This is a genomic window from Thalassospira sp. MBR-102 (assembly GCF_040549275.1).
Taxonomy (GTDB): Bacteria; Pseudomonadota; Alphaproteobacteria; order Rhodospirillales; family Thalassospiraceae; genus Thalassospira; species Thalassospira xiamenensis.
Genome location: NZ_JBEPTC010000017.1, coordinates 1 through 56,011 on the forward strand (window position 1 = coordinate 1; position 56,011 = coordinate 56,011).

The window sequence follows — 56,011 nt, forward strand, 5'->3', positions numbered from 1 at the left end:
CGCTCTGCGCACCATGAACTGGTGGTGGCCACCACCAGTTCAAACAAAAGAGGCAGAAGGATCATAACAAATCCTTCTGCCTCTCAATGTATAAGGCCCGATCCAGAGCGGACCGGGCCAGAAGGCAGAGACGGGATTATTCGGCGGCTTTCGCCGCCAGTTCCGAAGACACTTCAGCTAGTTCGCCCTCGATAACCGATTGCAGTTCCGGCGTTCGTAACGGCTCGGGCACCCAGCCGGTATCGATCAGCAATTGCTCGGCCTCGCGCACCATGTCACCCTTCTTGAGGTGATCGATCCGTTGGGCAGCGTCCGCGCCCAGCGCCTCAACGACCGCCTCGAGAATGCGGTTCTTCGGCACCCGCGAGAGGTAATTGTCCGCGGTCGGTTTCCAGCCGGATGCTGCCATGTCGAGCTTAAGCACATCGGCAAGGATATCGGCATGGCGGACGGCATCGCTGTGACGGTTCCAGGGTTCAGACACCGCATAGAGGGTCAGCGAGACGCAATGGGCAAACAGTGCCATGCGGCTGTCCATGTCCATTTCGCACAGCGCCGCCCAGAGATGGTCGGGATCATCCGGCATCTGCCGTTCCCAATTCTCATGACGTGCAGCGATATCGCTTGCCGCCGGGCTGTCATTGAGATCGGGCGGTTGAACCGAAAATCCGCTGCTTTTAAGCGTGATCTGCAAACAACTGCCCGAACCAAAGTGATAGAAGCTCTGCAGGACCAGAACATGCAAGGCTGCCAGAAAGGCGGTATCGGGATCGCCTGCCAGAGCATTGCGCAAAGCCAGTGTCCGATAGGCCGTGAGTTCGAGAACCAGCCGGTCCGACAGCGGTTTGACACGCCGCTCATTCGGTTCGTCTGCCCCGTCTATGTCCGTATCGGGGGCATTCCCAGCATCATTATCTTCGTCACCGGCCTGCGGATCGTCGGATTGATCAGGATCGACTGTATCGTCATCCTGCTCCTGATCTTCCGGCTTCACGAACCCGCGCTCGATCCGCACACTGCCATCAGACTCAAGACTGATAAACACACCGGCCTTGGCGATATCATCCGGAGCATAAAGGACCGCTCGATTATCGAAGGCTTCAAGTTCAGCCTCGATTTCCCCGAGACGTTTATCCACTTCCTCGGGCAGGTCTTCATCCTGATCGACAAAATAGCGCTCTTCGATCCCGGCCAGTTCGTTTCGCAACGCGTCCTGCTGGGCCGTTTCCTCGTCTGACAGTGGTTCGACCTCGCCGCTGATCCGTTCCAGATCGATGGTATGGCCATAGGGGAAATCGACCGCGACCTCGATCCATTTCCAGCCTTCCTCGGCAATCGTATCACGCTCGGCCTCAAGACCGGTTGCGACCAGCTTTTCCAGCAAGGCCATATCCTGCAACCAGCCTTCATCGACCTGCGAGAACAGGTCGCGCATGACGACACCCCCGGCGGCCTCATAGGCTTCGATACCGACAAAGCGCACACGTTTGTCGGTAACCCGCACCGTATCTTCCGTCAGCAAACGGCGGATATAATAGGGTTCCTGGTTGTAGGCCTGCCGGACGGTATCCCAGACCTGTTCCTGACGTGCTTGATCGTCGGTCACGCTAAAGACCATCAGCTGTTCGAGCGTCAGCTCCTCCTCGGCATAGAGGTCGAGCAGTTTTGGCGATACGGATGCCAGTTTCAGCCTTTGGCGGACAATCTTCGCCGTTACAAAGAAGCGCGCGGCAATATCCTCGACGCTCAGGCCCTTGTCGCTCAGGGTCTGAAACGCCCGGAACTGATCGAGCGGATGCAGATTGATCCGCTGGACATTTTCGGCCAGGGAATCTTCTTCAAGCAACCCTTCTTCGCGAATGACACACGGGATTGCTGCGTTCTTTGCCAGCCGTTTTTGTTTCACGAGACATTCCAGCGCTCGGTAGCGCCGCCCACCGGCCTGGACCTCGTACCGGTCGGTTTCCTGGTCGTTATCATCCATAACCGGCCGGACGTTGAGAGATTGCAGCAAGGTCCGCCGGGCAATGTCTTCGGCCAGTTCGTCAATCGAGATTCCGGCACGGACATGCCGGACATTGCGTTCGCTCATCACCAGTTTGTCAAACGGGATATCCTGCGAACGGGACAGGGAGATTTTCTTGCGATTGGTCATATCGGTTCTCCATGACGGACCGGGAAAAGCCTTCTTTTCCCAACCGGGCCCGTCACAAAGCCCCGACCTGTTCTTTCACTCTTTTCCTGTTTGAAGGGTCCGCCAGTCTCGCGGCCGGTCAAAACCGCCCGACCAGATCCCCTGGCCAAGGAACTTCGCGGTGCGCTCCACTGCGGTGTAATTGTAAAGCCGGTTGGCATCCGGATCGGCAACCGCCCAGCCGTTTTTAACCAGCCATTCGGCCAGATCGTCGGCCCCGGCATGGCATATTGCGATCAGGCGATCATAGGCATCACGGTGATCGCCCTGCCAGACTTCGCAGACGACCTCCCTGCCCCGCAGTAAACCGGACAATGCGTCTATCGCCTGCTGACCGCAAGGCCATGCCGTGCCATCCGGTTTGCGGCACATCTGGTTGGCCTCCACCGCATCGATCCCATAGAGACGATAACGGGTATCACTGATCCGCAGGGTGTCGGCATCGATCACTTCCGTTGGCCCTCTATGCCGGTCCGTCTCAAACAGTGGTGCGATGGCGAGCCCTCCGGCGATCAGGGCAATGGTGACGACGGCATATTTGAGAGAGACGATCATGCGCATGATGCCACCTCCTTTGATCCGGCTTCGGTTTTGGGATTAAGCCCCGCCAGCAGATAATCAGCAGATTTTGACGCTTTGCTGGCCGCACGCACGATGGTGCGATTATCCTCGCGCAGAACCTGAAGCCATGAGGCGAGATAATCGGCATGCTGGACGGTTGGAACGATACCGAGTGAAGCACAGAGGAAAGCCGCTGACATTTCTGCGACCAATTCCTCGAAAGCATATTTTTTTGATCCGAACGATCCGCTTTGATCGCGGTTAAGGCGGGTTTTATGTCCGGTGGCATGGCTGCATTCGTGCAAGGCTGTGCGATGCCAGTTGATCGGCTCGAAATAGGCCTGGGGTGGCGGTACACGAACATAATCGTCCTCCGGACTGTAAAAAGCCCGACGTCCACCGATCCGAAAATCGATGCCCGATGCCCGGATCAGTTCCTCGGCCTTCGGCTCGATCAGGCTTGTATCGGGCGGGACGGATTGTGCGGTTATATCCTCCGGCAAACCGTCGCACTGGTCGAGATTGAAGACCGTGAAACGTTTGAGGAAGGGGATAGCCCGTGGGTCCTTGCTGGTATCCGGGGCGAACTGCCCTTTCTTCTTGCCCTCACCCGGGATGAAACGGCTGGCATAGACGACCGTGACGCCCCGTTCACCCTTGCGCACAGTGCCGCCAAGCTTGAGCGCCTGTCGGAAAGTCAGCCAGCTTTGCGATGAATACCCGGCCTCGAACACAGCCCCCCAGAGGATCAGGACATTGATGCCGGAATAGTTGCGTTCGGTCGCGGCATTTTGCGGCAATCCGAGAGAGGCGCTTGCCGAGGGACTTCCCCAGGGCTGAACCCAGGGAAAGGTTCCCTGTTCAAGTTGGGCGATGATTTTGTCGGTGATGTCCTGATAGAGGTTAGAGCGGGTATGTTTTCCCGTTTTGCGATTATAAGCTGTCATGGTATTTCTCCACGACAGGCCGGTCAAAAGCCTTTCTCTTGACCTGACAAACCTGTCGCAGAGGTGTTTGCCCACTCTGGCTCTTGACCGGCTGACCTCCTGCCTGACAGCCCGCTCCCGCCCTGCAGGATGTCGAGATACCCGCCGTGGACCAGCCTGTCGGCACCGCGCAGCAGGCGTTGCACACGGGTCCTCAGAAAACCCGCAGACCAGTCTTCGGAAACGGTTCGTTGGCCATAAAGCACTTCGGCGATTTCTCGATGGGATGCACCGGCCTGCCGCCCATCCCAGGCCTGAAGCATCATGCTCCAACGCGGTGCGCGTCGTTCGACCGGATACAGGGCGTTTGAAAATTTTCCGAAGCGATAAAATGCATGAAACCGTTGCAAGACGAGCGCCTGTTCTTTCAGGTGCTTCATACCGGAAATGATAAATCGCAAACGGACTGGTCCCTCGAGAAGGGTCCCTTTGGCAATCACTATTTGAAGGTGATGATATTGGTCGCTCAGCAGCAAGTGCTGACGATGGTTTTGCGCAACAAAAAGGGTAGATGCGGTGCCAAACCTGGAAATGTCGAATAAGTCGATTTCGTCCTTTAACTTGGTACGTAATGCATGTGCAACTAAAACGAAGGGATTGCTCTTCGGAGACCAGATAACAGTATCGGTCTTCCGGTCGGCAAAACATGACATGCCATGGGATCAATTTCTGATTGCAGCGTGATCGGACTATCCTTGACTTAAGCATCACGGGTTTATCGACGAGAAAAGCGCATTCCCCTAGATGACTGGAAAAGTCTCTATTCCTCTTAAGCCATTGCCATGCCCATCCGGCCCTGTCCAAAGCATGAAAGCCATCATAGGCAACGGGGTCCGTCCAATTACGGGGATGAATCTCTTGTGATTTTGCAGGCAAACCATTCATGTGGTGTGCCTCCTTCAATCAGCCACTGTGCAAAATGAAGATGCTTGATGGACGTAAAATACCGGCAAGCATTATCGATAAATATCGATAAGACTGGAGCATGATGCTTTCAGGATTCAGGCATCAATTACAAAATATGGTTGTAATCTGGGCTTATTTTGCATCTGGAACAACCAAACTTCAAAACCATCACATTTCGGCCATTTTGCACCGCAGAATGAATTTGCAACCAAAGGCTTTGGAAATGAGGGATCGGCCCGTAACTCGAAATCAACTCTCGCGGAGGATGTTGAAATGGTCGATACTGAAATTTGGGATTTTCGTTCAGCGGTTCCCACAAAACATCTAAAGTTTCTTCATCACAAATGTGTTGGAGATATATGCATATGCAGATGTAACATTGCAGCTTGTTCTGGGCTGAATATTGGAACCGCTCGGCCTTGCATTGTCGTGCATGAGGGAAATCCGTTTCTATTACAATACTATACTGTCGAGAGGAAGCACCTAATCAAAATACACTATGGGCATATTCATGTGAGCAATGCATATTCAATTGCTGAACTACAGTGGCCAACGTCACAAAAAATATTAGTTGTGGAAATGGGTCAAGAGTTTATTAAAAACAACCTTACCTCTGCTTTCTCAGAAGAGATTCCGCATCTACCATCGCGCTTAGCAATCCGCAATGACTGTCTTTTAGAAACACTGTTGCATATCGGCAAAGTAACATTGACGTCGAGTCCGCATAGTGACCTCTGCATTCAAATGCTAGGCACTTCTATAATATTTGAACTTTATAATTTGCTAGGTAAAACGAAGCAACGTAAACCATTAATGCAAAGAGGCGGGCTTGGCACCCATAGAAAGAGCTATATCAAAATTTATATCGAACAACATCTCACAGAAGATATACGCATTACTAACCTTGCCAACATAGTCAACCTTAGCACCGATCATTTCCGAAGGGCTTTCAAACAAAGTTTTGGCCTACCACCTTGGAAGTACATTATAGAAAGACGTATAAACATAGCAAAACAGATGCTGTTAAAGAGAGAACTATCAATCACCTGCATTGCCTTAACACTTCAATTTTCAAGTCATGCACATTTCACAGAAACCTTCCGCCAAATAACTGGCATTTCTCCTTCAATGTTTCGAAAAATAAACAAAAAATAGGGCCATATTCTCGCATATAATATATGTTAGAGCATTTTCCGATCACGCCAAATCATACCCGGCAGCAGCGAAATAATTTTGACAGTCTGAGGGTGTGATTTGGCGTGATCGGAAAATGCTCTAGCTGTGAGCTTTCAACAGGTTGTCCATTCGGGCCAGACCGATCGAACAGGAAATTATGTATGTCGTGCGTATCCCGGGCTATCGAACAAGTTACGGTGCCTCGGTCATCGGTCGGCGGGTACCGGCCCTGACAGCATCATCGGGCCGCGTGATCCTGAGCCGCTAGGACGAAGCAACAATCCATAAATGCGTAAATGAATGGCCGCTCAAACAATACACGCCCTGGACAACAATGGATCGCGGCCAAATCCTTGAAAACATCCTGACCGCCCGCGACAAAGGCTATTGCATGAGCCTGCGCCAGGTCCTGCCCGATGAAATCAACATCGCGGCCCCGATCTGCACAATGGATGGAACCCCCGTAGCGGCCATCCATTGTTCATTGCCAATTATTCGCTGGACCTTGGAACAAGCCGAAGCCGAAATCGTTCCACATATCGTCGAAACAGCCCGATCCATCTCCCCTCCCCGGCCATAGGGAGGGGCATTTTCATCGGATATATTTTATCCTTTAAAGAAACGGCTTCCTGTGATCACTGGATGTTTGCTTTCGCTGTTGATAGAAACGTCCATTATTGATTTGGAAATTGAGCACATGGCAGAAAAAATCAAACCGTCGAAAGATGGACATGAACCACAGGCTCAGCGCAGTCAGACGCTTGTGCGCGGGTTCCAGATTATTGACGCTGTTGCCGAACACCCCCGTAACATTCAGGAAATTGCTTCGGTCACAGGGCTGACCTATAGCACGGTGCATCGCATTGTTGCGGTGTTGCAGGAACAACGCTATCTCAAACCCGAAAAGTCGCGTGGCTTCACTTTAGGCCCGCGACTGATTGAGCTTGGTTTTACAGCCTATTCGCGGGTCGACCTTGTACAGGTGGCCCGACCATGGCTGGACGAATTATCCGGTCTGACGCATGACACAGTTCATCTGGCGCGCCGCGAAGGATGGGAAGTGACCTATCTTGACAAACTACCCGGTGCACGCCCGGTTGAAATCAGTTCGCGGGTCGGCGGCCGCAAACCGATTATTTCAACCGGTGTAGGAAAAGCACTGTTATTTGATGAACCGGAACTGGTTTTAAAACAGCTCTATGAGCAAGATGGCCATCTGTTACCAGACGGTATGTCGCAAAAGGACTGGCTGGCCATGATGGCCTCCTACCGGGCGGGGGGGTATAGCTATGATCTGGGCGAAGATGCCCCCTCCATTCGCTGCGTCGCGGCCCCTTTGCGCGATGCAACCGGCAAAATCATTGCCGCAGTGTCGGTTTCATCGACCATGGAATATATGTCTCCGGCACGTATGACGGATCTGATACCGCTGGTTCAGCGCATCGCCAAATCGATTTCGCACGAGCTTGGTGCATAAGCAACACCCCGTTGCACTTTCCCCCAAAAGCCGCCACCATAGCGCGGCGGCTTTTTAGAACAAACACGTCAAAAGAGCTCGTCCTTATGAAAGAACCTTCCCCGGGTTTAGAATTCCCTTCGGGTCAAAACTCTGTTTGAGAAGGCGCAGGGTTGCAAGCTCGGTTTCCGAACGGCTATAGGAAAGCCAGGGTTTTTTATGCAAACCAATGCCATGTTCTGCCGAGACCGATCCGCCGTAGCGACGAATAATCTCGTAGACCGTTCTTTCAATATTCTCGCCCGTCGGATCACATGGGTCACATTTCGCAATGGAGCCTGCCACCAGATGAATATTGCTATCCCCCGCATGACCAAAAAAGATCACCGGTAATTCGGGGAAAGTCTGTGCCAAAGCCGCACGAATTTCATTAACACATTCACCGATGCGCGACAGTGGCACAGAAACATCAAAGCTGATCGCCGGGGCGCGCCGTGACAGAATTTCAGAGACGCCATCACGTAGCGACCAGAAGGTTTCAATTTCACGGTGAGACTGGGCAATTGCCGCATCGGAAATAATACCTTCTTCAAATGCTGTTTCCAACATCGCTTCAAACACAGATTTTTCACCCTCCGGGTCAGCGCCCTGCATATCGATCAGTGCATAAAGCGGATAATCTGTAGCCAAGGGCGGTTTCTGGCCGGTTTCATCAATAACGGCCTGATAATAATCATTCCACATAAGTTCAAACGCGGTCAGGCGGCTCGATAACATGCGCTGGGCATGGCTGATCAAGCCAATGGCGGCGTCGAAATCGGGCAGCGCAACCAGTGCCGTATTAGCACCACATATACCGGGATGCAGCCTGATTACAGCGCGCGTGATAACACCCAGCGTTCCTTCCGATCCAATGAACAAATGCTTGAGATCAAGGGCAGCGTTGTTTTTCGGCATCCGGTTCATCATTGGCAAAATCGTGCCATCTGCAAGCACGACTTCCAGCCCCAGAACAAGATCACGCGTCATACCGTAACGGATGACACGGTTACCACCAGCATTGGTCGAGATATTCCCCCCAATCTGGCAGGAGCCCCGCGCACCAAGATCAAGGGCGAAGTAAAACCCCGCATTCTGTGCCGCATCCTGAATACGCTGCAAGATACACCCAGCCCCTACGACCATCAGGCTCGAAGATGGGTCGATTTCCTCGATCTGATCCATTCGGGCCAAAGACAGCAACACCGCACCTTCCGACGGAACGGCCCCGCCCGCCAGGCCCGAAAGTCCGCCTTGCGGCACAACAGGAATGTTGTGCCGATGGCATAATCGCAGCACGGCAGATACAGCACCGGTGTCGCGCGGTGTGACCAGCGCGCAAGGTTTTCCGCCGCGCTCGGTACTCCAGTCATGCAGGGCGGACTCGGGGATGTCGTCGGCATGTCTAACACTGGTGCTTCCGACGATTTCCAAAAGTGCGGCATAGAAATCGTCTGGCAAAAATTCGGCTTGCATTGGTATCTCCGGGACGTGGACGGACCATATTTATTGATTAATTTATCACATAGTGAAAATAGATTTTAAAATTTGACAAGTAAACCCATTTTTACTAAGTTAATTAGCTCTGGAAAAGACAGAAGCTCCGAGCTTTGCTCGGAACTCAAAAAAGCAATTCGGGAAACACAAGGACGCCAAACCAGGTGCCTTGGTAAAAAGGGAGGACGACGATGTCGTTCAAGAAAACGGCGCAGATTATCCGCGCGACTACTGTTTCAGTTATGATATCGGGTGCATTTTTCGCAAGCCACGCACAAGCGGAACCGGAAATTCTGTTCCGGGCAGCCCATTCTTCTGCCCCGACATCGACCGGACACAAGGCATTTGAATTTCTTGATAAAGAACTGCGCGAAAAAACCAATGGTCGAATTGGATTGGAAATTTACCCCAATTCGCAACTTGGTGGTGAACGCGAAGCGATCGAGAATGTACAGTTGGGCAACATCGACCTGACCTTCGCATCATCAGCACCGGTCGCTTCTTTCGCCCCGGAATTCTTTGCTTTTGACATTCCCTTCCTGTTTAGCAATCGCCAACAGGCTTACGCAGTGCTGGACGGCGAAATCGGCACCGACATCATGAATTCGCTCAAAGACAAGGGCATTGTCGGCCTGGCATATTGGGAAAACGGTTTCCGCCAGCTGACCAACTCGAAAAAGGAAATCCGTACTCCGGATGACCTGGCGGGCATGAAAATGCGCACCATGGAAAACGAGGTCAATATTGCGACCTGGCGTGATGAAGGTGCGAACCCGGCACCGCTGGCATTTAACGAACTGTTCACGGCCCTGCAGCAGGGAATCTTCGATGCACAGGAAGGGCCGATCAACCTTTTCTATGACATGAAGTTCAACGAAGTTCAGAGTTTCATCACCAAAACCAATCACATTTATTCACCGTGGCCGCTTCTGGCAAGCCCGGACAAGCTGGCAACATTAAGTGCCGAAGACCGTGCAATTTTTGATGCAGCCGTCAAAGACGCAACTGCCTACCAACGCAAACTGGCACAGGAAGCGGACGACAAAGCCGAAGCGGCGATGACAAACGTGAAGTTCACCACCCTGACGCCCAAAGAACTGTCTTTGTTTGTCACAAAAGCGGCTCCGATTGCTGATCTCGTCAAAGAAAAAGCCGGTGCTGATCTTGTCGATCGCCTGCTTGCCGCGACCCAAAAGTAATCACCTGACAAAAGCAGGGCGTCGTTATGCGGCGCCCTACCCTTTTTCCAGTCCCTGTTTCAAAACCGCCAGATGGCGGATCGATCCACAGCAGTCACCCTGATCATTGATCGGCTGGCAAGGGAGGGATTTATGCTTAAACTTGTTGATGAGCATTTTGAAGAGGCCTTCACCGTAGCCCTGATGGCCATGATGACATTCCTCATCGGTATCCAGATTTTCATGCGCTATGTGATGGGGGCGTCTTTGTCCTGGTCGGAAGAACTGGCCCGGTATTTGTTTATCTGGATGACTTATACCGGTGTCGCTTACGCCATTCGTAAAAACGCGCACATTCGTGTGACCATGTTTGCCGATCTGTTACCTGCACAAGGGCAGATTTATTTGCGCATCCTCACACATGCCATTTTTGCCGCTTTTGTCTGTTACGCGATGTATCAAGGCTGGTTCCTGATCGAGAAAACCTTTCGTTTTGGTCAGAAATCCGCATCGCTTGGTATGCCAATGGCGTTTGTCTATCTTGCACCGTTTACCGGTTTTGTCATGGTGCTGGTGCGCCTGGCGCAATCCATCTTCTGCGCGGTACGCAACGGTACTGAAAGAGAGATGCAATGATCTCTCTCATTCTGTTCGGCCTGCTGGCTGTTCTTCTTTTTATCTCGGTTCCGATTGCAGTATCGCTTGGTGTTGCCTCAACTGTTGCACTGATTGTATCTGGCAAGGTTTCCGGCAGCTATGTGCCGCAGGTGCTGGTTACATCAATTGACAGTTTTCCATTGATGGCGGTCCCGTTCTTTATTCTTGCTGGCGATCTGATGGGACAAGGCGGATTGTCCCAGCGCCTGATCAATGTCGCACGCCTTTTATTTGGCCGCTATACCGGCGGCATGGCCATTATTGCGGTTGTAACGTGCATTTTCTTTGCCGCCATTTCCGGGTCTGGCCCGGCAACGGTGGCGGCTGTTGGCACCATTCTGCTGCCCGCAATGGCAAGAGACGGGTATAAAAAGGGCTTTTCAGCCGGGCTTATCGCATCTTCCGGGTCACTTGGTGTTATCATTCCCCCCTCTATTCCGATGGTCATTTATGCGACATCGGCCAACGTGTCGGTCTCAAAGCTGTTTATGGGGGGCGTACTTCCCGGGTTGCTGATTGGCCTCACACTGATCGCCTATGCGTGGTGGAAATCGCGCGCCGATGGACAAACCCCAAGCGATTATCATCCCTCCCGCAAGGAAATATTGGCAACCATCAACGATGCCAAATGGGCCTTGATGGTACCCGTGATCATTCTGGGCGGTATCTATGGCGGTATTTTCACCCCGACCGAGGCCGCGGCTGTCGGTGTCATCTATGGGCTATTTGTCGGGGCCTTTGTTTACCGGGAACTCAGCTTTAAAAAACTGTACCGGATATTCGCCGGATCAGTCCTGACATCGGCCACCATCATGCTGATCGTTGCAACGGCCACCATTTTTGGTCGCGCACTGGCAATCGAAGGCGTGCCCGTCATGCTCGCCAATGCCATTACATCCACCGTGGATCAAACATGGATTCTGTTACTGGCGATCAACGTTGTCTTGCTGGTCGTTGGCACCTTCATGGAAACGATTGCTGCCATCATTATTCTGACGCCGATTTTATTGCCGCTGGTGACAGCGCTAGGTGTCAGTGCCGAGCATTTCGGGATCATGATGATCATTAACCTTGCCATTGGCATGGTTACACCCCCCGTCGGGGTGAACCTGTTTGTCGCAGCACGTGTCGCGGATCTGACCCTGGAAACCGTGATCAAGGGGGCAATCATACCGACACTGCTCATGATCATGGTTTTGATGATCGTAACCTACATACCGGCCCTCACGTTGGCACTGCCTGCCTTCTTTGGAATGTAACTTGATATTAAAGGATATGTAAAATGACGAAGAAATTGCGGGCCGTCATCATAGGGCCAGGCAATATCGGCACCGATCTTCTGATGAAAATGAACCGGTCCGACTGGGTTGAGCCTGTCTGGATGGTCGGGATCGATCCGGCATCAGAAGGGCTTAAACGGGCAGCCGAAATGGGCATTAAAACCTGCGCAACCGGTGTTGACGGGGTTCTTGAACATGTCATCGCCGACGACATTCGGGTCGCCTTCGATGCGACGTCGGCCTACGTTCATGCAGAAAATTCGCGCAAGTTGAACGCGCTTGGCGTGATCATGGTGGATCTCACACCCGCCGCGATTGGCCCATTCTGCATTCCGTCGGTTAACCTTGCCGACCATGCCAAAAGCAAGGAAATGAACGTCAATATGGTGACCTGCGGCGGTCAAGCCACCATCCCGATGGTTGCGGCTGTTTCACGCGTGCAGCCAATTGATTATGGCGAAATCGTTGCGGCTGTGTCATCGCGGTCCATCGGCCCCGGTACCCGTAAAAACATTGATGAATTCACCGCGACGACGGCGGCAGCAATCGAGAAAGTCGGTGGGGCCAAGCGCGGCAAGGCGATTATTATCGTCAATCCGGCAGAACCCCCGCTTTTGATGCGTGATACGGTGCATGTGCTGACAAAAAGCGCGCCCGATCATGCTGCAATCATCGCCAGTGTCAATGCGATGGTGGTCGAAGTTCAAAAATATGTCCCGGGATACAAACTGGTGAACGGGCCGGTTTTCGACGGTAACCGGGTATCGATCTATCTCGAGGTCGAAGGACTGGGCGACTTCTTGCCGAAATATGCGGGCAATTTGGACATCATGACGGCCGCCGCCCTTCGGACAGCCGAACTTTTTGCTGAACAGGCCGATTGCGGTGCGTTCACATTGCCAGAACGTGGCTGAGGAGAGACAGATGAGCATCCAGGGACGTAAAATAACCCTTCACGAAATGAGCCTGCGGGACGGCATGCATGCCAAACGCCATCAGATTTCAATCAGTCAGATGATCGAGGTGGCCAAAGCCGCCGACGACGCCGGAATGCCATGGATCGAAGTCACCCACGGCGATGGTCTGGGCGGCGCATCGCTCAATTATGGTTTCGCGGCCGCAACCGACGAGGAATATCTTTCGGCTGTGATCCCGCATCTTAAAAACGCCAGGGTTTCGGCACTTTTGCTGCCGGGTATTGGCACCATTGATATGCTTAAGCGGGCAATGGATTGCGGTATCGCCGGTGTGCGTATCGCCACCCATTGTACAGAGGCCGATTGCGCCGAACAGCATATTACCTTTGCCGCCAAAACCGGGTTGGATACCGTGGGCTTTCTGATGATGGCACATCGCGCCAGCCCGGAAAAACTGGTCGAACAGGCCCTGTTGATGGAAGGATATGGCGCGAACTGCATTTATTGTACGGATTCCGCCGGTCATATGCTGCCCCACGATGTCACCGACCGCATTTCCGCCATCCGTGCCGCCCTTCGGCCCGAAACCGAGCTTGGTTTCCATGGGCACCACAACCTGGGCATGGGCATTGCCAACTCGGTCGCAGCCGTTACGGCGGGGGCCAACCGTATTGACGGTGCCATTGCCGGGCTTGGTGCAGGTGCAGGAAATGCCGCAACCGAGCTTCTCGTGGCGGTGTTTGAACGCATGGGGGTCGAAACCGGCATCGACCTGTTCAAAATCATGGACGCCGCCGAGGACCTTGTTGTGCCAATGATGGATCGCATGATCCGCGTGGATCGCGGCTCACTCGTCCTTGGTTATGCCGGTGTCTATTCATCATTCCTGCTTTTTGCGGAACGGGCTGAAAAACGCTACGGCATCCCGGCACGTGATTTGTTGCTTGAACTGGGCCGTCGCGGCATGGTTGGCGGCCAGGAAGACATGATCGAAGATCTTGCCCTTACAATGTCTAAAAACGCCTGAAACCGCCTCGTTGTTACGGTAGAATCATCATAAGGCCCTGCCATTATCTGAGCGCAGGGCCTTACGCGTTTCAGGACCATATTTTTGATCGTATATTATGACGTCACGTAAGGATCGTCTTGCCGGGCGTTGCGCAACAGTTTGATGCGCAACCTTTGCGCATTGCGAATATGAAGGCGCGCTGCGGTATCAGCGGCATCGGCATTGCCGTTGCGAATATTATCAACGATCTCGCTATGTTCAGCATACGCACTTTGCGGGCGCCCGTCATATTGCAGCGTTGTGCCGCCCAAAAGCGCCATTGAATTCGACAGGGAATTAAGCGCATCAATCAAGTAACGGTTGTTTGCAGTCCGATATAACGCCTGGTGAAACAGCCGGTTAATTTCGGCAACCTTTATCTGATCCTGACTGTTTTTAAGCATCAGCTCGTTTAAGTCCTCAAGCTCGGCTATTTCCAGCTCTGATGCGTGACGCGCCGCATAGCGTGCCGCCGTACCTTCAAGCACTTCGCGGATTTCATAAAGTTCGATCACTTCACGATGATCGAGTTCCTTTATAACGGCCCCGTGGCGCGGCACATGAATCAAAAGCCCGTCACTTTCAAGACGACGAATTGCATCACGCACCGGCGTGCGGCTGATATCAAACCTTTCCGCCACCTCCACCTCGCGGATTCGCGTCCCGGGTTTGAGTTCTCCATGCTGGATGGCTGCCAGAAGCTTCCGGTAGGCGACTTCGCCGCGGGGTTGTTTATCGACGGAATCAGAGCTCATGAACAGATACCTTGACTGTTTTTATCTGTTTGAACTTGACACATTCGTCTTCAAACTACAAGTTTGTGAACAATTGTATACAAGAGTATCCAATAAAACACTAAAAGGTGACGCCTTCGTGAAAACACTCCATGACCATTACGATGTCCTTGTCGCGGGCGGCGGGCAAGCCGGGCTCATTGCCGCCATCGTCGCGGCCGAAAAGGGCGCGCGTGTCTGCCTGCTTGAAGGGGCACCCCGACCCTATCGGGGCGGCAATACCCGCCATACCCGCAATCTGCGTCCCCTGCATGTTGGTCCGCTATCTGTGCTAAGCGGCACATATGACGAAGCTGAATATTGGGAAGACCTGATGCGCGTCACCAAGGGCAAAACCAATGAAAAACTTGCCCGCATGACGTTGCGCAAATCGGCCGAGGCGGTCCGCTGGCTTGAAGAAAGGGGCGTGCAGTTTCAACCCCCCCTTGGCGGCACATTACACCTTGGCCGCACAAACGCGTTTTTCATGGGGGGTGGGAAACAGCTGCTAAATGCGCTTTATCGCCACGCTGAAAAACTGGGCATTGAAGTTCATTATGACGCAATGGTAACCGGCATCGACATCCAGAATGGCGAATTTAAAAGCCTTCGCATCGGGGAGCACACGGTGTCCGCCACGGCCTTTATTGCGGCTGCAGGCGGATTTGAAGCCAATATTGAATGGCTGAAAGAAGCCTGGGGCGACATCGCCGAAAATTTCCTGATCCGCGGCACGCCTTATAATCGGGGCGATCTTTTAAGAATGTTGCTCGATCATGGTGCCAGCCAGATCGGTGAACCCAATCAGTGTCATGCCGTTGCAATTGACGGGCGTGCGCCAAAATTTGATGGCGGCATTTGCACCCGTGTTGATTGTGTATCGCTTGGTATTGTCGTCAATGAAAATGCCAAGCGTTTTTACGACGAGGGAGAGGATTTCTGGCCGAAACGCTATGCCATTTGGGGGCGACTGGTCGCGGATCAGCCCGGCCAGGTCGCCCATGTGATTATAGACCAAAAAGCCAAAGGCGGGTTCATGCCCCCGGTATTCCCCGCTGTTGTTGCCAATACCATTCAAGAACTGGCCGAAAAAATCGGCCTGGATCCGAATGTGTTGGCGCAAACTGTTTCCAGCTTCAACAACGCGGTTCAACCCGGTGATTTTGACCACACAACATTGGATGGTCTTCATACCAGCGGGCTAACCGTTAACAAAACCAACTGGTCCCGCCGCATTGATCAGCCCCCCTATAGTGCCTATTCCCTGCGCCCGGGCATAACATTCACCTATCTCGGCGTCGAAGTCAGCGAAAAAGCATGCATGAAAATGGCTGATGGCACCCTAAGCCGCAACATCTATGCCGCAGGCGAAATCATGGCCGGAAACGTGCTGGGCCAAGGATATTTGGCTGGCATCGGCATGACGATTGGCAATGTGTTTGGACGAATTGCAGGAAGCGAGGCTGCTGATTATGCGCTCAACCGATAAAACAACCGAAGCCGCACGGGTGATGTCCATCTGTAACGCGTGCCGCTATTGCGAGGGCCATTGTGCTGTTTTCCAGGCGATGGAACTGCGCCTGGAATTTAATGCCGATACCGTCGATTACCTGGCCAATCTTTGCCATAATTGCGGGGCCTGCTATCACAATTGCCAATATGCTCCTCCGCATGAATTTCAGCTGAATGTGCCTGCTGCCATGGCTGAACTGCGCCAGGAAAACTATGGCATTTATGCCTGGCCTGGCTTCATGGGCAAGTTGTTTGTTAATAACGGCCTGTGGGTCAGCCTGTTGTCAATTGTGGTCATCACCGCGTTCTTTGCTGCAACCGTTCTTTTAACCGGTGCCGACTTTTTTGCCGTTCACGATACTGCCTTTTACGGTGTGATTCCCCACAATATTCTCGCCGCGCTGTTTGGCGCTGTTGGTGGTTTCGTTTTGCTGGCACTGGTCGCATCAACCGCCAAATTTTGGCGCACAATGCAACTGCCAAGCCCACTGAAACTTGATTATCCCCAAGTCTATCAGGGAATAAAAGATGCCTTGTCGCTAAAATATCTTGATGGTGGCAACGGACAGGGATGTTCTTATCCCGATGAAACCCCGTCGATGGCGCGCCGCTGGTTCCATCAGATGACGTTCTGGGGTTTCATGTTGTGTTTTGCGGCGACATCGTCGGGTACGATCATGCATTACGGCTTTGACTTGCAAGCACCATACGGGTTTCTAAGCCTGCCTAAACTGTTTGGTATTGTTGGTGGTCTGGGTCTCATCATCGGCCCCGTCGGTCTGCTTGCGCTTAAAAGAAAGGCCGATGCAGCGCCAAAAGGCAAAACCAACAAAGGCATGGATATCAGTTTCCTCATCCTTTTATTGCTTACCAGCATAACCGGGCTTGGCCTGATGATTGTTCGCGACACCTCATATGTTGGTATAGCCCTATGCCTTCATCTGGGCGTGGTTTTAACCCTGTTTCTGTCGATGCCTTACGGAAAGTTCGTCCACGGTTTTTATCGCCTGATTGCACTGATTGTTTTTGCGGTTGAAAAGAATGACCACAAAGCGATTGTCGGTGTCTGCAACAGCAAAAATCAATCCTAAAGCCGCCAGAATGGTTGCCGGTCATCAAACGCGGGTCCTTATTGCGTCAGACGTTATAACTGTTAACGAAAAGCAATACGGACCCGCAATCCGCTGCCATTTGGCCCGTCTTCAAGGCTTAAAATCGCCTCGTGCGCCTCGGCGACTTCCTTGACAATGGCAAGGCCAAGACCGGAACCTTGTTTATTATTGCTATCAAGACGGACAAACCGCTCAAGAACGGCGTCCCGGTCTTTCTCGGGGATACCCGGCCCGTTATCTTCAACTTCCAGCATCGGGCCCGATGCGGCCCCACTGCCAATCACCCGGACGGTGACCACAGAGCCCGCCGGGCAATAAGTAATCGCATTATCGATCAGGTTCGCCAGTGCTTCATGCAACAGCACCTCGTTACCGGTTTCAATGTCGCAGCTAAGGCCCTCGCTTTGATCCTCAAAGCCCAGATCAACGTTATGGCGGGCGGCAGATCGCAACATTTCCGATGTCACATTGGTCGCAACCCTTAGAAGATCAATCTTCTCGTAACAGCTGGCCTTGCGTCCCTCGGGCGAGACACGGGCCAGATTTAAAAGCTGCGAGGTCAGCCGAGCGGTCTGGCGCGTTTGATGAACGATACGTTCAAGCGCCTCTCTGTCTTCATCGTTCCGGGTATTGCGCAAAGCCCACTCTGCCTCGGCCTGCACGGTTGCCAACGGTGTCCGTAATTGATGCGACGCATCGGCAATGAAGCGTTGATTGGCCGTGATCGAACTTTCAAGACGGGCCAATAATGCATTAAGCGACATCACCACATCGGTCACTTCTTTGGGCATCACATGGCGGATGGGGCGTAAATCATCGGTAGATCGGCGGCGAATGGCCTGTTGCAAACGTTGCAGGGGAGCAAGACCATGCGTTACACCGATCCATGCAAAAACGCCGCTGATAAACATCAAAACCAGATAATCAGTGGTCGATCCCATTAATTCATCATGAATAAGGGTGTCGCGTTGTCGGCGGGTCTGACTAACATCAATCGTAACCCATCCGTGAATATTCGACGATGGATCCGACACCAGATATTTCATCGCCACTGCGCGCACATCCTCGTTCCGATAATTAGCATTGTAAAAATGCGGAACACCCGGTTGCAAAACCAGGTCTTTGGCGGCACGCGGCAGGCCGAAATCTCCGGTCACAAAGGCACCATCTGGCCCCTGCACTCTGTAATAGGTATTCTCGCGGGTAAATTGCTCAAGTAACAGTTCGATATCGCGCGATAAAAGGTCGCCACTTGATTTAATCGCATGTTCGGAAATTGTAACAGCCAGTGCGACCAAAAGGCGGTCCTGAATACGGTTCGCGACTTCACTAACCGAAAGATAATTTTTGGCAAGCAGACCAAATGCCATGATCAGCCCTGGCAACAAAAGCCACAGCAAAAGCCTTGCGCGCAGGGACGTCGTCTTAATATTTTCCGTCATTCGTCAATCATATAACCAAGGCCGCGAATTGTCCGCACTTCAACATCGGCCAGTGCAATTTTTTTACGCAATCGACTGATATAAAGCTCGATCGATTTCACACTGGCCTCATCGTCAAAACCAAACAAATGCAGCGCGATTTTTTCCTTGCTGATCACTTGACTGATATTTAGCAATAAAACTTCCAATACCCCGCGTTCGCGGGGGGTTAAGGCAACAAAATCGCCGTTTACGCTTACAGATCGGTCAATCGAATTAAAGACCAGTTTCCCAACCGAGATATTGGGGTTTCGCACCCCGACATTCCGACGCAGCAGCGCACGCGCACGTGCTTCAAGTTCGCAAATCTCGAATGGTTTAACCATATAGTCATCGGCCCCGGCATCCAGACCGGCAACCCGTTCATCCAGGTTTCCCCGCGCGGTCAATATCATGACAGGTAAATTGATTTTACGAACCCGCACGGTCTTTAAAATTTCCAGCCCGTCCATGCCCGGAAGCGACAGATCCAGAATTAAAAGGTCAAAGGTTTCCTGCAAAACAAGCCGCAGGGCATCTTCGCCATCATGCACCAGATCGACAGCATGATCCATTTGCCGCATCGCCGCGGCAATTTTATCGGCCAAAATAAGGTTATCTTCAATGATAAGAATACGCATCTTTCCTAGATAACACCGAAAAACAGTTCGGAAATTAAAAATTATAACATCGACAGCAAACTGACAGCATTTATCGACTAGATTTCATTCCACAGGCATACGGCGGCTCCGGCAATGACCGGAATAACAAAAACAGCCGAACGCCTGATCGGGAGGAAATCGTTTGTCTGTACATCACATGTGCCGTTCGCATCCTCCTGATTGAGAGATAACAATATTATTGGAGGGAATGCCTAATGCTATGGGGACGAACTGTTAATTACTCACTTAAGGCTGCATGTGCTGCTGCGGCAGTTGTTTTTGGCCTTTCTGGAACCGCGACGGCGCAGGAAGCCGACTTTTCCGGCGAGCGTGTCGAACTGATCATTCCGTTCGGAGAAGGCGGCGGAACAGATACATGGGGGCGTTTCTGGGCACCTTATTTCAGTGTTTTCCTACCCGGAAAGCCCACTGTAGTTGTTAAAAATATTCCGGGTGGCGGCTCCACTTCCGGGGCCAATCAGTTTGAAGCACGGGCCAAACACGACGGCTTGACAGCTATTGGCACATCAGGATCGACACAGTTTCCGTATTTGCTTCGCGACAAGCGGGTTCAATATGAAATGCGCGACTGGCGCGTCGTGCTGGCGTCACCGACGGGGGGTGTCGTTTATGTGAATGCCGAGCTTGGCCTTAAATCAGCGGCAGATATCAAAGCACTGGAAGGTGTTCGGTTGCGCTATGGCAGCCAGGGCGCAACCTCGCTTGATCTTGTGCCGTTACTTGCGTTCGATCTTCTCGACCTTGAAGTTGATGCCGTCTTTGGCATGAAGGGTCGTGGTGCAGGTCGTCTTGCCTTTGAACGTGGCGAAGTCAATATCGACTATCAAACCTCTTCCGCGTTTATCAACAATGTGACCCCGCTGGTCGATATTGGCAGTGCCGTGCCGCTATTCTCGTGGGGTGCCATGGATGACGATGGCAATATTATCCGTGACCCCTCGTTTCCTGACCTGCCAAGCTTCCCTGAAGCTTATGAAATGATGAAGGGTAAAAAACCCTCCGGTCCGGCCTGGGAAGCATATAAAGCCTTTTTCATCGCCGGGTTCCCGGCACAGAAAATGGTTTTCCTGCCAAAAGATACGCCTGAAAATATCGTTGAGTCCTATCGTGCCGCAACACAGGCCGCAACCGAAGATGAAAGCTTTCTCGCCGACCGCGAAGCCACCCTTGGCAAATACAAGCAAATTGTCGGGGAACCTGCCGAGCGCATTTTCCGTCAGGCCGTCAATGTTCCTGACGATGCGCGCGCATGGGTTCAAAAATGGTTGACCGAAAAATATTCGGTTCAGTTCTAAAACTGAAACCCTGAAGTCTCCCTTTTCCTGATCCGGGGTGGGCATTGTCCACCCCCTCTCTTTCTCACCCGCCGACCTTCTGGTCGCTTGCAGGGAACAGGTGAACTTTGCCTTTTACCGGAGTTTTTTAAATGCTTGATGCAATGATGACAGCATTGTCTCATTTCACTCAGCCCCAACATTTGATGTATCTGCTTCTGGGTGTTGGGATGGGAATGATTGTCGGCATCCTGCCAGGGCTGGGCGGAATTGTCGGGCTGTCGCTTCTGTTGCCATTTATCTATGGCATGGACCAGATTTCAGCGCTTGCCATGCTGATCGGCCTGGTGGCCGTTATCCCGACGTCAGATACCTTTACATCCGTTCTAATGGGCATTCCGGGGTCAAGTGCATCACAGGCAACTGTGCTGGACGGATTTCCTTTGGCAAAAAAAGGGCATGGTGCGCGCGCCCTTGGTGCCGCATTTTCGGCATCCTTGGTCGGTGGGCTGATCGGGGCCGTTATTTTGACTGGCTTTGTTGTCATTGCAAGGCCGCTCATTCTGGCGTTCGGGTCGGCGGAATTGTTTATGCTGGCAGTTCTTGGCCTGTCGATGGTTGGCGTGCTGGCGGGTAAAAGCCTGCCCAAAGGCGTGATTGCAGCCGGTCTTGGCCTGTTGTTGGGTGCGCTTGGCGGGGCACCTGCAACCGGCGAGCTCCGCATGAGCTTTGATTCCGTATATCTGATGGACGGTCTGCCGCTGGTCATTGTCGGTTTAGGTATGTTCGCCTTTCCCGAAATCATTGATCTCTGCCGACAAAACCGCTCGATTTCAGATAATGGCACGCTGGGGTCGGGTTGGCGCGATGGCGTTCGTGATATGATCCGCCATAAATGGCTATGTCTGCGCTGTGCCGTACTTGGCAGCATTGTTGGTGCATTGCCGGGGCTTGGCGGCAGTGTGGTTGACTGGATCGCCTATGGCCATGTCGTGCAAACGGCCAAGGACAAGTCCCAGTTTGGGAAAGGCGACATTCGCGGCGTTCTGGCACCGGAAAGTGCAAACAATGCCAAAGAAGGCGGCGGGCTTGTCCCCACCTTGTTATTTGGTATTCCCGGCTCGGGCAGCATGGCCGTTTTTCTGGGCGGCATGGTGCTGATTGGTCTTGAAGCAGGCCCGGCCATGGTTGGTCGCGACCTTGACATTACCTATACAATTATCTGGTCTTTGGCGATTGCCAACGTGGTTGGTGCGGGTGGCGCGCTTTTGCTGTCGCCTTTTGTTTCGCGGTTGACGACGATCAAATACGGCTATCTTGCGCCCTTTATGATCACTGTTATCTGTTTTGCCGCATTCCAGGCAACACGTTCCCTTTCCGACATGGTCGCCCTGTTGGCCCTTGGGGTTTTCGGCGTGTTGATGAAACGTTTTGGGTGGCCGCGCCCGGCATTTCTGATTGGTTTTGTCCTCGCATCCAACACCGAAACTTATCTGTATCAGGCCCTGCAATTCTATGATTGGGGTTTTCTGGTGCGGCCGGGCGTAATGATCATTTTGGCGCTGACAGTCATTTCCATTCTGATGGGAATGCGCAAACACCCGGTCAATCCGGTCGAGGAAGAAGAAAGCAGCCATTCCCATACACCAAATCGCACACCGCAAATTTTGTTTGCCGGACTAATCCTTTTGATTTTCGCCCTCGGCATATGGGATGCAACCCAGCATTCATTTCTTGGCAGCGTCTTTACCGGTTCTGTTTCGGTTGTCATGTTTGTGGTTACGGCCATCCTGATCTGGCAACTGGTCACAGCATCACCGTCACATGGTGCGAATTTCGATCATGAATTCGAATTGGCACAGCACGAAGAAAAACCGACAGCGAGCCTTTGGCACTATGTGCTTTGGATTGGCGGGCTGGTCGCCGGAACCGCGCTATTTGGGTTCCTGATCGCCATTATCGGCTTTTTTGTTGCCTTTCTTCGGTTAAAGGCCGGTGCGGCCTGGGCACGAACCCTTCTGCTGACAACCATCGCGATTGGCGGTTTGTGCTTTTTGGCATGGTCGCTGGTTCTCGATTTTCCAGGTGGCCTGCTTCAGGACCTGATTGAACTTCCCTGGCCGTTAGGGTGAGCATTATGAAAAATACCCCGATATTGAATGATCAATATTCGCTCCCCTGTGTCATGATGCGCGGCGGAACGTCGAAAGGCCCGATTTTTCTCGAAAGTGACCTTCCAGATGATGTTGCCCTGCGCGACCAGATATTGCTTGCCGCGATGGGCTCGCCAGACAAACGCCAGATCGACGGAATTGGCGGGGCCGACACATTAACCAGCAAATCCTGTATCGTTGCCCCCTCCAGCAGACCGGACGCCGATGTGGAGTTTCTGTTTGCACAAGTGGCAATTGCCCGGGCAGAGGTTGATGTGAATCCCAATTGCGGCAATATGACCGCCGCCGTTGCACCGTTTGCAATTGAAGCAGGCTTGGTGCCCATTACCGGGGATCAAACGCTGGTTCGTATCTACAACCGCAATGTTGGCGCCCTTGTCGATGCGCTGGTGGCAACACCAGGCGGCAAGGTCACCTATAACGGCGATGCCGCCATAGATGGCGTTCCAGGCACTGCCGCCCCCCTGATCCTTCGTTTCAAAAACGTCATGGGCAGCAAAACAGGTCGGCTGCTGCCAACAGGAAAACCGATCAATTATATCGACGGGGTGGAAGTAACCTGCATCGATGTTGCAGTTCCCATGGTGATGTTTCGCGCACACGACCTTGGCCTGACCGGTCATGAAAGCAAGGCGGAACTTGATGGCAATACCGATCTTTTGGCACGAATGGAAGCGATCCGGCGCAAAGCCTCCGACCTGATGGGACTGGGAGATTGCACAGGCAAGGTGGTGCCCAAAATGGCTATTTTGTCACAACCAACCCAGGGCGGAGACATCACATCGCGCTATTTTGTCCCCCATAATTGCCACGCAACCCATGCCGTAACCGGAGCAATTTGTGTTGCCAGTTGCGCATCGCTTTCGGGCAGCGTTGCTGACGGCATGATCGACCTGAAGGCAATGCCGCAGCAATGGATTCAGATTGAACATCCCAGCGGCAAGATCGCTGTAGAACTGACAATTGACGGATCTGGCCCCAATCTCTCTGTCATTTCCGGCGGGGTGGTCCGTACGGCGCGACGTTTGTTTGAAGGCAAGGTTCTGGTCTCGGGAAACATTATGAAAAAGGTAGTGGCTTAATGAAGGTTCTTTTTTTACCCGGCGACGGGATAGGGCCGGAAATAACGGTGGCAACCCGAACCGTCCTTGAGCAAATTGATCACAACCTGTCGCTTGGCCTTCACTTTACCGAAGAGGGTGTCGGTTTTTCATCCCTGGAAAAACATGGTGTCACAATCACGCCTGATTTGATTGAGCGGGTCCGCAATACCGATATGACCATCCTGGGACCGGTCGACACCGCACATTATCCGCCTGCCGAACAAGGCGGGATCAATCCCTCTGCTGCATTGCGGATCAAGCTGGATCTTTATGCCAATGTGCGACCGTCGCGCGCCATAAGCGGGCTTCTGACACTTACACCAAGCATGGATTTGGTTATTGTGCGTGAAAACACTGAAGGTTTCTATGCCGACCGCACCATGTTCGCAGGCACCGGCGAGGTCATGCCGACAGAAGACCTGGCCCTTGCCATGCGCAAGGTTACACGCGGGGGGAGCTATCGCGTGGCGGCCTTTGCGGCAGGACTGGCAGCAAAGCGCCGCAAACATTTAACAATTGTGCATAAAGCCAACGTTCTGAAACTTAGCGACGGGTTGTTTCTGGCCGAAGCCGAAAAGGCTGCTGCACTGCAAGGTGGACTTGAAGTTCGCGACGAACATGTCGATGCCATGGCATCTCTTCTGATCAGAACGCCCGATGCTTTTGACGTGATCGTCACGACAAATATGTTTGGTGATATTTTATCAAACGAGGCCGCCGAATTGGCCGGAGGGCTTGGTCTTTCCGGGTCCCTTAATGTCGGGGATCAAAACGCAATCGCGCAGGCATCACACGGCTCTGCCCCTGATATTGCCGGTCAGGATATCGCCAATCCGGTATCCCTCCTGCTATCGTCGGTTCTATTGTTGGACTGGAAGGGAACACAAACCGGGCGCAGCGATTTGCAAAACGCAGCCATTAAACTTGATGCCGCCATCATCAAAACCCTGAAAAACCCGGAAACCCGCACCAGAGACCTGAGTGGAAACTTGTCTTGTAGCGACTTTGGCAAAGCTGTAACCGATAATCTATAAAATTTTCCCGACAGCCGCTCCAAAGTTCTTGCAAACCCAATTCGAACAGCCGAACACCTTATGTGTCCCGCCTCTGCTATGAATGTCCGTTGTCAGCCCGGGCGAGGACTGACGACAGAGGTGGGATACAGCGTTAAACATCTTGTGGCCTGACCACGTTTTCTAGCAGGCTGATCCCGCCTCTCTTCACCGTCTCGAACAGTTGACGGAGGCCCGTTTCGGGACCGCGAAGCATAAGGAAGAGAGTGTGAACATGATGGAAACAATGATGGTGATCGGGATAGATGTGTCCCACGACTGGCTGGACGGATTTGGTCTTTCCGGTCTGGAGAGGTTCCGGCTGGCGAATTCTGCAGAAGGTCACAAGGAACTGATCTCAATGATCCGGCAAATGTCAGGCCCCGTTCATGTCGGCTTCGAAGCAACCGGCGGTCAGGAATGGGCTCTGTGGGCGGCGCTTGTTGAAGCGGGAATCTCTACGAGGCAACTTCCCCCGGCCCAGATCAAGGCCTTTGCGATGTCGCGAGGGACGCGAGCCAAGACGGATCGTATCGACGCGGAACTCATCGCCCGGTTTATGCTGTTCCGCCCAGAAGCCGGACGGATATTACCAATGTGATAATCTGCGCATTCTCGGAACCTTAGGTGGTGTGGACATTTATCGTATCCAAAGGACGATGGCGGCGATTGTGACGACGGCGAGGTAGTTTCGGGCGGTCTTCTCGAAGCGGGTGGCGAGGCGGCGGAACTGTTTGAGCTTGCTGAAGCAGCACTCGACCAGATGGCGCTGGGCGTAGAGATGCTTGTCGAGCGGATATTTTCTGGCGCGCGATGGGTTGTTGGGAATGACCGCGAGCGCGCCCTTGTCGACGATGGCCTAGCGGAAGTGATCGGCGTCGTAGGCGGTGTCGGCCATGACCGCCTCGACCGGCAAGTCCTGGATCAGGGCTTCAGCCTGAGGCACGTCACCCTTCTGGCCTGCGGTGAGCGTGAAGCGCACCGGGCATCCCAGGCCGCGCACGGCCATATGGATCTTGGTGCTCAGCCCGCCCCGGCGGCGTGCTGGTGGGCGCGAACGATGGTGGAGTCGACGATCAGATACTCAAAGTCCGGATCGTCGTAAGCGTCTCACCACGGCTACGTTGACAGAAGATCGTTTTCAGTTTCCGGGAGGCAATCAGGCTTGGATGTCGATGTTCCAAGGCAGGAGTTCGTCGATCCGGTTGACCGGATGATCGGCAATACGGTTAAGGACGACAGCAAGATATTTTCGCGGATCAAGCTCCTGCATCTTTGCTGTCTCGATTAAGCTGTAAATCGCAGCGGCCCGTCCCCCTCCGGCATCAGAACCGGAATATAACCAGTTCTTTCGTCCGATGGCCAAAGGCCTGATGGCGCGTTCTGCCGCATTGTTGCTGATCTCGCATCTGCCGTCATAGGCATAGCAAGTCAACGCGTCCCACCGGGTCAGGGCATAACGGAATGCTCCAGCCAGATCGCTTTTACCCGGTATCCTGCGCAAGGAATGCTCGAAGCAGGTTTTTGTTTTGTCAAGTTGCTTCAGACTGTGGGCCTGACGCACCGCCAGACGGTCATCGGGCGGCTTGTTGATAATTTTCTGTTCGATGTCGAACAATTGGCCTATATGATCGAGCGCATCCTTTGCCAGCTTCGATCCGGTTTTCTCGTACACATCGTGGATCTTGCGCCGGACATGCGCCCAACAGGCCACCTCCCGGACGGGCTGATTGCCGGTGCTGTACAATTTGTTGAACCCGGCATATCCGTCAGCATGCAGATGGCCGGTGAAGTCTTTCAGAACGGTCTGCGGATAAAGGCCCTTGCGATCAGGGCTATAGCGATAAAGGGCGGCTGGCGGCATATCACTGCCATGCGGTCGCTCATCGCGAAGATAAATCCATAACCGGCCCTGCCTTGTTTTTCCCCGACCGGGATCAAGAACGGGCACCGGTGTATCGTCGGCATGGATTGCCGCTTCGGCATCGAGTCTTTCGGGTGTGACAGAATGAAGGGCGTCCAGGAAACGTGGCGCAAAGCTGCCTGGTCCTGTCGCGCCCTCATGCGCGCGGCTACCCGCCACGGCAAAATGGGCAAGCGCCCCGATGGCCGCGTCGAACGGATCGCCGGCGACGGCCGCATAAGCTCCGCACAGGCAAGTCAGGGAACAGCCCATGGCGGTGTTCATCGGCATCCATGGTGACCCGCCTTCAATCCGCATAGAGCGAGTCCCGTTGGTGACGAAATCGACGGCACCCGTCACCGCAACGACGCTTTGGTGTTTTCGCGCCAACCGCCGGGCACCATCCTCGGCCATGGCGACGGGATCGCGCCCGTCGACGCCCTGCCCCCGGCTGGCTTGGCCGGCAAGAGACAGGATCTCGGAGGCATTGCCGCGGATGATCGTCGGGCGCAGCGCCGCAAGTTCCGCCGAGACGCGGCGACGATAGACCGTCGCCTGGCAGGCCACCGGGTCGAACACCCAGGGGCGTCCGGCCTCCTCGGCTCCAGCGATAGCGGCGCGCATACCGTCGACGAAGGGCGGCGACAAGGTGCCGATATTGACCGTCAACGCTCCGGCGAAGCGGGCGAACTCCTCCGCCTCCTCGGCATCGGAGACCATGGCGGGACTGGCGCCGGCCGCCAGCAGCACATTGGCGGCAATATTCATGGCGACATAATTGGTGATGCACTGCACCAGCGGCGGCTCGGCCCTGAGCGCGGCCAGAAGGGCTCCGGGTGTCCTGGTCATTGCGCATCCTCCAGCGGCATGTAGAGTTCCCCGCCTTCGCGGAATTTCTCGGCCATCTTCGCCATGCCCTCCTTCTGCGCCTCGGCGCGGATGTCGTGGCTGATGCGCATCGAGCAGAATTTCGGCCCGCACATGGAGCAGAAATGCGCCACCTTGTGCGCCTCCTTCGGCAAGGTTTCGTCATGCATCGACCGAGCGGTCTCGGGATCGAGCGCTAGGTTGAACTGATCCTCCCAGCGGAATTCGAACCGCGCACGCGAAAGCGCGTCGTCGCGGGTCTGTGCCGCCGGATGCCCCTTGGCGAGATCAGCGGCGTGGGCCGCGATCTTGTAGGTGATGACACCAGTCTTCACGTCGTCGCGGTCGGGCAAGCCGAGATGTTCCTTGGGCGTGACGTAGCAGAGCATCGCCGTGCCGAACCATCCGATCATCGCCGCGCCGATGCCGGAAGTGATGTGGTCGTAGCCCGGTGCGATGTCGGTGGTCAGCGGCCCGAGCGTATAGAACGGCGCCTCGCCGCAGACTTCGAGCTGCTTGCCCATATTGGCCTTGATCTTGTGCATCGGCACATGACCCGGCCCCTCGATCATCACCTGGCAGTCCTTGGCCCAGGCGATCTGCGTCAGCTCTCCGAGCGTTTCGAGTTCGGCGAACTGCGCAGCGTCGTTGGCGTCTGCTATCGAGCCGGGGCGCAGACCGTCGCCAAGCGAAAAGGAAACGTCATAGGCGCGGCAGATGTCGCAGATTTCGTCGAAATGCTCGTAGAGGAAGCTCTCCTTGTGGTGGTGCAGACACCACTTGGCCATGATCGAGCCGCCGCGCGAGACAATACCGGTGACGCGGTTCACGGTAAGCGGAATATAGTGCAGGCGCACGCCGGCGTGGATGGTGAAATAGTCCACTCCCTGTTCTGCCTGCTCGATCAGCGTGTCGCGATAGACCTCCCAGGAGAGATCCTCGGCAATGCCGCCGACCTTCTCCAGCGCCTGATAGAGCGGCACGGTGCCGATCGGCACAGGTGCGTTGCGGATGATCCAGTCGCGGATGTTGTGGATGTTGCGGCCGGTCGAGAGATCCATCACCGTGTCCGCGCCCCAGCGCGTGGCCCACACCATCTTCTCCACCTCCTCGGCCATTGAGGAGGTGACGGCCGAGTTGCCGATATTGGCGTTGATCTTCACCAGGAAGTTGCGCCCGATGGCCATCGGCTCGGCCTCGGGATGGTTGATATTGGCGGGGATGATCGCCCGGCCGCGCGCCACCTCGTCACGCACGAATTCCGGCGTGATGAAATCAGGGATCTCGGCGCCGAAAGCTTCGCCGTCTCGGGCCAGCGCCTGTTTTGCCGCCTGACGCCCGAGGTTTTCGCGGATGGCGACAAATTCCATTTCCGGCGTCACGATCCCGGCGCGGGCATAGGCCATCTGCGTGACGGCCTTGCCCCCGGTCGCCCGGCGCGGGTCATGGCGGACCGGGAATTCGGGCGTGAGCCGCGCGCCTTCGGCAAAGCCGTTGTCCGCCGGCTTCACATGCCGGCCTGCATAACGCTCGGTATCGCCGCGCGCGGCGACCCAGGCCTCGCGCGGACGCGGCAGGCCGCGCTCTATGGCGATCTCGGCCTCGGGATCGGTGTAGAGGCCGGAGCTGTCATAGACGGTGACGGACGGCTCGCCCGCCGTGGGGTGCAGGTCGATCTCGCGCATGGGAACGCGGATCTCGGGGTGGAGAACGCCCGCGTGCCAGACGCGGCGCGAGGCGGGCAGCGGTCCCGTGGTGACGGTAGGGGAAAGGTCTTTCATCGGTCGGAGCCTCCTGTGCTCGAAGCGTGGAGACCCAGTTCGCGGGAATGAATGGAGATTGGCCGCGTGAAACACGCCGAGGAAGTCTCGGCCAAAGCCGCGCAGCCCAAACACCATCCCTACGCCAGTATGAACTGGATCAGGTTCATCGGGTCACTGCGCTGCGCGTCGCCTAGAATGGCAACCCGCGATCAGTATCTCAGCCCCTTGTCGGGACCCCCCGGGTGAATGGCTCGAAAGTGGACCCCGTTGCCGGATTTGTCAATCGCCGGTTCGGCGGTCGGCGATATACCTGATTTCCCAAAGCCACTGTTCATAAAGATTGATTTTCTTTGATCTTGGCCAGTTGCTAGATTCCGACCCGGTGTGAGTCCTGAGGACGATCAATAAATAGAGGAATAGCGCATGAACACCATTTCGGCAGTCAATATTCTCAGTCCAATGTATGCAAAGTCGCCAGCCGAATCTCAGAGCAGCGCCGCAAAATCCGAGCCGAAGGTTGCTGTCGGGGAGACCTCTCCCTTGACCAAAAAAGTGCCTCCCAAGCACGAAACGATCTATGAAGTTGCGGCAAATGCGCGGACAGCGCTGGATGCGAGCTACGAAGAACTGGGCGTCAGTTCTGTAAGCGTCTCACCACGGCTACCTTGCGGATGAGAGTGAAAGATCGGATTTTGGGAGCCAGAGGGAGTGGTGTCTCCGAACAGCTCGGGAAATCAGGATTTGGTCGACATATGTAGTTATGGCATTATCAACGGGCGCAGTCTGACGACAGATGAAAAGCAGCGCCTTGTTGCCGCGAGTTATACCTCTGATGTGTCGGTTCGGGAATTTGCGACCCGGCACGGGATTGGTTACAGCACCCTGAACAAATGGCGTCGACAGTATGGCAGATCGGCAGATAGCAGTCCCGGTTTTGTGCCGGTCGCGCTGACGGGCCGTCAGGATGTTCCGGATCGTTCTTCTGATCGCCAAGAAGATATCTCTTTGCCTGAGCCAGTTGATGAGGCCGGGATTGCCCGGATCGTCATTGCCCTGCCCAACTGCGACCGGAACAAAACCCGGACCAGTATCCGTCAGCTTACCATACCGCCGACGCCATTTGTTCAGCGTGCTGTAACCGATCCCTTCCTGAGCGGCAAAGTCCCGCACCGACAAGCCGGAGGCAAAACTCGCCGCAACAAGACGCTGCTTTTCCTCTGCCGTAAAACCGCGCCCGTTGATAATGCCATAACTACATATGTCGACCAAATCCTGATTTCCCGAGCTGTTCGGAGCAAGGCTCCCTCTTCGCTCCCTAAATCCGCTCTTCTGCTCTCATCCGCAAGGTAGCCGTGAAAGGACGCTTACGGTCCCGGTTCAACGGGCCGTCGAGATCCGAGCGTAGCGACGAAGCGATCGCCCAAAGGGTCGCATTGCGCCGGTAAGTCTACGGCCGATTGGGAGACCGAGATGGAGGGCTGTACAGGCTTGCCGGCAGGGATCACCGGGGGCGGGTCCCGCGGCGTCGATGGCCAGGCGGGGCGCGCGTCACGGTAGGGCCTCGACTTCGCTGACGTTTCAGGGCGCGGAGACACCTACTGGCCAGTCGCCTGCCGGGCGATCTGTTCCCAGATCGGATCGAGCTCGGCAGCCATGGCGTCCAGCGCAGCCACGCCGTAAGGGGCGAAGACGGCGGTCGGCTTGCGATAGGTGAGGGTTGCCGTTCCGTCGGGATTCTCGGTGACGTAGAAGCGCAAAGGGGCTTCCATCCCGGCCGGCACGGAGGCCTCCAACATGCGGACGGCATAGTCGTTGCGGAAGACGCCGATCACGAGGTTGCCGGGGATTTCGACGCCGCGCGCCGCGGCACCGCCCGAGGCACTCGCCCGTGTCACGACAACGAAGCCGTTCGCCTCCACGGCCTGTTCCAGGCGAGCCCGAAGATCGGCAAAGGGATGGGGAGACTTGATCGAAACGGTACCGGGAAACGGATAGGCCGGTTCGGCCGCAACCGCTCCCGAGGCCGAAACGGCCAGCAGACAAATGGCTGCAGCGATGATAAGTAGCCGTTCGCGCATAGGTTTCCCTCCGCATTCCGACCCTCTCATGGCGACCATGTGAGGCGCATGGTGACGAGGTTGGATCTGTCGCCGACGGCCGCCTCAGGGGCGGTCATGCTGATCGAATTCGGTCGAATCCTACATCACGTGGCAGTCATCACCAAAGTCAATCAGAATCACAACGCCGTGAAGTCCACGTCAACGTCATCGGCATCTTCCCCAACGAGGCCGCCGTCCAGCGCCTCGTCGGCGCCGTGCTGCTGGAGCAGCACGAGGAATGGATCGTTACCCGCTGCTACATGTGCCCGTGGAAACGCTCAACCGACTGTGCCACCCTGAGGACGACACCGAACCAGCAGCCCTGGCTGCCGAGTGACGTGACCCAGCCTCGGCGACACCCCGAGGGCCGCGGCTCTTACGCCACCTCCCGGGACAAAACCCGTCTTTCGGTCTGATCCATCCAAACCGTTGCGCGCGATCCAGGCGAGCCCACTGCTCAGCCGACAGCCTTGCGTACGCGCACCGGCAAGCCCTGGCGGACGCTCGCACCGCTGACCGGTTCCAGCCAGGTGCCCTGTATCTTCCTGGTAGGATCTGCGAATCCCATGTCGTTGAGGTTTACCCCGGCCCCGACCCAGCGGTTGCCACCATATGGCTCGCCATCGATACTGTGCGAGCCGGCGCCCAACTCCCGGTGCCCAAAGCCGTGCTCGATTCCCAAGGCGCCCTCCATTACGCCGTCGCAGACCAGCGCCACGCCGCTAACCTTGCCTCCAGGGCTTTCGATTTCGATGAGGTCACCATGAGCGACGCCCGCGCGGGCAGCGTCCTTGCGATTCAGGAGCACAGGATTGTACGGCTTGATCATCCGAAGGCGATCCAGGCCTGCCGCATAAGGGTTCATCAAGTTGGACTTGAACGAGAACGCTAAGAGCGGCCATTCTGTCTCCCCGAAGACTTGGCGCATGGGGGTGCCATCGGCCAGTTCGGGCCTGCGGAAATGCGGCACGCCCCGCAACCTCCGGCCAGACTGACTGTCGATCGCCGTGCCGACCTCCTCGTTGTAGACGCACAGCGTGCGTTTCCAGACGTTCCCCAGCTTTTCGCCGTTGTAGGCTTGCGCATAAGGCTGGAAACGGCCGCCCCGCGAGTAGAGGAAGGCGACCGCGCCGCGTTCCTCTTCCGGCAGAGTCGCCTCGATCTTCGGCAACAATGGTTTCAGCCCGCTCCATGCCAGATCTTCCGGTGTCGCATCGGGAAGGCGTTGATCGGCGAAAGCGATGTTCGCCGCCGCGCGCAGGAAGAAATCCTCCGCGCTGTTGAGCGGCTGCAATGTACCGTCGGCGGCGAGAATCGCATGGTCGCCGAAACCACTCAACCCAAGACGTTTCGCCGTCGCGATGAAGAACGTCTCCATGCTTACCGGGTGCCCGTCCACGGTCTTCTGTTGACGCGGCTCAACGACCGGCCAGCATGCCGTGGTCATCTTGGTGAGCTTGCCGGACCAGGCGCCGGTGAAACCCCAAACCTCGTACATCACTGAGTCGGGCACGATGTAGTCGGCATAGCGGTTCGTTTCGTTGATGAAGCCGTCGACCGCCACGAACAGGCCGAGCCGCTTGGGATCGGCCAGCTTCTCGCCGATCAGCTTCGCGAGCCCAGCCTGACCGTAGATCGGATTGGCCATGCACGCGATCAGCGCCTTGATCGGATAGGGATAGCCATCCAGCGCCGAAGGCAGATGTTCGGTCAGCGTCGGCGGCGCAAGCGACCGCCACGGTGCCGTCGCCGGATAGGGGTTTTGTCCAGCAGCGACCTTGCGCTTGAACTCCGACGATTTCTCGTACGGATAGCGCGAGCGGGACAGGAAGATTCCCTTGGGCTGGCGCATTCCGGGGAAGGATCTCAGGTCATATCGCGGCCCCTTTCCCATGCCATTGAACTTGCCGCCGCCATGCGCGGCACCACCCGTCTGATTGAGCGACCCGGCGAGCAGGTTCAGCATTTGCACCCCAAACGTGGCGTAGAAACCGGTGCCGGACATCATGCCGCCGTGGCAGTCGGCCACGGCGCGGCGTCCAGCCGACTTGAACCGCTGCGCGATGTCGATGATCCGCGCCTCGGGCACGCCGCATTCAGCGGCATACTCGGCCAGCGAGTGCTCCTGCGCGGCATCGCGCAGGACAGCGAGGCTGCTCTTCACCTCGACCATCCGCCCGCCCGGAAGCTCGATCCGCTCCGAGGCGAACAGGTTGGCTTTTTCTGCCTCGCCCGCCGCAACCAAACGGCCTTCGGCCATGACCATCGGCGCGTCGTCCTCGGCGCCCACCGCGACCAAACCCAGATCCGAGCGCCGCAGGAAATGGCCCTGCCGGGCGTGGCCCTCCTCGACGATCACGAGATGCGTGGCATTGGTGTGGCAGACCTCTCCCGCGGCTTTTGCCGCGGCGGCCGAGGGAAGCGCCAGGAACTCAGCCGCATACCCTTCGTTCTCCAACAGCCAGCGGATCAGCGCCATGGCGAGTGCCGTGTCCGAGCCCGGCTGCACCGGAATCCAGCCCGCCCGATCGCCGGCCGATTTCGTGACCGAGGCATTGAGCGCCGGGTCGACCACGACATAGTCCAGGTTGCCCCGCGCCCGAGCGTCGGCGATCAACCGCCCCTGCCGTTTGAACGGGTTGCCGGCCTGGCTCGGCGCGGTACCGATGAAGAGACCGAAATCGGCGTTGGCAAAATCCGGCTTTACGTGCGCGTATTTCTTCATGTCGTTCATCACCGCACCGGCCCCCATGCGAAACGCCAGTCCGCAATAGGAGCCGTGGTGACCATAGTTCCGGGTACCGAACGCGTTGAACGCGAACCGCTTGAGCAAGGCGGAGCGGCCATAGTCCGTTGCTTCCATCACCAGAAGCTGGTTGGCCTTTGGTCCGTATTCGGGGTTATCCGGGTCGATGAGGGTCTCGTAATCGCCGATCGCACGCAGACCGTCCACGTGGCCCTCGCCGAACAGGTCGCCGCCCTCGCAGATTTCCTCGATCAACTGCTCGAAACCGATCGTCTCCCACTGCCCGCTGCCACGTGGGCCAGTCCGCTTCAGGCACTTGAGCACGCGGTGAGGGCTGTCGATCTGGCCAATCATGGCATTGCCCCGGGCACAGGCGGTGGAGCGGTTTTCCTGCCCCTTGTCCTGAAACGCGCTGACAGAACGCAGCGCCTCCTTCACCGGCGTGTCCTGGTCCAGATGCTCGTCCGCGGAGAGCGGATTATAGGGATTGCCCGCCACGCGCAGCACCCGCTCGGAGCCGTTCTCGATCCGCACGCGGACGCCGCATTTCGTGGTGCAGCCGTAGCAAACGGTGAACGCCATCCGCTGGTCCGGATTGGCCGTCAGCTCGCCGCTTTCGAGGTCGACCCGGTACTCTGGCGCCGGGGCATTGCCATAGATCCGATGGGCCGGCTTCTCGCCGGCACTGCCCGACAAGCCATGGGCGAGCTTTTCCAACGGTGCAGCATAGCCGCCGACGAAGGTTGCCGCTCCGCCGGCGGCGACGGCACCCTGAAGCAGTCTGCGACGCTGCTTATCCATAGTTCGGTTCTCCTGCGAGATTGCGAGTGTCGGGAGCAACCACCTGGCCGCCCAGCGCCGCCTGCCACGGAACGAAGAGGTTCATGACCAGCACCGCGGCTAGCCACAGGCCGAAGGTTCCGACGATTCCCAGCAGCCCCTGTGACCCCAGGGGGAGACTGTATTCGTGGAACCCGGCGCTGTTTCGCGCGACGGTTTGCACGTCCATAAAGACGGTCCAACGGAACATCCAGGCGACATGGAGCGCCAGCAGGCCCATGACCCATCCCGCATGCCGCAGGGGCCGCAGCAGGGTCATCAGGCCGGCGCCCAGGAACAGGATGACGCCCGCGGCAGCGCCCCAGAGGGCGATGGCGCGCCACTCGGCGTTGTTGCGAACGGAATCGAGGGCGGCCGCAACGGAGCCTTCATTCAGTGTCAGCCCCTGGGCGAACCAGCCACCCGCGGCCAGCCCCGCCAGAACGGCAGCGGCAAGTATGACGATAAGCATCTGCGCGCGCACCACTGAGTCGCATAGGCCGGAAAACCGGTTCAGCACCAGAACCAGGCCCGCCGCACCAATCACCCCCGTGAAGAGGAACATCGCGGGCAGATACTCCGTGTGCCACAGCGGCCGGCCCTTCAGCACCGCCACCTCGGCACCGGTGTACAGCATCACAGCCAGCGACGTGACGACAGCCGCAGCAGCCGTCAGCACCACGAGCCATCTGGGGCTCGTCCATTCCCCTAATGGAGCAATGCGAGCGATGACGCCAGCGAGGCCTGGCGCGCTGCCCCAAGCCTTCATCGGCTCACGCCACACCAACCAGGCGAGCACCACCACAAGTGCCACATAGAGCGGCAGGAAGAGACTGCCCAGCGACATCCAGGACCAGGGCGTAGGATAGGCGTAGAAATGCCAGAAACGAAGAGGCTGGTGGAGATCCGCGAGAAGCGAGACGGGTGCGACGAGGGTCGCGGAGAGAGCCGCCAGCAACGCCAATCGCGCCGTTGGCAACCACGCGGTGCGGCCCAGCATCACCCCGGGGACTGCGATCCAGAGGGCACCATAGGAGATCGCGATCAGGAAAAAGTACTGGACCGCCCACGGATACCAGGCGATCCCGTAACTCGGGGCGAGCAGTTCAATGCTCTGCGAATTCATAGCCGATCTCCCGTCCTTCACCATCGCGGACGTCCCAAAGGCGTGGTTCGGCAGTGGGACGATTGACGAATCTCTCGTCCATGCCGAGGTAGAAGACGTGCGGTCGCGTGTTCTTCTCCGGCTGCAGCACCATCAACTCGTCGCGGTGCTTGGCGATCATCACTGAAATCTGGCTGTCGGGGTCGTTCAGGTCGCCAATGATGCGGGCGCCGCCCACGCACGACTCGACGCAGGCCGGAAGCAGGCCCGCCTCGAGCCGGTGGGCGCAGAACGTACACTTGTCCGCCGTCTGAGTCCGCTCGTTGATGAAGCGCGCATCGTAGGGACAGGCCTGCACGCAGTAAGCGCAGCCGACGCAACGGTCGCTATCCACGACAACGATGCCATCCTCTCGCTGGAACGTGGCCTGCACGGGACATACCGGGACGCAGGGAGGATTGTCGCAGTGGTTGCATAGACGCGGCAGCATGAACTGCGCGAGCTGGCCAGACTCGACGTTTTCGACCTCGTACTGCGAAACGATGGTGCGAAACTTGCCCAACGGAGCCTGGTTCTCGATATGGCACGACACGGTGCAAGCCTGGCAGCCGATGCAGCGACGAAGGTCGATCAACATGGCATAGCGCTTCCCGGGGTCGCCCCCGCGTCTCGGGGGTTGATCGTTGATCCCGGCCTCGGCGACGCTGGCCAGCGGAACCAACGCCGCACCCGCGGTCAGCCGACCGATCTGGCCGAGAAATAGGCGGCGTGCGAAATCCATATGACCTCCTGCTTCCGGGACTTTCCCGCACGGGGGACTGCCCGTGCCCCTGTATAGGAAAAACGGCCGGCCACTTCATTGACGTGGATCAAGAAGGCATCGCGAGTTGTGGCCTTGGGCGCCAAGCCAGGAGCTGGCATACCGCAAAGCACCGTAAGCGGTGCGAGCGGCCCACCTATTTTTCTGTTGCGTTTTCAGGCCGCAATTATGTTTCGCTGTCGTGCCTATGGATTTCGATGAGTTCTTTGAGGTTTTCAATGCCACGGGCTGTGAAGGCTGGCGTATATTCCTCGTTGCAGCCATGCACATGTATGAAGCCGTCTTCGGGCTCCATTTCGAGACTGATTTCATCAATCCTGTCCGGGTGCTCGCCCAGGAGCTCGGCGACATAGGCAAGTGTAAACACGGAAGAGATTGCGGCCATAACTAAGTGACCCTCCCCAGAGGCTCTGCTGATGGCATCATGTTCCATGGCAGGAGTTCATCAATGCGGCTTTGCGGATGGCCTTTGGCAATGGCCTCAAGGGTTGCTTTGAGATAGGCACAGACCGCACGGCGGGATAAAAGACAAGACACCTATCAGTCGCCTTGGCATAAATCGGGACAACCTATTGAGGTTCCACATCTAGTGCCGCAAACTGACAATCGACAGCGCCTGGTGAAACCTTTGTTGCCGGAAGAACCAGCTTGCCGTCGCGGGCAAGTCTGCGCCAGCCTGAAAGATGGTTCGGACGCAATCCCACGCGCCAAAGCCAAAGCCAAAGCCAAAGCAAATCCTGTCAGAAGTGCTGGCAGAACAGCCGGAAAAATAACCATTCGAAAGGTAAATCCGCGCGATGCACCCAGCGATGCTGCAGCCTCTTCCAGCCTCTGGTCAAGCTGCTCAAGCACCGGCTGAACAGAACGAACCACAAACGGCAGCCCGATAAAGGTCATGGCAATTATGATACCGAGCGGCGTATAGGCGGCTTTGATGCCCAGTGGTTCAAGATACTGACCAAAAGGGCCATTCTTCGAATAGATCGCAACCAAGGCAATGCCCGCAACCGCAGTTGGCAGGGCGAATGGCAAATCAATAATCGCATCAATGATTTTGCGGCCCGGGAAACGATAGCGAACCAGAACCCAGGCAACCAGAAAGCCGAATACCGCGTCAATAATGGCCGCCGCAAATGCCGCCCCGAAACTGAGCCACAATGCATGCAGGGTTCTCTCGGACCCGACAATAGCGATGAATTCATCCCATCCCATGCCAGTTGATCGCGCAACGACCGCCGCAAGAGGAAGCAGCACAATCACACCGAGATAAGACAGCGTATAGCCAAGCGTGATCCCGAAACCCGGGATCACGCGGCGATTGCCAAATGCACTCGCAATAGAAGTCATGTTCAGTTGCTCTGATAAAGCTGATCGAACGTACCGCCATCAGCGAAGTGTTCTTTCTGAGCACGCGCCCAGCCACCAAAACGATCCTCGACCGTGAAAAGTTTAAGCGGGGGAAAGCGTTTCATATCCTCGGGGGCGGCATATTTCGGTTCGATGGGGCGGTAATAGTATTTCGCCGCCAGTTTCTGCCCGACTGGAGAATACAGATATTCAAGATAGGCGGTTGCGATTTCGCGCGTACCGTGATCATCGACAATCTTGTCCACCACCGAAACTGGCGGCTGCGCCAGAACCGATTCGGACGGAACGACGATTTCGAACTCGTCACCGAGGTTTTCAAGTGCGAGAAAAGCCTCGTTTTCCCATGCTAGCAGCACATCACCGATGCCGGTTTTGACAAAGGTATTAGTTGAACCGCGGGCACCGGTATCAAGAACCGGCACATTTTTATAAAGCTTGGCGATAAATTCGCGGACCTTTTCCTGATCCCCGCTGAAATTGTCCTCAGCAAAGGCCCAGGCGGCCAGATAATTCCAGCGCGCGCCACCCGATGTTTTCGGGTTTGGCGTGATCACCTGAATATCGTCGCGAACCAGATCGCCCCAATCCTGAATGTTCTTGGGATTACCTTTGCGAACAAGGAACACGATCGTCGAAGTATAAGGTGCAGCACCAAGTGGCAGGCGCTCCTTCCAGCCAGGGTTGATCCAGCCGGTTTTTTCGGAAATTGCGTCGATATCGGCCTCAAGTGCGAGTGTCACCACATCGGCCTCCAACCCGTCAATGACCGAACGAGCCTGACGCCCTGAACCGCCATGCGACATCTGAATTTCGACAGACTGCCCTTTTTCCTTCTGCCAGTGTTCGGCAAAGGCCTGATTGAATTCCTTGTAAAGCTCTCGCGTGGGATCATAGCTGACATTCAACAAGGTGACATCAGCAGCCTGTGCCATCCCGGCCACAAGCAACGATGATGCAGCAAACATTGCCGCACCAATCAAATTTCGACGTACAGATTTAAGCGAACTATCAAGCATGATTATTCTCCCTTATGCTTATAGTCCATATTCTCTATCTAACCGGTAGAGTTAATCAACAATAAAATTCGCAAACTGTGGAAATTACGTATTAACAATCACACAGTGTGAATATGAAATCAGGCGACGATGGGTGTTCTCTGACCCGATTGCCCTCCAAGGGCATCTTGCAACGTCGTCCTCTCAAGAATGGCAATCGTTGCCTGATATGATTCCGCAAAAACACGCCGCACGCGACACGTTGCTTCGTCTTTGCAATCTTCGCAGGGTTGATAAGCCATCTTGCTCAGGCACGACAACGGCGCGATAGGCCCTTCGATCAATCTGACAATTCGGCCAATAGAGATCTCTTCCGGATTTTTGATCAACGTATAGCCGCCATGCTTGCCACGCCGACTGTTGATCAATCCATGATGCTTGAGATCAAGCAGAATCTGTTCAAGAAACTTTTTGGGAATCGCTTCCTGCTGCGCAAGCTCGGCGATTTGCATGGCCTCGCCAACACCAATATCAGCCAAAGCAATCATCGCCTTCACAGCGTATTTTGTTTTCTGCGACAGCATCTTCTTACACTATATCTCTACCGAATAAGTAGACATATAACACGTAAGTTCAGGTAAAATCCAGAAACATCTTTGACTGTCCGCTATTTCCATCCCAAAAGGCAGAGAGGCATGAAATTATTTCATGACAGATATCAAAGACACGCCTCGGAGCAAAAAGGATGATCCACCATTCTCGCCGCGATTTAGCGAATTGGGAGCAAAGAAGGCGAGGCTCAAGACACTCATCAAGGTGGGACTACATGCTTCCACGAACTGCATTGACAGATCTTGGTCAAGGAGCTCATGCGTTATCGGTGCCTCGTAGGCACGGTGTAACAATAAAAACACCCCGTTCGACTTTCACCGAGCAGGGTGTTTTGATCTAGAGCATTGTTATATCTCGCACAGGAGCGAATTATAACAGAAGTGGTTGCGGGGGCATACCTGTTTGCCCAATTCTTTTCCCCGAGAAACATCAGATTTTGGTGCACTCGGTAGAGAATTGAGACCATACATTTCCGATCCTTGTCAAGTCGTTAACGGCATGATGGGGGTCCTACAATGCCAGCCGAATGGGGTCAGGCGAAGATCGAAATCCTTGCTTTGCGAGATGAAATTCTCGGCAAGCTTGAGCAAGGCATTCTGGTCAGAACAATCTACGAAGAACTGAGCGCATCGGGACGTATCACAATGTCTCGCAGGTCATTCTATGACCGCGTTAAACGACTGCGTACTGAAGCCTCGAAGTCCACACGCAATACCTCTGCGCAATCCACTGGGCGCACCAGCAAACCAATCCAGAACTACCTCACTGAGAAGTCGAAGCCAGCCACAAGCAATTTGCTCCCAAGCCTCAAGGCCGAAGAGCAAGAAGAGCTTGATCGCTTGTGGGAAGGGTCCTCGGACAACACGGAGGAAACTCCGTGAACTCCTGGAAATCAGATTACCTCACTCTTCACACCCGCCTGCGGCAAGCCCGCGAGAGCAAACACCTCACCCAAGCTGGTGCAGGTGAATGTATCGGCGTGTGCGAACGCACCTATCGAGACTTTGAGGCTGGCAGGACGGATCTGTCAGCAGCCCACATGTTCCGCCTCGCCACTGTGCTGGGCATCAAAATTATTATTTCAGATGGAGTTATCGCCGATGGCGTTGATTAATCTTACCCTTCAGGGCAAGGGCGGGGTCGGCAAGTCGTTTGTCGCAAGCCTTCTCGCGCAGCATTACCTCAAACGCGACACCCCGCTTCATTGCTATGATACCGATCCGGTCAACCAGACCTTTGCCGGATACAAGGCATTCCCCGTCGAAACCATTCGCCTGGGCGAACGTCCTGACGAGATCAACCCGCGCTATTTCGATGCCCTGATCGAACAGATCATGATCGGCCCGGAAGACGGGGTTGTGGTGATCGATAACGGGGCCAGCACCTTCCTGCCGCTGCTTGGCTATATGGTTGAAGCACAGGCCCTGCAAATGCTGGCCGATGCCGGTCATGAAGTCCGGCTTCATACGATCCTGACAGGTGGCCAGGCGCTTAATGATACCATGCAAGGGCTGCATCAGGTCTTGCAGAGCGTTCCCGATATTCCGGTCGTCGTCTGGCTCAATGAATATTTCGGGCGGATCGAACGCAAGAACGCATCTGGCGAAGTCGAGAGCTTCGAGCATTCCGGACTTTACAAGAAAAACAAGAACCGCATTCACGCGCTGGTCCGTTTACCCGAGGTTCGCAAAGAAACCTTTGGCCATGACATTGAACAGATGATGCGTGCCCGCCTGACCTTCGATGAAGCAGGCAGCCACGCAGACTTCCCCTTGATGTCGCGCCAGCGCCTGATGATGACCTGGCGTAGCATTGGGGCCTCCATGGAACAGGCGGTGCTGTAATGGCCAGCGTTCTTGATGAGGCTCCTCCGCCGCCCCTGACCATGGACAGCATCGAAGAGCTGCGCACCCATTTGTGGAAAGTTCATCAGGTCACCGTCGAGGACGGTGACCCGGTGCTCATGATCTACACCATCCACAAGGTCGTGCTCGACGAGCATCGCCGCCTGATCGATCAGCATAACCGCACCCTGTCCGGGATCATCCAGGCACAGGCAGAAACCTTCACCAACGAAGTCACTGCCGCCATCGAGGACTTCAAGAATGAAGCCCTGACTGATGCCGTGCGGGAACGTCTGTCTGCCATGCAGGAAGCCGCCCGCCTTGCTGATATGGCGCAGGACCGCTTTCGCAAGATGGTCAAGCTGATCTCCATCCTCACCGCTCTCAATCTGGTCGCCGTCGTCTTCACGCTGGGCGTCCTCACCGTTTTGACGATTTGACGACAAGGAAAACAGAACATGGATAAACGCAACCTTCTCAAAATCGCTGTCATCGCTGGCCTTGCCACATTGGCCATGACCGAACCCGCTTTTGCGCAAGACACTACAGGTGGCAACTGGTGGGATCCGGTTGTCTCCTTCCTCGAACTTCTGGCCGAAGGCTTTGGCAAGATCTTCGCCATCGCGCTTGGTCTTGGTTTGGTCGTCTATGGTGGTTGGGGAGCCTTCACAGGCAGGCTCGATCCACAACGCGGCATCATGATGGTGATTGGTGGCATCCTGGTCACTGCAGGACCGGCCATTGCTTCGGGTCTTCTGGGGGTTCTCAAATGAAAGCCGCCAGTGCTGTTCTCATTCAGGTCCAGCGCCAGATGACGCTGATCGGTCTACCGATCTCGCTTTTGCTTGTTGCCGGTCTCGTTGGCGTTCTGGGTTTTGTCCTGCCCGTCGTGTTCGATTTTCCTGCCCTGGTTATTCCAGGCGGGATCGTGGGCTTTGTCGGCGCATGGATCTATCTCGTCAAACATCAGCGGATCAATCCGAACTATGACCGCGATCTGCTGGTGACCCCAATGTTTTGGGGCAGCCGTAAGGGTGAGCGCCTCCTGACCACGGGAGGTCGCAAATGATTTGGGCCGATGTAATCACCACTGGTCTTGTGACCGGTATGGCGGGCGGCCTGGTCGTTCCGGCGGGTCGTCGCCTTTTGCTTGGGGATATTGAGCAAGACTGGCTGCAGGAAGAGCTGGAGCTCGACGGGATTGATCCGGTCGATGGTGTCACCGTGCGTGGCAAAGACGGGTCGCTGTCGCGTATCTGGCACCTGCAAGGGACCAGCTATGACGCCCGTATCGAGAGCGAGCAACAAACCTTGTTGCTTGGTCGCCAATCTCTTTTGCAAGAGCTTGGCAAACGGTCCGTCACTGTTCGGTTGTTCTCAGTCAAACGCCAGCGCGAGATTGCCGCTCATGCAAAGTGGCCCAATAGCGTGCTTGATGAGATCGGCACCGCAGAAGCAAGACAATATAAATCAAGCTACTTCATCGACTGGTATCTGATGGCAACGGCTCAGACCATGCAGCCCCTGCTGGATGCCGAAGAGAAAATCCCGGCCATTCTGTCGGAATACCGCCCGGAGTTGCTTGCCCGTTCTAACGACGATCAACCCTGTCTGCTGACCGGGTTTCTCAACGGATTGGTCAGCGGCGATTATCGCCGTGACCTTCCGGCAACCAGTCACAACTTGTCTGCAAACCTTCCCGCATCTGACCTTCATTGCGACAAGGTGACCGGCAACATCACCACACATGTTCCGGCCCGACAATTCCAAAAGGTCATTACCGTCACACTCTGGCCGGAAACAGTCTCCGGCCATCTGATCGGCGAGATCCTCGCCCTGCAGGGCGATATCGAGATTTGCCAGATCTGTGATCCATGGGGCAGTGACCAGGCAATGCTGGTCAATAAACGCCGTATGGCTGGTGAGTCTAATTCATGGTTCGGTAATCCTGCAGCAGCAGCAGAAGTCTCAACGCTTTTAGATCTTCTGGCCGAAGGCAAAACAGCCCTCTTTGCCACGCAGTTTCAGATCATTCCGCGCGCAGAAACCGAGGAAAAACTCACAGCACTGATCCGCGAGATCACAGAGATCCTTGGCAACAAACGGATCGGCTATGCCGTGCAAACCAAGGGGGCACCTGTCTGCTGGTTTAACCGCTTGCCTGTCGTTTCCAAACGCAAGATCAGATTGCCTGGCAGTCAGTTCATGGCCCCGCTGGATCTGCGCGATCAGAACATCGCTGCCCTTTGGGCTTTGCCGCATTCGGCAACCGGCATGTTGGCCAGCCAGTTCGGCCCGGCACCCGTGCGCTGGTTTAAAACGCCAACCGGCCAGTCCTATGCATTCCAGTTTCAGGTGGTCAACAAGCCGTTCTCGCTTGGCAACTTTCTGGTCTTTGCACCCTCCGGGGTCGGTAAATCCACCCTGATCATGCATCTGATGGGTGGCCTTGCCAAGTTTGAGAATGTGCGGTCCTACATCTTTGATTCCAAGGAAGGCACGCGCTTCATGGTCGAAGCCATGGGCGGTCTTTATCAAGCCTATGATGGATTATCGCTCAACCCGTTGGATGTCGGGGAAGACACCCCAAAAAACCGTGAACGTGTTTATGCGATCCTCAAATCGCTGGCCGGGATTGATCTCGAAGACGGCGACATCGATGCGCTTAATCATGCCGTTGATTTGGCGTTTCAGATTGAGCCACCACATCGCACGCTCAATGCGATCTATCCCTTTGCCTTTGCCCGTCGCTCAGCCCTTCGGCGTGCCTTCGCCCAGTGGGTGACTGACGACAAGGGCAATACAGGTCTTCGTAGCCACATCTTCAACGCCCCGCATGACAGCCTCGGCGGCCTTCTGAACCAATCGCACATGGTTGGCATCAACATGAATGAGGCGCTGGCTGATCCGGCTCTAGGCGGGCCGGTGGTTGGTCATATCTCGGAGGCCATCAGTAAATCTGTTGCCGGGCGCAATGGTGGCTTTGTCATCTTCATTGATGAGGCAGCCAAGCTGCTTTCCAACCCCGGCTTCCGAGATCTCGGAGCCGAGATGTATCGCGAGTATCGCAAGCTTGGCGGTGCGGTTGGCATGGCGTTTCAGGATCCGGCAGGCTTGGGCAAAACCGGTGCCGCTGAAGCCATCATCGAAAACACCGCCACAATGATCTTCTTCCCGAACTCCAAGGTCACGGAAGAAAGCCTCAAGCCATTCAATCTCAATGAAGAGCAAAGGTTGTTTGTCCAGGGCCGCACGCGATCACGCAAGAAGAATGATCGACGGGTGCTGATCATCAAGCGCGACGAGGCCAGCGGCTTTGAGGAAAGCGCCATTCTCGATGTCGATCTGACACCGCTTGGCGATGCTGCGCGGTTCTACCGTTCCGGGCCGGATGCCAATAACGATCTGGCCACCATTCAACGCAAATGGGGGGACGCATGGCCAAGCCATCTGTGAGCAACTGCGATCACCCGGACATGATCAAACAATCCCTTTTAATGATGGCTGTAACCAGCCTCGTTGGTGCTGTCGGCCTGATTGCGATGATGTATTGGCCACTTGCTACCAGTGTCGTCCTGATCGTCATGCTTGTCCTTCTTCTGGCAGGAGGTCGATCATGAACAGGCGTCTTCGTTCTGTCGCTCTTGCGTTCGGGATTGTTCTGGCGACGCCGGCCATTGCCTATGCGACCTATCCGGTGATCGATGTGTCTGCCATTGCGAAGTTGGGTGAACAGCTCAGCAAGATGCAAAAGCAGATTGATCAGCTCAAACAGCATACTGAATGGCTGACCAAACTGAGCGCTCAAGCCCAGGGCACGATTGATGCCATCGGGGCCATGGGGCAGATCACCCTGCCAGTGCTAAACATGCAGAAGCTCACCAACCGGATCATGCGCGACATTCAATGTCTGACGCCGGATCTCTCTGGCCTGATGCCGGGCATGAATCTCGATGATCTCGACTTCTTTAGCATCTGCGAGGGTCGCAGCATCTATCGCAAGTCGCTTTGGTTTGATCCGAACGATCCTTCGACCTGGACTTTCCCGGAAGGCAGCGAGTTTGCTGGCAGCAACAATGGCTCAGGTTCCGGCAGCGGTGTCTGGTCCAATCCGGATCACCCGGTCAACAAAGCCAAATGGCAGGCCCAGCAGCAAGCCCGCGCCATGGTCGAAGCCAGACGTGAAGAATTGGCCAAAGATGCCGTTACAACCGGCTTGGCCCAGAGCGATCTGACCGTTCAAAGCGCAGAAGAAATTCAGCAGGCAATCGAAGAGCTCGAAGCTGGCACCAATGGTGCGGCGGATATGAAGCGCCTTCTGATGGCAATTGCCAAATGGATGGCGATGTCAAACCGCCAGCAGGTTCAACAACAGCAACTCATGGCGCAGCTGGTCAAGATCCAGTCGACCATGTTGCTGCAATACCTGCCGCCCCAGCAGCGCGAAGATGCGGAGGCGGCAGAATGATCGGCTTAGTTTCCTGCCAAAAACGTGTTGTCGCGTTTCACATCATTCTTGGTACGCCAATCGGGAAGATCGCGGCACGAATGCGTGAAGACGTTTCGCTGCTCCATCGTCCAACAAGATCCGGCCTGTTTCCATTCGTTCCAGGCAAATGCTTTGTCCTTGTTAGTGACAGCTCGGTAGACGTGCTTCCAAACCTCATACACCCGATGGAGATCATATCCGCGCTGTATGAGATCGCCTTCCGGATGCTTCGCCAGCCTCCGCAGAACTTCCTCTCGCGATCCAACGACAAGTTCTTTGTTCGCTTCATACACCGGCATGACGCGGTCCCACTCGGAGACAGCATCTGCACGAGTGTAGTTCGTCCAAAGAGACACCGCGTAATCCCAATCCAAGTAGTCGGACTTCTGGGAATAAATCTGCGCGTTAGCGGCTCCCCCAAAAACCAAAAGGAATACGGCGATGAATGACGACGACATCACCTGCCTGACGTGTGATGTGGTGACGGAATATGTCGATTTGGCAAACAGTTTCACCCAGAACCTGAGCACTGTGCTCCTCGAACCCATGTGGTTCATCTATCTCTCCGTCGTTGGTCTATGGATCGTCATTCATGGCGGCAAGATGATCATGGGAAAGGGCGATCTAATTGGATTCGCTCATGAATTCGCGTTCATCATTATAGCTGGTCTGCTGCTCGGCGGGCAAGGGCCCACTCTCGTAAATTCCATCTATCAGATGGCTTTATCAACGATGGGTAGTGCTGCTGGCGTCGTTCTGTCTGCCGGTATGGAAGGTGGCATTACAGCCGCGACGATACCGAGTGAAGCCACGTCTCTTGGTGGCATGGCTCAGTTGGTCTATGTCGCCGAACAAGGCTTGATGAGCGTACTTCGCATCGCCTTTGAGATATGGGCATCGATCTCGCTCGGCAATCTGATGGCCGGGGTCTACGGCGTCCTGCTTGCCCTGCCCTACATCATCCTGATCATTGTTTATTTCAGCCAGGTTGTTGTCAGCATCTTCCGCGTGATGATGTTCTCGGCCCTCTCTCCAATCCTGATGCTTGCCGTCGGGTTTGGTTGGGGACGCGGCATGGCAATCACCGGGGTTCGAACTGTCTTTGCCGCTTTTATGGTGCTGTTCGGCTCAACGCTTGCACTCGCACTGTGTCTCTATGGTGCAGCATCGCTTGATATCCAGAATACCGAGAATGTTCGCGAGATCACATCAATCGACAATCCGGGCCTATGGGTTGCGATTGTTCTTGGCTGGATGGGTACAGCCTTTATGGCCGAGGCAACCGGCATGGCCAACTCGATTGCCGGATCCCAACTCACCAATCAGGCCGCAGCCGTCATTACCGCTGGCATGACCGCAACCGGTCTTTCCCTTGTCAATGCTGCCAAGAAATACGCACCGGGTGGAGCCTCAGCCGCACTTGATGCTGCTCTGCTGGGTGCGGGAGCCGCCCGCAATCCGGTTGGAGCGGCAGGGGCTGCCAAAGATAGTCTCGTTGCCGCCAAGAATGCCGTCATGGAACGCCTCAAGACACCGACCTTTGATCGGGGAGGCAAGCCATGAACCGGCTCAAGAAATTCCTGCGTGATGTCACTCTGACCTTCGTAATTTTTCCGCTCGTTGCGCTCTGGCTAATGGTTCTGACCGGCATGTTTTCGCCCGAAAGCCTGATCGTCTTCGTCATGGCACTTCGCGAAGTTGATGCCGCCCAGCTCGCCGGGCTGATGCGCAGTGCCGTTCATATCTGGATCGCGCTTTCATTCGTCCTTGCCCTTGCCCGACTTGCATTCGGGCTTGGTGCCTCTTCCCCCAAAACCGCTACCAATCAGAAAGGATCGCAGCCATGCGCCTGATCCCCAAACATTTCGTCCCAATTCTTTGCCTCGTCGTTTTCCTCTCCGGCTGTGTCTCCGTTTCAAAGGACCGCGAGATCCCCAAAGACGGAACCGGAACCGATGAAATGAAACTCAGCCCGTGCGTCTGCAATCCGGTTGAGTTCAATGGCGAGGGCTTCTCATGGCTTGGCTAGGGCGTATCGGCAAACGCGATAACGGGCGCAAGTCGATGATCAAAACCACCTCAACGCACAAAGCCACAGTTGCTGCAGATCCGTTCAGCTTTCAGGCCAGCCATCGCAGGCTCGCCTGGATGCTGCGCCTGTCTGCCGGAACCAACATTGTGCTTGGTGCAGGTGTGGTCGTTCTGGTGCAAACCGTTGCGCATCTCGTACCGCTCAAGGAAACCGAGATTGCCCTGGTCCGGACCTATGGCCCCGATGATCGCACCTACGTTGTCGAACCTGTCAGCAAGAAGGTCGAAGGCTTTGAAGTCTTTCTTGAAGCCCAGGCCAAACGTTTTGTTCTCATCACCAACGAGATTGATCCGGTCACACAGCAAGAACGCCAGCGCGAAGCATCAAGACTTTCTGATGCCAGCTTCTGGGAACGCTTCAAACGCGAGCGGATCGATAGCGGCCTGATCACCGAAGCTCTTGAAAAAGGCATCGAGCGCGAAGTGCGGATCGTCTCCATCGATCCCATCGCCACCTTGTCGTCAGACCATAAATACGCGGTCGATTTCATCCAGATCGACCACCGTCGCGGCAAAGAGATCTCGCGCAAAAACTTGCGCGCCTACCTGACGCTGGCCACCCGTCCGCAAAACGTCTCCGAAGCTGACAAATACACCAATCCTTTTGGCGTCACCGTGCTCGACATGGTGCTTAGAGAAAGAGGCGCGTCATGAAACGCCTGACCAATCTTGTTTTCCATCTCGTCTTTGGCAGCCTCATTCTGGCGGTCCTCATTCTTGGCTATAAGCAGGCCAATGCGCAGACCGCCGCACGCCCACCTATGCCGGGGCAATCGCAACAACCGTTTTCTGGTGCGCAAATCACCCCGCAACAATCCGCACCAACCATGCCGGTGCCCGAGAGCGTGGTCGATCAGGCCCGCGATCAGAATGAGGGCTACTTCAACGCAATGAGCCGTCCGCGTACCAGCGGCCAGGTTCAGGATGTCTGGGATGATGCAGACCCGAGTGACGCGGTTTATGCGACCGATCTGTGTAATGATTGCACTTACAAGATCCGCACCCGCGAGTTCATGGTCACTGTGCTTGAACTGCCGCGCGGTGAGATCATCGAAGCTGTCGATCTGGGGGATGATGGCGGGTTTTCTGTCAAACCACGCGGTGAACGTCGTTTGGCGGTGCGCCCCAGCGGATACGGTTATGACACCTCACTTGTCGTCTATGGCAAATCAGGTGCTGTTTATCCGTTTTATCTAAGGGCCGAGAGCTTCAACTCGGTCAATGTGCCCGATCTGATCGTGCGGATTGAAGGATCCGTTCAAATCGAAAGCGATCCGGCGGTTGCTGGCTTTGACGACAACGGTAAAGCCAGCCTTCCGGCGATGTCTGTTCCAGGGCTTGGCAACAAGTTTGCCGCTATCGATACTGCGATTGCCGGACTGAGTGACTCCAATCCGGGCACGCCTGAAGGCGACTTTGTCGCGCAATCCCCGTTTGACCCGAACGCCCTGCATGGGTGGGGTGAGTATGATCTCTGGGGCGATGAAACACTGCGCCCGGAGACAGTATTTCGGGATGACCACTTCACCTATATCCGCTTTGGCAAGCGCTGGAAGGATATCGAACTGCCGACTGCCTATGTGGTGGTCGATGGCATAGATGAGCTGGTCAATACCCGTGTGCAGGGTGAGACCTACATCATCGAAAGCACCCGTCCGCTGATCACGCTCAAAAGCGGCAAGAGCTTCCTCTGTATTGAATATACCGGGGAAGGCGCATGAGTGCATTTTGTGATGTTGCACTGGTGCTGGGCCTGACCTTTGGGGGTGTATGTGCCGAACCGGTCGTCAATGAACCGCCAACCCTTCCAGCTGATGATCCATCAGTCTGGGCCCTTCCAGCCCCGCCACCACCAGCACCAGCTGCCCCTGCCCCAACTATGCCGCCGATCATCATCAAGGAAGCCAAACCGGAACCAGAGCCAGCCCCGGCTCCCGAGCCTCTGCCGCAACCTGAACCTGTTCCTGAACCGCCCGCGCCGGATCCCTATCGCATGGCATTGGAGGCTGCCTGGCAACATCGCGTTTCCTTGTCGTCAGACTGGGGTTCTCCAGCCTGGCAGTCTGCTGACATGGCCGAGGCTTCGGGCCATGCTGTCCTGCCTGGTATGGCAACCCCTTCTGCACTTGATCCGCTCGATCTGCCGGTCAGTGATAACGAGAAAGCCGATTATGAAGGTCCGCGCCGGACGTCCACGCTTCCGGTCGATAACAGCCGGATCATTACGGCGGACCGCTATATCACCGTGATCCTTGAAACCGGGATTAACAGTCAGGTTGGCAGTGATGCAACTGGAACCGTCATCGTCCAGTCGGCGCGTGATGTTTATGGCTATCACGGGCGCAATGTTCTGATCCCCAAAGGGTCCCGACTGATCTGCAATTATGATCCACCCAAGGACATGGGCAGCTCGCGCCTGTCGATTGCCTGTGAACGGATCCTGATTGCCGGACACCGTGCCGAAATCCGCCAGCTCGCCTCCCCCATCGGAGACATTCAAGGCCGCCAAGGGGCTGCTGGCGAAGTGGACCGCCGTTTCTGGGAACGCTATGGCACCGCCTTCATGCTGACCGGCATTTCGACGGCTGTGCGCTATGCCGCGGCCTCAACAAAATCCGAAGAAAGCGACGGCGAAGTCGCAACTGCGGCGGCTGAAAAAGCAGCCGAAGAACTCTCGACCCGCTTTGGCGAGATCAGCGCCAGCGTCCTTGAAGAGACGCTTTCACTGCAACCCATCATCACCATCCCGCAAGGCACCCGCCTTCAGATCCGTCCGGCAACGGACTGGTACATTGCAAATGTGGAGTAGAAGCATGAACAAACGAACGCTTTGGTGTTTGCTCCTGTCATCCTGTCTGGTTTCCCCAGCACTGGCTCAGTTGGCACAGCAAGAAACAACATCCTCTCAGGCCGAGCCCGGCATCGAGGAAATGGTGCGCAAGGTCAATATCGTCACCCGCACCAAAACCCGCACCGCCGTCTCGGAAAACGAACCGATGGCGATTGATCTCGGTCTGGTCGATGTGCCCGGTGCGCCGCCCAAACTGACCGAGGGCGTAACGGCCAAGGCATATGCCCGCTATGTCAATTACGAAGACAGCCTTATCGCGCAACTGGTTCTGACCGGTGTTGAAAAAGACGGCAAATCGGAACCACTCGATTCAAACGATTTTGTCGCCCAGTTCAATATGGACAGCCCCGAGCTTGATCCGGCGTCTACTGTCACCATCGAGGGTGATCAGGAAACGCTGCTTGCCGCTCTGCAGCGCTTGAATGATGTCGAGGAAGAGGACGACAAGGAAGAAAAGGAAACCGAAAGCGCTGAAGCTGATACCGGTGCCTCAAACACTGTCGGATCGAATGCTTCCAAGAATGCCGATGCTGCCGGTTATTCGACACCATCAGCCCTTGATGTGGACGAAGATACCAGCACACCGACGGTGCGTGTCACGACCGAAGGCTGCAACATCCGGGTGGATCTGGCACAGCTTGTTGCTGTCCAGCAAAGCCGGGTTGAAACCACCGAAGACGGCAATGTAAGCGCAGGGGCCTGCGAAGATGGTGCAGATCGCTATCCGCTGGACCGCAGCTATTCAGTTTGCGGCGATACCATCGACATGGAAACACGTCAGGCAACCGCACAGTATCTGCTTTTTTACACCGATGGCGGCGGCAACCGTCAGGAAGTCACGGATTGCCTGAAGGATGAAGACAACGTCTTTGACATCACAGAGAAGACCTCGGCCTGCTCGGTCTATCTTGATTATAACGAGATGATGGCTGTCCCACAGGCATCCCTTGTCTATGTCAATGCGAGCAACAATGAAGTCCAGGTCAGAAGCTGCGAACCGTCCGAAGAAATTGCGGCGGTTCCACTTGTCTCGGTAGCCGATGGCTGCTCAATCCGGCATGATTTTGCCGCTGGTCGATCCTATCAAACCGGTCGCCATATTTATGAGCTGAACGGCACCACCTGGCAGGCCGATGCCTGTTCGGATAATGGCACCGAATACCCCCACGAAACGGTTTACAAGAACCCTGCCGGTCAGGAAGTCTGCGCACCGATCATTAATCAGGCGGCAGGAACAGTCACCCGCCAAAGCCGCAAACAGATCGTGGTCAACGGGGTTGAGCAATTCATCACCGAATGCAAACCCGACAGCACCAATATTGCCATCCAATCGACGATTGATGGCTGTGACAATCCTTCACTCTGGAACCATGATCTGGCGGCTGGCACCAGTTATGGTCGCGAGCGGTTTTACTACCTGCTAGATAGCATTCCGAAATATGTCACCGAATGTCAGGATAGCGAGGTTGCCTACCCGCATCATGTCGAGACCACCGGCTGGCAAAACCATGATGACCAGTTGTTCGCCTATCGCCTGACTACGGTCTATATCGAAAGCACCCCAAGGGGACGCTTCAACATCAAGACCAGCGAAGTTCTGCCGGGCGAACCGCAGACTGTCTATGTCTATTCAGGCGAAGCGCCTGCAACAAACGGCGAGCATTTTTATGAAGGCTGCACCCGGTTTGATGCTCGGGACTTGGTGCAATCCTATGACCGCCCGGACGGCTCGGTGCACAAAGTCGTCATTGGTGAAGCCGACCCGCTCAGTCTTGGGAACAAATGCTACAATGAATTTACGTGGGCTGCTGTAACGCATGGACGGTTTGAAAACCCGGTTTCTTCGAACAAATCCAGCGGTCCATGTGGTGTGTTTGAAAACTATGCGCACGTTTATGACGCTGCTTATCACTGCACCAGTACAAGCTCAGTCGGAACACGCAAGACCATTCGTGAAGATGGTGAGGTTATCGGCACGGCCTCTAACACCTGCACGACGTACAATGCCTATTCCCCGGTCAAAGCCAAATATTACACTGGCGGATCAGATGCCGACGGAAGTTTCCAAGGCTATGTCCGCGTCGGATTTCCCTCTTCTGGCTGGTCTTACCCTTCTCACACAAATGGCGTGAAATCCGCCTGCCTTGGGAATTGGGGGTGGCTGCAATGAACGCCCTTTCCCCCAATCCGCTGTTTGAAAAGATCCTTGGGCCTCTGGCCACCTATTACGGCGATCTCTCAACCGTCGAAATCCGCATGAACCGCCCTCACCGCGTCGTGACTGAACGGCGCGGGGAAGGCAAGCGCGAGATCGAAGACCCTGCTCTTACACTGGCCGCCATAGAGCGGATCGCCATCAGCCTCGCCAACCAGCGTGGTCTCAAGTTCAATCCCGATGACAATCCAAAACTCTCCTGCGTTTTGCCGGGCAATCATCGTTGCGAGATCCTCGTCGGTGCATCGGTGCGATCACACCTCAGCCTCGCGATCCGCTGCAAACATCCTTTCACCCCGACCTGGGAACAGGCCGGGGTGACACCGGCCATCCGCGATTATCTGATCGAGAAGGTCGCGGGTGATGCCAACATGATCATCAGCGGGGCAACCAATACCGGCAAAACCACCCTGCTCAACATGTTGCTCGCCACCATCGATCCGGCCCGGCGTGTGCTGGCCATCGAGGATACGCCAGAGCTGCATATCGAACAGTTCTGGGATGGCAATGGCCTGATTGCCGCGCGTGAGGCCGGAACGGGCAGCGGTATGGTTGGCTGGCGCGAGATCTATGATCACCTGATGCGCATCACGCCCGACCACATTCTGTTTGGCGAGATCAGCACCCAGAACGCCTTTGCTGCACTGGCTGCGCTCAATTCCGGGGTCACAGGCTTTATGTGCACCATCCATGCCGAAAGCCCCTGGCAGGCCATTCACCGCAAGTTTGATCAAAACATCGCCTGGGCCGGTGAAACCATGCCGCGTGTGCCGGAGTTTCTGGCCGAGCTGGTCGATGTCGTCGTTCAGATCAAACGCAATACCGATGGCTGGCGACGCATCACCGAGATCTGGGAACCGAGAAATGATCGTTACGTCCTTCAAGACGGCAAGGAGGTGTTGTCATGACAGCTTTTTACCGTCTGACACTTCCGGTCATCCTGATTGCAATGATCGCCGCCATTCTCTGGCAATGGCAACTCGCCGTCGGGTTTGACGCGCTTGATCTGCGCTGGTGGCAATGGTCGCTTGAGGCCGCCACCCATTCGGCGGGCCTTCCCGATGAAATGCTGTATCCGGCCCTTTGGATTGGCATCACCGGATTGCTTTCCATGTTTGGTGTTCTGGCACTTGCCACACGGGCCAATAACAGCACGCTTAAAGGCAACCGCAAGGGCGATGAACTGCATGGTTCCGCCCGCTGGGCAAAGCTCAAGGACCTCAAGAAAGCACGACTGTTTCGCAAAGACGGCGTGGTTGTTGGCGGTTGGCCATCATGGTTTGGCCGGATCCGCGAATTGCGCCATGACGGGCCGGAGCATGTTCTGGTCTGGGCACCAACCCGCACGGGCAAAGGCGTGAGCCTGATCCTGCCCACCCTGCTCAGTTGGCGCGAAAGCATTCTTTGTCTTGATATCAAGGGCGAGAACTTTGCCAAGACCGGCGGCTGGCTTGCCAGCATCGGGCACAAGGTCTTGCGCTTTGAGCCCTCCGCCAGCACTGGCTCGGCCCGCTTCAACCCGCTGGCCGAAGTGCGCATTGATACCGAACAGGACATCGCCGACTGCCAGAACATCGCAGCCATGATCATCGATCCCGATGGCCAGGGCATGAAGGATTACTGGCGACAGGAAGGTTATGGCTGGCTTTCGGTCGTGTTGCTTCATGTCATCTATCGGGTGCGGCGTGATGAACACCGTACGGCCTGTTTTGATGATGTGAATACCTTTCTCTCGGGCATTACCGGCGACGGCGACGCGGAAGAAAGCGACGATAATTTCGAGCATATTCTTGCCGAAATGGCGTCCTTTGATCATGGCAAATCCCATGTGAACAAGGAAGTTCGGCGCGGGGCCAACAGTATGATGATCAAGGCCCCGCAGGAACGCTCTGGCGTGCATTCAACCGCCAAAACGCAGCTGACCGTCTTTGCCGATCCGATCATCGCACGCAATACCGCGACCAGTGACTTCCGCCTGCATGATCTGATGAATGGCGATGCGCCAATGGCATTGTTCCTTGTCGTTTCACCTGCAGACAAGGATCGCTTGCGGCCCCTGCTGCGCATCATCCTCAATCTCTTTATGCGTCGTCTGACGGAACGCATGGCGTTTGGGGCTGGCCAGACGCTCGCCGGATACAAGCACCGTCTGCTTTTGATGCTCGATGAGTTCACCTCCATCGGCAAGCTGGAGATCTTCGAGGAATCGCTCGCCTTCATGGCAGGCTATGGCCTCAAGGCGATGATCATCGTCCAGAACACCGAACAGCTCTTCAAGCATTACGGTCGTGATGAATCGATCATGGCCAACTGCAAGATCCGGGTCGCCTTCACGCCAAACAAACTCGAAACCGCCAAGCTGCTCTCGGACATGACCGGTAAGGCA

At 55.6% G+C, this 56,011-nt stretch carries 51 protein-coding genes, 7 pseudogenes and 1 riboswitch (1 of these 59 cut by a window edge); of the genes and pseudogenes, 35 read left to right on the forward strand and 23 right to left on the reverse strand.

What is annotated here, in order from left to right:
* Positions 1-136: 136 nt before the first annotated feature.
* From ABIE64_RS21245 to ABIE64_RS22675, 5 genes and pseudogenes are all read right to left on the reverse strand, one after another.
* Positions 137-2,155, reverse strand: a complete 2,019-nt coding sequence (locus ABIE64_RS21245; RefSeq protein WP_354378541.1) for a ParB/RepB/Spo0J family partition protein — start codon at positions 2,153-2,155, stop codon at positions 137-139.
* A gap of 75 nt (positions 2,156-2,230) precedes the next feature.
* Positions 2,231-2,755, reverse strand: a complete 525-nt coding sequence (locus tag ABIE64_RS21250; protein WP_354378542.1) for a thermonuclease family protein — start codon at positions 2,753-2,755, stop codon at positions 2,231-2,233.
* Complete coding sequence (locus tag ABIE64_RS21255) at positions 2,746-3,702, reverse strand: ArdC family protein (protein ID WP_354378543.1); 957 nt, start codon at positions 3,700-3,702, stop codon at positions 2,746-2,748. The genes ABIE64_RS21250 and ABIE64_RS21255 overlap by 10 nt, the downstream gene beginning before the upstream one ends.
* Positions 3,703-3,725: 23 nt before the next feature.
* Positions 3,726-4,394 carry a DUF2285 domain-containing protein gene (locus ABIE64_RS21260; RefSeq protein WP_354378544.1) on the reverse strand — a complete coding sequence of 223 codons (669 nt, stop codon included), beginning with the start codon at positions 4,392-4,394 and terminating at the stop codon, positions 3,726-3,728.
* Positions 4,395-4,500: 106 nt separating this feature from the next.
* A pseudogene (locus ABIE64_RS22675) lies at positions 4,501-4,626 on the reverse strand (transcriptional regulator domain-containing protein); the annotation flags it as partial.
* 294 nt (positions 4,627-4,920) lie between these two features.
* Here ABIE64_RS22675 and ABIE64_RS21265 point away from each other — a divergent pair.
* From ABIE64_RS21265 to ABIE64_RS21275, 3 genes are all read left to right on the forward strand, one after another.
* Positions 4,921-5,802, forward strand: a complete 882-nt coding sequence (locus tag ABIE64_RS21265) for a helix-turn-helix transcriptional regulator (RefSeq protein ID WP_354378545.1) — start codon at positions 4,921-4,923, stop codon at positions 5,800-5,802.
* Positions 5,803-6,103: 301 nt separating this feature from the next.
* Complete coding sequence (locus ABIE64_RS21270) at positions 6,104-6,403, forward strand: IclR family transcriptional regulator domain-containing protein (RefSeq protein WP_256376839.1); 300 nt, start codon at positions 6,104-6,106, stop codon at positions 6,401-6,403.
* A gap of 117 nt (positions 6,404-6,520) precedes the next feature.
* Complete coding sequence (locus ABIE64_RS21275) at positions 6,521-7,300, forward strand: IclR family transcriptional regulator (RefSeq protein ID WP_354378546.1); 780 nt, start codon at positions 6,521-6,523, stop codon at positions 7,298-7,300.
* An 84-nt stretch (positions 7,301-7,384) separates the two neighbouring features.
* On the opposite strand, the gene ABIE64_RS21280 is transcribed toward ABIE64_RS21275, so the two are convergent.
* Complete coding sequence (locus tag ABIE64_RS21280; protein ID WP_354378547.1) at positions 7,385-8,794, reverse strand: FAD-binding oxidoreductase; 1,410 nt, start codon at positions 8,792-8,794, stop codon at positions 7,385-7,387.
* 212 nt (positions 8,795-9,006) lie between these two features.
* Here ABIE64_RS21280 and ABIE64_RS21285 point away from each other — a divergent pair, with 212 nt between their 5' ends.
* The 5 genes from ABIE64_RS21285 (at position 9,007) to dmpG (ending at position 13,874) form a co-directional block, all read left to right on the forward strand.
* Positions 9,007-10,014: a TRAP transporter substrate-binding protein gene (locus tag ABIE64_RS21285; protein ID WP_085595655.1), complete on the forward strand. Its 1,008-nt coding sequence runs from the start codon at positions 9,007-9,009 to the stop codon at positions 10,012-10,014.
* 132 nt (positions 10,015-10,146) lie between these two features.
* Positions 10,147-10,629, forward strand: coding sequence for a TRAP transporter small permease (locus ABIE64_RS21290; protein WP_085595653.1), 483 nt, complete (start codon positions 10,147-10,149; stop codon positions 10,627-10,629).
* Positions 10,626-11,909 (forward strand): TRAP transporter large permease, encoded by a 1,284-nt coding sequence (locus ABIE64_RS21295; protein WP_085595651.1) that lies wholly within the window; start codon positions 10,626-10,628, stop codon positions 11,907-11,909. Before ABIE64_RS21290 ends, ABIE64_RS21295 begins: the two co-directional genes overlap by 4 nt.
* Before the next feature lie 23 nt (positions 11,910-11,932).
* Complete coding sequence (locus ABIE64_RS21300) at positions 11,933-12,844, forward strand: acetaldehyde dehydrogenase (acetylating) (RefSeq protein WP_085595649.1); 912 nt, start codon at positions 11,933-11,935, stop codon at positions 12,842-12,844.
* Positions 12,845-12,854: 10 nt separating this feature from the next.
* On the forward strand, positions 12,855-13,874 hold the full coding sequence (dmpG, locus tag ABIE64_RS21305) for a 4-hydroxy-2-oxovalerate aldolase (protein WP_085595647.1): 1,020 nt from the start codon (positions 12,855-12,857) through the stop codon (positions 13,872-13,874).
* Positions 13,875-13,969: 95 nt separating this feature from the next.
* Here the strand turns inward: dmpG and ABIE64_RS21310 are convergent, their stop codons facing one another.
* Positions 13,970-14,650, reverse strand: coding sequence for a GntR family transcriptional regulator (locus ABIE64_RS21310; RefSeq protein ID WP_354378548.1), 681 nt, complete (start codon positions 14,648-14,650; stop codon positions 13,970-13,972).
* 118 nt (positions 14,651-14,768) lie between these two features.
* Here ABIE64_RS21310 and tcuA point away from each other — a divergent pair, with 118 nt between their 5' ends.
* Together tcuA and tcuB are read left to right on the forward strand one after the other, a co-directional pair.
* Positions 14,769-16,157, forward strand: a complete 1,389-nt coding sequence (gene tcuA / locus ABIE64_RS21315) for an FAD-dependent tricarballylate dehydrogenase TcuA (protein WP_354378549.1) — start codon at positions 14,769-14,771, stop codon at positions 16,155-16,157.
* Positions 16,141-17,271, forward strand: coding sequence for a tricarballylate utilization 4Fe-4S protein TcuB (gene tcuB / locus ABIE64_RS21320; RefSeq protein ID WP_085595821.1), 1,131 nt, complete (start codon positions 16,141-16,143; stop codon positions 17,269-17,271). The genes tcuA and tcuB overlap by 17 nt, the downstream gene beginning before the upstream one ends.
* A 62-nt stretch (positions 17,272-17,333) precedes the next feature.
* Here the strand turns inward: tcuB and ABIE64_RS21325 are convergent, their stop codons facing one another.
* Positions 17,334-18,734 carry a sensor histidine kinase gene (locus ABIE64_RS21325; RefSeq protein WP_085595823.1) on the reverse strand — a complete coding sequence of 467 codons (1,401 nt, stop codon included), beginning with the start codon at positions 18,732-18,734 and terminating at the stop codon, positions 17,334-17,336.
* Positions 18,731-19,393 carry a response regulator transcription factor gene (locus ABIE64_RS21330; protein WP_085595825.1) on the reverse strand — a complete coding sequence of 221 codons (663 nt, stop codon included), beginning with the start codon at positions 19,391-19,393 and terminating at the stop codon, positions 18,731-18,733. The genes ABIE64_RS21325 and ABIE64_RS21330 overlap by 4 nt, the downstream gene beginning before the upstream one ends.
* 236 nt (positions 19,394-19,629) lie before the next feature.
* On the opposite strand from ABIE64_RS21330, the gene ABIE64_RS21335 reads away from it, so the two are divergent.
* From ABIE64_RS21335 to ABIE64_RS21355, 5 genes are all read left to right on the forward strand, one after another.
* Positions 19,630-20,730: a tricarboxylate transporter gene (locus tag ABIE64_RS21335; protein ID WP_354378550.1), complete on the forward strand. Its 1,101-nt coding sequence runs from the start codon at positions 19,630-19,632 to the stop codon at positions 20,728-20,730.
* Positions 20,731-20,861: 131 nt separating this feature from the next.
* Complete coding sequence (locus ABIE64_RS21340; protein ID WP_354378551.1) at positions 20,862-22,841, forward strand: tripartite tricarboxylate transporter permease; 1,980 nt, start codon at positions 20,862-20,864, stop codon at positions 22,839-22,841.
* Between the two features lie 5 nt (positions 22,842-22,846).
* A complete protein-coding gene (locus ABIE64_RS21345; protein WP_354378552.1) occupies positions 22,847-23,965 on the forward strand; it encodes a 4-oxalomesaconate tautomerase in 1,119 nt (372 codons plus the stop codon).
* Entirely contained in the window at positions 23,965-25,020 is a 1,056-nt protein-coding gene (locus ABIE64_RS21350; RefSeq protein WP_354378553.1) for an isocitrate/isopropylmalate dehydrogenase family protein, read from the forward strand. The genes ABIE64_RS21345 and ABIE64_RS21350 overlap by 1 nt, the downstream gene beginning before the upstream one ends.
* 253 nt (positions 25,021-25,273) lie before the next feature.
* Positions 25,274-25,639, forward strand: coding sequence for an IS110 family transposase (locus tag ABIE64_RS21355; protein ID WP_503012856.1), 366 nt, complete (start codon positions 25,274-25,276; stop codon positions 25,637-25,639).
* A 39-nt stretch (positions 25,640-25,678) separates the two neighbouring features.
* Here ABIE64_RS21355 and ABIE64_RS21360 read toward each other — a convergent pair.
* The 3 genes and pseudogenes from ABIE64_RS21360 to thiC form a co-directional block, all read right to left on the reverse strand.
* Positions 25,679-26,139 (reverse strand): annotated as a pseudogene (locus ABIE64_RS21360) (IS5 family transposase); the annotation flags it as partial.
* Positions 26,140-26,197: 58 nt separating this feature from the next.
* Positions 26,198-27,790 (reverse strand): hydroxyethylthiazole kinase, encoded by a 1,593-nt coding sequence (thiM, locus tag ABIE64_RS21365; RefSeq protein ID WP_354378554.1) that lies wholly within the window; start codon positions 27,788-27,790, stop codon positions 26,198-26,200.
* Positions 27,787-29,589 carry a phosphomethylpyrimidine synthase ThiC gene (gene thiC, locus ABIE64_RS21370; RefSeq protein WP_354378555.1) on the reverse strand — a complete coding sequence of 601 codons (1,803 nt, stop codon included), beginning with the start codon at positions 29,587-29,589 and terminating at the stop codon, positions 27,787-27,789. The genes thiM and thiC overlap by 4 nt, the downstream gene beginning before the upstream one ends.
* 98 nt (positions 29,590-29,687) lie before the next feature.
* A riboswitch (TPP riboswitch) is annotated at positions 29,688-29,822 on the reverse strand.
* Positions 29,823-29,994: 172 nt separating this feature from the next.
* Between thiC and ABIE64_RS21375 the strand changes: the two genes are divergently transcribed.
* Both ABIE64_RS21375 and tnpA (ABIE64_RS21380) read left to right on the forward strand, forming a co-directional pair.
* Positions 29,995-30,246, forward strand: a complete 252-nt coding sequence (locus tag ABIE64_RS21375) for a hypothetical protein (RefSeq protein WP_354378556.1) — start codon at positions 29,995-29,997, stop codon at positions 30,244-30,246.
* 36 nt (positions 30,247-30,282) lie between these two features.
* Positions 30,283-30,528, forward strand: a pseudogene (gene tnpA / locus ABIE64_RS21380) (IS66 family insertion sequence element accessory protein TnpA); the annotation flags it as partial.
* Between the two features lie 150 nt (positions 30,529-30,678).
* On the opposite strand, the pseudogene tnpA (ABIE64_RS21385) reads toward tnpA (ABIE64_RS21380), so the two are convergent.
* Both tnpA (ABIE64_RS21385) and ABIE64_RS21390 read right to left on the reverse strand, forming a co-directional pair.
* Positions 30,679-30,840, reverse strand: a pseudogene (gene tnpA, locus ABIE64_RS21385) (IS66 family insertion sequence element accessory protein TnpA); the annotation flags it as partial.
* A gap of 326 nt (positions 30,841-31,166) precedes the next feature.
* Entirely contained in the window at positions 31,167-31,649 is a 483-nt protein-coding gene (locus tag ABIE64_RS21390) for a DUF302 domain-containing protein (protein ID WP_354378557.1), read from the reverse strand.
* A 185-nt stretch (positions 31,650-31,834) separates the two neighbouring features.
* On the opposite strand from ABIE64_RS21390, the pseudogene ABIE64_RS22680 reads away from it, so the two are divergent.
* A pseudogene (locus ABIE64_RS22680) lies at positions 31,835-32,007 on the forward strand (transposase); the annotation flags it as partial.
* A 120-nt stretch (positions 32,008-32,127) separates the two neighbouring features.
* Here the strand turns inward: ABIE64_RS22680 and ABIE64_RS21400 are convergent.
* The 8 genes and pseudogenes from ABIE64_RS21400 to ABIE64_RS21435 form a co-directional block, all read right to left on the reverse strand.
* Positions 32,128-35,217, reverse strand: coding sequence for a molybdopterin dinucleotide binding domain-containing protein (locus tag ABIE64_RS21400; RefSeq protein WP_354378558.1), 3,090 nt, complete (start codon positions 35,215-35,217; stop codon positions 32,128-32,130).
* A complete protein-coding gene (nrfD, locus tag ABIE64_RS21405) occupies positions 35,210-36,361 on the reverse strand; it encodes an NrfD/PsrC family molybdoenzyme membrane anchor subunit (protein WP_354378559.1) in 1,152 nt (383 codons plus the stop codon). The genes ABIE64_RS21400 and nrfD overlap by 8 nt, the downstream gene beginning before the upstream one ends.
* Positions 36,342-37,121 (reverse strand): tetrathionate reductase subunit TtrB, encoded by a 780-nt coding sequence (ttrB, locus tag ABIE64_RS21410; protein WP_354378560.1) that lies wholly within the window; start codon positions 37,119-37,121, stop codon positions 36,342-36,344. The genes nrfD and ttrB overlap by 20 nt, the downstream gene beginning before the upstream one ends.
* 205 nt (positions 37,122-37,326) lie before the next feature.
* Positions 37,327-37,593, reverse strand: coding sequence for a hypothetical protein (locus tag ABIE64_RS21415; protein WP_354378566.1), 267 nt, complete (start codon positions 37,591-37,593; stop codon positions 37,327-37,329).
* Positions 37,548-37,664: pseudogene (locus tag ABIE64_RS21420) on the reverse strand (transposase domain-containing protein); the annotation flags it as partial. The pseudogene ABIE64_RS21420 and the gene ABIE64_RS21415, both read right to left, overlap by 46 nt.
* A 204-nt stretch (positions 37,665-37,868) precedes the next feature.
* Positions 37,869-38,507 (reverse strand): annotated as a pseudogene (gene cysT, locus ABIE64_RS21425) (sulfate ABC transporter permease subunit CysT); the annotation flags it as partial.
* Between the two features lie 2 nt (positions 38,508-38,509).
* Complete coding sequence (locus tag ABIE64_RS21430) at positions 38,510-39,544, reverse strand: sulfate ABC transporter substrate-binding protein (RefSeq protein ID WP_354378562.1); 1,035 nt, start codon at positions 39,542-39,544, stop codon at positions 38,510-38,512.
* 119 nt (positions 39,545-39,663) lie between these two features.
* Positions 39,664-40,107: an RrF2 family transcriptional regulator gene (locus ABIE64_RS21435; protein WP_354378563.1), complete on the reverse strand. Its 444-nt coding sequence runs from the start codon at positions 40,105-40,107 to the stop codon at positions 39,664-39,666.
* Positions 40,108-40,650: 543 nt separating this feature from the next.
* On the opposite strand from ABIE64_RS21435, the gene ABIE64_RS21440 reads away from it, so the two are divergent.
* Genes ABIE64_RS21440 through ABIE64_RS21480 form a run of 9 tightly spaced genes read left to right on the forward strand, consistent with a single transcriptional unit; the run spans position 40,651 to position 46,447 of the window.
* Positions 40,651-41,016: a hypothetical protein gene (locus ABIE64_RS21440; RefSeq protein ID WP_068518710.1), complete on the forward strand. Its 366-nt coding sequence runs from the start codon at positions 40,651-40,653 to the stop codon at positions 41,014-41,016.
* On the forward strand, positions 41,013-41,249 hold the full coding sequence (locus tag ABIE64_RS21445) for a helix-turn-helix transcriptional regulator (protein ID WP_068518711.1): 237 nt from the start codon (positions 41,013-41,015) through the stop codon (positions 41,247-41,249). Before ABIE64_RS21440 ends, ABIE64_RS21445 begins: the two co-directional genes overlap by 4 nt.
* Positions 41,236-41,979, forward strand: a complete 744-nt coding sequence (locus tag ABIE64_RS21450; protein WP_068518712.1) for a P-loop NTPase family protein — start codon at positions 41,236-41,238, stop codon at positions 41,977-41,979. Before ABIE64_RS21445 ends, ABIE64_RS21450 begins: the two co-directional genes overlap by 14 nt.
* Entirely contained in the window at positions 41,979-42,419 is a 441-nt protein-coding gene (gene traM, locus ABIE64_RS21455) for a conjugal transfer transcriptional regulator TraM (RefSeq protein ID WP_068518713.1), read from the forward strand. Before ABIE64_RS21450 ends, traM begins: the two co-directional genes overlap by 1 nt.
* 18 nt (positions 42,420-42,437) lie before the next feature.
* Entirely contained in the window at positions 42,438-42,752 is a 315-nt protein-coding gene (locus ABIE64_RS21460) for a TrbC/VirB2 family protein (protein ID WP_068518714.1), read from the forward strand.
* Positions 42,749-43,048 carry a hypothetical protein gene (locus tag ABIE64_RS21465; protein ID WP_068518715.1) on the forward strand — a complete coding sequence of 100 codons (300 nt, stop codon included), beginning with the start codon at positions 42,749-42,751 and terminating at the stop codon, positions 43,046-43,048. Before ABIE64_RS21460 ends, ABIE64_RS21465 begins: the two co-directional genes overlap by 4 nt.
* Positions 43,045-45,435, forward strand: coding sequence for a VirB4 family type IV secretion system protein (locus ABIE64_RS21470; RefSeq protein WP_210520839.1), 2,391 nt, complete (start codon positions 43,045-43,047; stop codon positions 45,433-45,435). The genes ABIE64_RS21465 and ABIE64_RS21470 overlap by 4 nt, the downstream gene beginning before the upstream one ends.
* Positions 45,417-45,599, forward strand: a complete 183-nt coding sequence (locus tag ABIE64_RS21475) for a hypothetical protein (RefSeq protein ID WP_068518481.1) — start codon at positions 45,417-45,419, stop codon at positions 45,597-45,599. The genes ABIE64_RS21470 and ABIE64_RS21475 overlap by 19 nt, the downstream gene beginning before the upstream one ends.
* The gene (locus ABIE64_RS21480; protein WP_007092547.1) at positions 45,596-46,447 is read left to right on the forward strand and encodes a hypothetical protein; all 852 of its coding nucleotides are present in this window, start codon (positions 45,596-45,598) and stop codon (positions 46,445-46,447) included. The genes ABIE64_RS21475 and ABIE64_RS21480 overlap by 4 nt, the downstream gene beginning before the upstream one ends.
* A 5-nt stretch (positions 46,448-46,452) precedes the next feature.
* Here the strand turns inward: ABIE64_RS21480 and ABIE64_RS21485 are convergent, their stop codons facing one another.
* On the reverse strand, positions 46,453-46,926 hold the full coding sequence (locus ABIE64_RS21485; RefSeq protein ID WP_068518351.1) for a hypothetical protein: 474 nt from the start codon (positions 46,924-46,926) through the stop codon (positions 46,453-46,455).
* Between ABIE64_RS21485 and ABIE64_RS21490 the strand changes: the two genes are divergently transcribed.
* From ABIE64_RS21490 to ABIE64_RS21525, 8 genes are all read left to right on the forward strand, one after another.
* Positions 46,910-48,031 carry a hypothetical protein gene (locus ABIE64_RS21490; RefSeq protein ID WP_068518350.1) on the forward strand — a complete coding sequence of 374 codons (1,122 nt, stop codon included), beginning with the start codon at positions 46,910-46,912 and terminating at the stop codon, positions 48,029-48,031. The two genes, ABIE64_RS21485 and ABIE64_RS21490, sit on opposite strands and share 17 nt — an antisense overlap.
* Entirely contained in the window at positions 48,028-48,321 is a 294-nt protein-coding gene (locus tag ABIE64_RS21495) for a hypothetical protein (RefSeq protein WP_007092543.1), read from the forward strand. The genes ABIE64_RS21490 and ABIE64_RS21495 overlap by 4 nt, the downstream gene beginning before the upstream one ends.
* 211 nt (positions 48,322-48,532) lie before the next feature.
* Positions 48,533-49,213 (forward strand): VirB8 family type IV secretion system protein, encoded by a 681-nt coding sequence (locus tag ABIE64_RS21500; RefSeq protein WP_233421773.1) that lies wholly within the window; start codon positions 48,533-48,535, stop codon positions 49,211-49,213.
* Entirely contained in the window at positions 49,210-50,280 is a 1,071-nt protein-coding gene (locus ABIE64_RS21505) for a TrbG/VirB9 family P-type conjugative transfer protein (protein ID WP_007092540.1), read from the forward strand. The genes ABIE64_RS21500 and ABIE64_RS21505 overlap by 4 nt, the downstream gene beginning before the upstream one ends.
* Positions 50,277-51,368: a TraB/TrbI/VirB10 family type IV secretion system protein gene (locus tag ABIE64_RS21510; protein WP_040059934.1), complete on the forward strand. Its 1,092-nt coding sequence runs from the start codon at positions 50,277-50,279 to the stop codon at positions 51,366-51,368. The genes ABIE64_RS21505 and ABIE64_RS21510 overlap by 4 nt, the downstream gene beginning before the upstream one ends.
* A gap of 4 nt (positions 51,369-51,372) precedes the next feature.
* Positions 51,373-53,580 carry a hypothetical protein gene (locus ABIE64_RS21515; protein ID WP_068518349.1) on the forward strand — a complete coding sequence of 736 codons (2,208 nt, stop codon included), beginning with the start codon at positions 51,373-51,375 and terminating at the stop codon, positions 53,578-53,580.
* Positions 53,577-54,533, forward strand: coding sequence for an ATPase, T2SS/T4P/T4SS family (locus tag ABIE64_RS21520; RefSeq protein WP_068518348.1), 957 nt, complete (start codon positions 53,577-53,579; stop codon positions 54,531-54,533). Before ABIE64_RS21515 ends, ABIE64_RS21520 begins: the two co-directional genes overlap by 4 nt.
* Positions 54,530-56,011, forward strand: the 5' portion of a protein-coding gene (locus tag ABIE64_RS21525; protein ID WP_068518347.1) for a type IV secretory system conjugative DNA transfer family protein. 312 nt of this gene lie beyond the right edge of the window; the window shows 1,482 of its 1,794 coding nt (coding positions 1-1,482); its start codon is at positions 54,530-54,532; its stop codon lies beyond the right edge, outside the window. Before ABIE64_RS21520 ends, ABIE64_RS21525 begins: the two co-directional genes overlap by 4 nt.

Bases quoted from the DNA above. Each gene is read 5' to 3' on its own strand.
- ABIE64_RS21245 (WP_354378541.1), bottom strand. From the start codon at position 2,155: ATGACCAATCGCAAGAAAATCTCCCTGTCCCGTTCGCAGGATATCCCG.
- ABIE64_RS21250 (WP_354378542.1), bottom strand. From the start codon at position 2,755: ATGCGCATGATCGTCTCTCTCAAATATGCCGTCGTCACCATTGCCCTG.
- ABIE64_RS21255 (WP_354378543.1), bottom strand. From the start codon at position 3,702: ATGACAGCTTATAATCGCAAAACGGGAAAACATACCCGCTCTAACCTC.
- ABIE64_RS21260 (WP_354378544.1), bottom strand. From the start codon at position 4,394: ATGTCATGTTTTGCCGACCGGAAGACCGATACTGTTATCTGGTCTCCG.
- ABIE64_RS21265 (WP_354378545.1), top strand. From the start codon at position 4,921: ATGGTCGATACTGAAATTTGGGATTTTCGTTCAGCGGTTCCCACAAAA.
- ABIE64_RS21275 (WP_354378546.1), top strand. From the start codon at position 6,521: ATGGCAGAAAAAATCAAACCGTCGAAAGATGGACATGAACCACAGGCT.
- ABIE64_RS21280 (WP_354378547.1), bottom strand. From the start codon at position 8,794: ATGCAAGCCGAATTTTTGCCAGACGATTTCTATGCCGCACTTTTGGAA.
- ABIE64_RS21285 (WP_085595655.1), top strand. From the start codon at position 9,007: ATGTCGTTCAAGAAAACGGCGCAGATTATCCGCGCGACTACTGTTTCA.
- ABIE64_RS21290 (WP_085595653.1), top strand. From the start codon at position 10,147: ATGCTTAAACTTGTTGATGAGCATTTTGAAGAGGCCTTCACCGTAGCC.
- ABIE64_RS21295 (WP_085595651.1), top strand. From the start codon at position 10,626: ATGATCTCTCTCATTCTGTTCGGCCTGCTGGCTGTTCTTCTTTTTATC.
- ABIE64_RS21300 (WP_085595649.1), top strand. From the start codon at position 11,933: ATGACGAAGAAATTGCGGGCCGTCATCATAGGGCCAGGCAATATCGGC.
- dmpG (WP_085595647.1), top strand. From the start codon at position 12,855: ATGAGCATCCAGGGACGTAAAATAACCCTTCACGAAATGAGCCTGCGG.
- ABIE64_RS21310 (WP_354378548.1), bottom strand. From the start codon at position 14,650: ATGAGCTCTGATTCCGTCGATAAACAACCCCGCGGCGAAGTCGCCTAC.
- tcuB (WP_085595821.1), top strand. From the start codon at position 16,141: ATGCGCTCAACCGATAAAACAACCGAAGCCGCACGGGTGATGTCCATC.
- ABIE64_RS21325 (WP_085595823.1), bottom strand. From the start codon at position 18,734: ATGACGGAAAATATTAAGACGACGTCCCTGCGCGCAAGGCTTTTGCTG.
- ABIE64_RS21330 (WP_085595825.1), bottom strand. From the start codon at position 19,393: ATGCGTATTCTTATCATTGAAGATAACCTTATTTTGGCCGATAAAATT.
- ABIE64_RS21335 (WP_354378550.1), top strand. From the start codon at position 19,630: ATGCTATGGGGACGAACTGTTAATTACTCACTTAAGGCTGCATGTGCT.
- ABIE64_RS21340 (WP_354378551.1), top strand. From the start codon at position 20,862: ATGCTTGATGCAATGATGACAGCATTGTCTCATTTCACTCAGCCCCAA.
- ABIE64_RS21345 (WP_354378552.1), top strand. From the start codon at position 22,847: ATGAAAAATACCCCGATATTGAATGATCAATATTCGCTCCCCTGTGTC.
- ABIE64_RS21350 (WP_354378553.1), top strand. From the start codon at position 23,965: ATGAAGGTTCTTTTTTTACCCGGCGACGGGATAGGGCCGGAAATAACG.
- ABIE64_RS21355 (WP_503012856.1), top strand. From the start codon at position 25,274: ATGATGGAAACAATGATGGTGATCGGGATAGATGTGTCCCACGACTGG.
- thiM (WP_354378554.1), bottom strand. From the start codon at position 27,790: ATGACCAGGACACCCGGAGCCCTTCTGGCCGCGCTCAGGGCCGAGCCG.
- thiC (WP_354378555.1), bottom strand. From the start codon at position 29,589: ATGAAAGACCTTTCCCCTACCGTCACCACGGGACCGCTGCCCGCCTCG.
- ABIE64_RS21375 (WP_354378556.1), top strand. From the start codon at position 29,995: ATGAACACCATTTCGGCAGTCAATATTCTCAGTCCAATGTATGCAAAG.
- ABIE64_RS21390 (WP_354378557.1), bottom strand. From the start codon at position 31,649: ATGCGCGAACGGCTACTTATCATCGCTGCAGCCATTTGTCTGCTGGCC.
- ABIE64_RS21400 (WP_354378558.1), bottom strand. From the start codon at position 35,217: ATGGATAAGCAGCGTCGCAGACTGCTTCAGGGTGCCGTCGCCGCCGGC.
- nrfD (WP_354378559.1), bottom strand. From the start codon at position 36,361: ATGAATTCGCAGAGCATTGAACTGCTCGCCCCGAGTTACGGGATCGCC.
- ttrB (WP_354378560.1), bottom strand. From the start codon at position 37,121: ATGGATTTCGCACGCCGCCTATTTCTCGGCCAGATCGGTCGGCTGACC.
- ABIE64_RS21415 (WP_354378566.1), bottom strand. From the start codon at position 37,593: ATGGAACATGATGCCATCAGCAGAGCCTCTGGGGAGGGTCACTTAGTT.
- ABIE64_RS21430 (WP_354378562.1), bottom strand. From the start codon at position 39,544: ATGCTTGATAGTTCGCTTAAATCTGTACGTCGAAATTTGATTGGTGCG.
- ABIE64_RS21435 (WP_354378563.1), bottom strand. From the start codon at position 40,107: ATGCTGTCGCAGAAAACAAAATACGCTGTGAAGGCGATGATTGCTTTG.
- ABIE64_RS21440 (WP_068518710.1), top strand. From the start codon at position 40,651: ATGCCAGCCGAATGGGGTCAGGCGAAGATCGAAATCCTTGCTTTGCGA.
- ABIE64_RS21450 (WP_068518712.1), top strand. From the start codon at position 41,236: ATGGCGTTGATTAATCTTACCCTTCAGGGCAAGGGCGGGGTCGGCAAG.
- traM (WP_068518713.1), top strand. From the start codon at position 41,979: ATGGCCAGCGTTCTTGATGAGGCTCCTCCGCCGCCCCTGACCATGGAC.
- ABIE64_RS21460 (WP_068518714.1), top strand. From the start codon at position 42,438: ATGGATAAACGCAACCTTCTCAAAATCGCTGTCATCGCTGGCCTTGCC.
- ABIE64_RS21465 (WP_068518715.1), top strand. From the start codon at position 42,749: ATGAAAGCCGCCAGTGCTGTTCTCATTCAGGTCCAGCGCCAGATGACG.
- ABIE64_RS21470 (WP_210520839.1), top strand. From the start codon at position 43,045: ATGATTTGGGCCGATGTAATCACCACTGGTCTTGTGACCGGTATGGCG.
- ABIE64_RS21475 (WP_068518481.1), top strand. From the start codon at position 45,417: ATGGCCAAGCCATCTGTGAGCAACTGCGATCACCCGGACATGATCAAA.
- ABIE64_RS21480 (WP_007092547.1), top strand. From the start codon at position 45,596: ATGAACAGGCGTCTTCGTTCTGTCGCTCTTGCGTTCGGGATTGTTCTG.
- ABIE64_RS21490 (WP_068518350.1), top strand. From the start codon at position 46,910: ATGAATGACGACGACATCACCTGCCTGACGTGTGATGTGGTGACGGAA.
- ABIE64_RS21485 (WP_068518351.1), bottom strand. From the start codon at position 46,926: ATGTCGTCGTCATTCATCGCCGTATTCCTTTTGGTTTTTGGGGGAGCC.
- ABIE64_RS21495 (WP_007092543.1), top strand. From the start codon at position 48,028: ATGAACCGGCTCAAGAAATTCCTGCGTGATGTCACTCTGACCTTCGTA.
- ABIE64_RS21500 (WP_233421773.1), top strand. From the start codon at position 48,533: ATGATCAAAACCACCTCAACGCACAAAGCCACAGTTGCTGCAGATCCG.
- ABIE64_RS21505 (WP_007092540.1), top strand. From the start codon at position 49,210: ATGAAACGCCTGACCAATCTTGTTTTCCATCTCGTCTTTGGCAGCCTC.
- ABIE64_RS21510 (WP_040059934.1), top strand. From the start codon at position 50,277: ATGAGTGCATTTTGTGATGTTGCACTGGTGCTGGGCCTGACCTTTGGG.
- ABIE64_RS21515 (WP_068518349.1), top strand. From the start codon at position 51,373: ATGAACAAACGAACGCTTTGGTGTTTGCTCCTGTCATCCTGTCTGGTT.
- ABIE64_RS21520 (WP_068518348.1), top strand. From the start codon at position 53,577: ATGAACGCCCTTTCCCCCAATCCGCTGTTTGAAAAGATCCTTGGGCCT.